The 56632-nt window shown below is 70.3% G+C and carries 50 protein-coding genes; 25 read left to right on the top strand and 25 right to left on the bottom strand.

Annotated features, from left to right (window positions below; translation table 11 throughout):
• The first annotated feature begins 141 nt into the window (after nt 1–141).
• Genes C5708_RS11725 through scpA form a run of 3 tightly spaced genes read left to right on the top strand, consistent with a single transcriptional unit; the run spans nt 142 to nt 4539 of the window.
• Complete coding sequence (locus C5708_RS11725; protein WP_242921269.1) at nt 142–1977, top strand: methylmalonyl-CoA mutase family protein; 1836 nt, start codon at nt 142–144, stop codon at nt 1975–1977.
• Complete coding sequence (locus C5708_RS11720) at nt 1974–2390, top strand: hypothetical protein (protein WP_242921267.1); 417 nt, start codon at nt 1974–1976, stop codon at nt 2388–2390. The genes C5708_RS11725 and C5708_RS11720 overlap by 4 nt, the downstream gene beginning before the upstream one ends.
• Nucleotides 2374–4539, top strand: a complete 2166-nt coding sequence (gene scpA / locus C5708_RS11715; RefSeq protein WP_242921265.1) for a methylmalonyl-CoA mutase — start codon at nt 2374–2376, stop codon at nt 4537–4539. Before C5708_RS11720 ends, scpA begins: the two co-directional genes overlap by 17 nt.
• A 7-nt stretch (nt 4540–4546) precedes the next feature.
• Here the strand turns inward: scpA and C5708_RS11710 are convergent, their stop codons facing one another.
• On the bottom strand, nt 4547–4954 hold the full coding sequence (locus tag C5708_RS11710) for a GntR family transcriptional regulator (RefSeq protein WP_242921258.1): 408 nt from the start codon (nt 4952–4954) through the stop codon (nt 4547–4549).
• Between the two features lie 195 nt (nt 4955–5149).
• On the opposite strand from C5708_RS11710, the gene C5708_RS11705 reads away from it, so the two are divergent.
• Nucleotides 5150–7081 carry a peptidase M61 gene (locus tag C5708_RS11705; protein ID WP_242921256.1) on the top strand — a complete coding sequence of 644 codons (1932 nt, stop codon included), beginning with the start codon at nt 5150–5152 and terminating at the stop codon, nt 7079–7081.
• 38 nt (nt 7082–7119) lie between these two features.
• Here C5708_RS11705 and C5708_RS11700 read toward each other — a convergent pair whose 3' ends face one another.
• Nucleotides 7120–7476 carry a hypothetical protein gene (locus tag C5708_RS11700; protein WP_242921254.1) on the bottom strand — a complete coding sequence of 119 codons (357 nt, stop codon included), beginning with the start codon at nt 7474–7476 and terminating at the stop codon, nt 7120–7122.
• On the opposite strand from C5708_RS11700, the gene C5708_RS11695 reads away from it, so the two are divergent.
• Nucleotides 7475–8017, top strand: a complete 543-nt coding sequence (locus tag C5708_RS11695) for a hypothetical protein (protein WP_242921252.1) — start codon at nt 7475–7477, stop codon at nt 8015–8017. The genes C5708_RS11700 and C5708_RS11695 overlap by 2 nt on opposite strands.
• 21 nt (nt 8018–8038) lie before the next feature.
• Here C5708_RS11695 and C5708_RS11690 read toward each other — a convergent pair whose 3' ends face one another.
• Complete coding sequence (locus C5708_RS11690; protein ID WP_242921250.1) at nt 8039–8608, bottom strand: OmpA family protein; 570 nt, start codon at nt 8606–8608, stop codon at nt 8039–8041.
• 252 nt (nt 8609–8860) lie between these two features.
• Nucleotides 8861–9289: a DUF4112 domain-containing protein gene (locus C5708_RS11685; RefSeq protein ID WP_242921249.1), complete on the bottom strand. Its 429-nt coding sequence runs from the start codon at nt 9287–9289 to the stop codon at nt 8861–8863.
• Between the two features lie 97 nt (nt 9290–9386).
• On the opposite strand from C5708_RS11685, the gene meaB reads away from it, so the two are divergent.
• Nucleotides 9387–10367, top strand: coding sequence for a methylmalonyl Co-A mutase-associated GTPase MeaB (meaB, locus tag C5708_RS11680; protein WP_242921247.1), 981 nt, complete (start codon nt 9387–9389; stop codon nt 10365–10367).
• A 7-nt stretch (nt 10368–10374) separates the two neighbouring features.
• On the opposite strand, the gene C5708_RS11675 is transcribed toward meaB, so the two are convergent.
• The 6 genes from C5708_RS11675 to C5708_RS11650 all read right to left on the bottom strand — a co-directional run bounded on the left by C5708_RS11675 (nt 10375) and on the right by C5708_RS11650 (nt 16100).
• Nucleotides 10375–10908, bottom strand: coding sequence for a helix-hairpin-helix domain-containing protein (locus tag C5708_RS11675; protein WP_242921245.1), 534 nt, complete (start codon nt 10906–10908; stop codon nt 10375–10377).
• Nucleotides 10909–10999: 91 nt separating this feature from the next.
• Entirely contained in the window at nt 11000–11821 is an 822-nt protein-coding gene (gene rlmJ / locus C5708_RS11670; RefSeq protein WP_242921243.1) for a 23S rRNA (adenine(2030)-N(6))-methyltransferase RlmJ, read from the bottom strand.
• 18 nt (nt 11822–11839) lie between these two features.
• The gene (locus tag C5708_RS11665) at nt 11840–13252 is read right to left on the bottom strand and encodes an amino acid permease (RefSeq protein ID WP_242921235.1); all 1413 of its coding nucleotides are present in this window, start codon (nt 13250–13252) and stop codon (nt 11840–11842) included.
• A gap of 135 nt (nt 13253–13387) precedes the next feature.
• The gene (locus tag C5708_RS11660) at nt 13388–14056 is read right to left on the bottom strand and encodes a trimeric intracellular cation channel family protein (protein WP_242921233.1); all 669 of its coding nucleotides are present in this window, start codon (nt 14054–14056) and stop codon (nt 13388–13390) included.
• A 71-nt stretch (nt 14057–14127) separates the two neighbouring features.
• A complete protein-coding gene (locus C5708_RS11655; protein ID WP_242921231.1) occupies nt 14128–14826 on the bottom strand; it encodes an endonuclease III in 699 nt (232 codons plus the stop codon).
• Between the two features lie 98 nt (nt 14827–14924).
• Nucleotides 14925–16100 carry an acyl-CoA dehydrogenase family protein gene (locus C5708_RS11650; protein WP_242921230.1) on the bottom strand — a complete coding sequence of 392 codons (1176 nt, stop codon included), beginning with the start codon at nt 16098–16100 and terminating at the stop codon, nt 14925–14927.
• Nucleotides 16101–16255: 155 nt separating this feature from the next.
• Here C5708_RS11650 and C5708_RS11645 point away from each other — a divergent pair, with 155 nt between their 5' ends.
• Nucleotides 16256–17908, top strand: a complete 1653-nt coding sequence (locus tag C5708_RS11645) for a GMC family oxidoreductase N-terminal domain-containing protein (RefSeq protein WP_242921228.1) — start codon at nt 16256–16258, stop codon at nt 17906–17908.
• A 599-nt stretch (nt 17909–18507) separates the two neighbouring features.
• Nucleotides 18508–20136, top strand: a complete 1629-nt coding sequence (locus C5708_RS11640; RefSeq protein ID WP_242921226.1) for an ABC-F family ATP-binding cassette domain-containing protein — start codon at nt 18508–18510, stop codon at nt 20134–20136.
• Between the two features lie 22 nt (nt 20137–20158).
• Here C5708_RS11640 and C5708_RS11635 read toward each other — a convergent pair whose 3' ends face one another.
• Complete coding sequence (locus C5708_RS11635) at nt 20159–21004, bottom strand: MaoC family dehydratase N-terminal domain-containing protein (protein WP_242921224.1); 846 nt, start codon at nt 21002–21004, stop codon at nt 20159–20161.
• Between the two features lie 134 nt (nt 21005–21138).
• On the opposite strand from C5708_RS11635, the gene C5708_RS11630 reads away from it, so the two are divergent.
• Nucleotides 21139–22359 (top strand): acetyl-CoA C-acetyltransferase, encoded by a 1221-nt coding sequence (locus tag C5708_RS11630; RefSeq protein ID WP_242921222.1) that lies wholly within the window; start codon nt 21139–21141, stop codon nt 22357–22359.
• 128 nt (nt 22360–22487) lie between these two features.
• Here C5708_RS11630 and C5708_RS11625 read toward each other — a convergent pair whose 3' ends face one another.
• The gene (locus C5708_RS11625; protein ID WP_242921220.1) at nt 22488–22949 is read right to left on the bottom strand and encodes a hypothetical protein; all 462 of its coding nucleotides are present in this window, start codon (nt 22947–22949) and stop codon (nt 22488–22490) included.
• 123 nt (nt 22950–23072) lie between these two features.
• Between C5708_RS11625 and C5708_RS11620 the strand changes: the two genes are divergently transcribed.
• Complete coding sequence (locus tag C5708_RS11620) at nt 23073–24374, top strand: HAD-IIIC family phosphatase (protein ID WP_242921219.1); 1302 nt, start codon at nt 23073–23075, stop codon at nt 24372–24374.
• A gap of 208 nt (nt 24375–24582) precedes the next feature.
• Here the strand turns inward: C5708_RS11620 and C5708_RS11615 are convergent, their stop codons facing one another.
• Nucleotides 24583–26022 (bottom strand): hypothetical protein, encoded by a 1440-nt coding sequence (locus C5708_RS11615; RefSeq protein WP_242921217.1) that lies wholly within the window; start codon nt 26020–26022, stop codon nt 24583–24585.
• Nucleotides 26023–26370: 348 nt separating this feature from the next.
• On the opposite strand from C5708_RS11615, the gene C5708_RS11610 reads away from it, so the two are divergent.
• From C5708_RS11610 to C5708_RS11600, 3 genes are all read left to right on the top strand, one after another.
• On the top strand, nt 26371–27612 hold the full coding sequence (locus tag C5708_RS11610) for an acetyl-CoA hydrolase/transferase C-terminal domain-containing protein (RefSeq protein WP_242921215.1): 1242 nt from the start codon (nt 26371–26373) through the stop codon (nt 27610–27612).
• A 65-nt stretch (nt 27613–27677) separates the two neighbouring features.
• On the top strand, nt 27678–28649 hold the full coding sequence (locus C5708_RS11605; RefSeq protein ID WP_242921213.1) for a phosphoribosylaminoimidazolesuccinocarboxamide synthase: 972 nt from the start codon (nt 27678–27680) through the stop codon (nt 28647–28649).
• 168 nt (nt 28650–28817) lie between these two features.
• Nucleotides 28818–29513: a M23 family metallopeptidase gene (locus tag C5708_RS11600; RefSeq protein ID WP_242921211.1), complete on the top strand. Its 696-nt coding sequence runs from the start codon at nt 28818–28820 to the stop codon at nt 29511–29513.
• Here the strand turns inward: C5708_RS11600 and C5708_RS11595 are convergent.
• Entirely contained in the window at nt 29510–29989 is a 480-nt protein-coding gene (locus C5708_RS11595; protein ID WP_242921209.1) for an ion channel, read from the bottom strand. The two genes, C5708_RS11600 and C5708_RS11595, sit on opposite strands and share 4 nt — an antisense overlap.
• Before the next feature lie 196 nt (nt 29990–30185).
• Here C5708_RS11595 and C5708_RS11590 point away from each other — a divergent pair, with 196 nt between their 5' ends.
• The 6 genes from C5708_RS11590 to C5708_RS11565 are packed head-to-tail and all read left to right on the top strand — an operon-like array spanning nt 30186 to nt 36254.
• Nucleotides 30186–30830 carry a hypothetical protein gene (locus C5708_RS11590; protein ID WP_242921207.1) on the top strand — a complete coding sequence of 215 codons (645 nt, stop codon included), beginning with the start codon at nt 30186–30188 and terminating at the stop codon, nt 30828–30830.
• Nucleotides 30827–32056 (top strand): hypothetical protein, encoded by a 1230-nt coding sequence (locus tag C5708_RS11585; protein WP_242921205.1) that lies wholly within the window; start codon nt 30827–30829, stop codon nt 32054–32056. The genes C5708_RS11590 and C5708_RS11585 overlap by 4 nt, the downstream gene beginning before the upstream one ends.
• Nucleotides 32043–32999, top strand: a complete 957-nt coding sequence (locus tag C5708_RS11580) for a MoxR family ATPase (RefSeq protein WP_242921203.1) — start codon at nt 32043–32045, stop codon at nt 32997–32999. Before C5708_RS11585 ends, C5708_RS11580 begins: the two co-directional genes overlap by 14 nt.
• 28 nt (nt 33000–33027) lie before the next feature.
• A complete protein-coding gene (locus C5708_RS11575; protein WP_242921201.1) occupies nt 33028–34341 on the top strand; it encodes a DUF58 domain-containing protein in 1314 nt (437 codons plus the stop codon).
• Nucleotides 34342–34348: 7 nt separating this feature from the next.
• Nucleotides 34349–35350, top strand: a complete 1002-nt coding sequence (locus C5708_RS11570) for a stage II sporulation protein M (RefSeq protein WP_242921199.1) — start codon at nt 34349–34351, stop codon at nt 35348–35350.
• Nucleotides 35343–36254, top strand: a complete 912-nt coding sequence (locus tag C5708_RS11565; RefSeq protein WP_242921197.1) for an RDD family protein — start codon at nt 35343–35345, stop codon at nt 36252–36254. The genes C5708_RS11570 and C5708_RS11565 overlap by 8 nt, the downstream gene beginning before the upstream one ends.
• An 8-nt stretch (nt 36255–36262) precedes the next feature.
• Here C5708_RS11565 and C5708_RS11560 read toward each other — a convergent pair whose 3' ends face one another.
• The 4 genes from C5708_RS11560 to C5708_RS11545 all read right to left on the bottom strand — a co-directional run bounded on the left by C5708_RS11560 (nt 36263) and on the right by C5708_RS11545 (nt 39448).
• Nucleotides 36263–37042: a glycerophosphoryl diester phosphodiesterase membrane domain-containing protein gene (locus C5708_RS11560; protein WP_242921195.1), complete on the bottom strand. Its 780-nt coding sequence runs from the start codon at nt 37040–37042 to the stop codon at nt 36263–36265.
• Nucleotides 37043–37191: 149 nt separating this feature from the next.
• Nucleotides 37192–37689: an Lrp/AsnC family transcriptional regulator gene (locus tag C5708_RS11555; protein ID WP_242921194.1), complete on the bottom strand. Its 498-nt coding sequence runs from the start codon at nt 37687–37689 to the stop codon at nt 37192–37194.
• Nucleotides 37690–37885: 196 nt separating this feature from the next.
• Nucleotides 37886–38869, bottom strand: a complete 984-nt coding sequence (locus C5708_RS11550) for a FecR domain-containing protein (protein ID WP_242921192.1) — start codon at nt 38867–38869, stop codon at nt 37886–37888.
• A 24-nt stretch (nt 38870–38893) separates the two neighbouring features.
• On the bottom strand, nt 38894–39448 hold the full coding sequence (locus C5708_RS11545) for an RNA polymerase sigma factor (RefSeq protein WP_242921190.1): 555 nt from the start codon (nt 39446–39448) through the stop codon (nt 38894–38896).
• 257 nt (nt 39449–39705) lie between these two features.
• Here C5708_RS11545 and C5708_RS11540 point away from each other — a divergent pair, with 257 nt between their 5' ends.
• Nucleotides 39706–40182: an Lrp/AsnC family transcriptional regulator gene (locus tag C5708_RS11540; RefSeq protein ID WP_242921188.1), complete on the top strand. Its 477-nt coding sequence runs from the start codon at nt 39706–39708 to the stop codon at nt 40180–40182.
• A gap of 12 nt (nt 40183–40194) precedes the next feature.
• Here the strand turns inward: C5708_RS11540 and C5708_RS11535 are convergent, their stop codons facing one another.
• Together C5708_RS11535 and C5708_RS11530 are read right to left on the bottom strand one after the other, a co-directional pair.
• Nucleotides 40195–41106 carry a phytanoyl-CoA dioxygenase family protein gene (locus C5708_RS11535; protein ID WP_242921186.1) on the bottom strand — a complete coding sequence of 304 codons (912 nt, stop codon included), beginning with the start codon at nt 41104–41106 and terminating at the stop codon, nt 40195–40197.
• A 26-nt stretch (nt 41107–41132) separates the two neighbouring features.
• Entirely contained in the window at nt 41133–42533 is a 1401-nt protein-coding gene (locus C5708_RS11530) for an MFS transporter (RefSeq protein ID WP_242921184.1), read from the bottom strand.
• A gap of 222 nt (nt 42534–42755) precedes the next feature.
• On the opposite strand from C5708_RS11530, the gene C5708_RS11525 reads away from it, so the two are divergent.
• On the top strand, nt 42756–44285 hold the full coding sequence (locus C5708_RS11525) for a carboxylesterase family protein (protein WP_242921183.1): 1530 nt from the start codon (nt 42756–42758) through the stop codon (nt 44283–44285).
• A 24-nt stretch (nt 44286–44309) separates the two neighbouring features.
• Nucleotides 44310–45779, top strand: a complete 1470-nt coding sequence (locus C5708_RS11520) for a M81 family metallopeptidase (protein WP_242921181.1) — start codon at nt 44310–44312, stop codon at nt 45777–45779.
• 34 nt (nt 45780–45813) lie between these two features.
• Here the strand turns inward: C5708_RS11520 and C5708_RS11515 are convergent, their stop codons facing one another.
• On the bottom strand, nt 45814–46749 hold the full coding sequence (locus C5708_RS11515) for a 3-keto-5-aminohexanoate cleavage protein (protein WP_242921179.1): 936 nt from the start codon (nt 46747–46749) through the stop codon (nt 45814–45816).
• Between the two features lie 189 nt (nt 46750–46938).
• On the opposite strand from C5708_RS11515, the gene C5708_RS11510 reads away from it, so the two are divergent.
• A complete protein-coding gene (locus C5708_RS11510; protein ID WP_242921177.1) occupies nt 46939–47673 on the top strand; it encodes a GntR family transcriptional regulator in 735 nt (244 codons plus the stop codon).
• Here the strand turns inward: C5708_RS11510 and C5708_RS11505 are convergent.
• Nucleotides 47670–48221 (bottom strand): isochorismatase family protein, encoded by a 552-nt coding sequence (locus tag C5708_RS11505; protein ID WP_242921175.1) that lies wholly within the window; start codon nt 48219–48221, stop codon nt 47670–47672. The genes C5708_RS11510 and C5708_RS11505 overlap by 4 nt on opposite strands.
• Nucleotides 48222–48276: 55 nt before the next feature.
• Between C5708_RS11505 and C5708_RS11500 the strand changes: the two genes are divergently transcribed.
• Nucleotides 48277–49401 carry a Gfo/Idh/MocA family oxidoreductase gene (locus tag C5708_RS11500; protein WP_242921173.1) on the top strand — a complete coding sequence of 375 codons (1125 nt, stop codon included), beginning with the start codon at nt 48277–48279 and terminating at the stop codon, nt 49399–49401.
• 14 nt (nt 49402–49415) lie between these two features.
• Here the strand turns inward: C5708_RS11500 and C5708_RS11495 are convergent, their stop codons facing one another.
• From C5708_RS11495 to C5708_RS11485, 3 genes are all read right to left on the bottom strand, one after another.
• Nucleotides 49416–51011, bottom strand: coding sequence for an AMP-binding protein (locus tag C5708_RS11495; RefSeq protein ID WP_242921171.1), 1596 nt, complete (start codon nt 51009–51011; stop codon nt 49416–49418).
• 13 nt (nt 51012–51024) lie between these two features.
• Complete coding sequence (locus C5708_RS11490) at nt 51025–52338, bottom strand: aspartate aminotransferase family protein (protein ID WP_242921169.1); 1314 nt, start codon at nt 52336–52338, stop codon at nt 51025–51027.
• A 73-nt stretch (nt 52339–52411) separates the two neighbouring features.
• Nucleotides 52412–54601 carry a TonB-dependent receptor gene (locus C5708_RS11485; protein WP_242921167.1) on the bottom strand — a complete coding sequence of 730 codons (2190 nt, stop codon included), beginning with the start codon at nt 54599–54601 and terminating at the stop codon, nt 52412–52414.
• 228 nt (nt 54602–54829) lie between these two features.
• On the opposite strand from C5708_RS11485, the gene C5708_RS11480 reads away from it, so the two are divergent.
• Nucleotides 54830–56539, top strand: a complete 1710-nt coding sequence (locus C5708_RS11480; RefSeq protein ID WP_242921165.1) for a CocE/NonD family hydrolase — start codon at nt 54830–54832, stop codon at nt 56537–56539.
• Nucleotides 56540–56632 lie beyond the last annotated feature (93 nt).

Genomic DNA, 56632 nt, shown 5'->3' with positions numbered 1-56632 from the left:
ACACGATTCAAACACTTGTTGGATACAGCGTAAATCCAACATGGACAAGACGCCCTTGACGTCAGGGCGCGGTTGACGCGACGCGTGGCGGCGGCGCATGTCGCGGTCTATTCTATGAAGGACGGACCCGGAAGGGCGCGCATGGCCGACACCCTTATTCCCCTAGCCCAGGATTTCGACGCGCCTTCGCGCGCCGACTGGCTGGCCATCGTCGAAAAAACTCTGAAAGGCGCGTCTTTCGACAAAAAACTTGTCTCGCGCACCTATGACGGCGTCGAGATTCAGCCGCTCTACACCGCCGGCGACGCCGCGGCTTCGCCCGCCCGCGCCGCGCCCGGCGACCCCGAACGGCCCTGGGATCTGCGCACCGCGATCGCCCATCCCGATCCTGCCCGCGCCAATGTCGACGTCATGAAGGACCTCGAAGGCGGCGCCGCCTCGGTGGTGGTCCGCATCGACCCGACCGGCCGCGCCGGCGTGGCCGTCGGCGGCCAGGACGACCTGGCCCGGGTTCTGGACGGCGTGCTGCTCGACCTGGCCCCCGTGGCCCTCGACGCCGGCTTTCTCGGCCCTAGGGCCGCCGACTGGCTGGCCGCCCTGGCCAAGGCCGCGCCCCAGGCGCCGCTGGCCTTCCACATGGACCCGCTGAGCGCCTTCGCCGAGGCCGGCGCCAGCCCCGGCCCGGTCGAAAGCCATGTCGTCTCCGCCGCCACGACGGGCGCGCGCCTGGCGACGACCTATCCCAAGGCGACGCTGTTCCTGGCCTCCGGGCGCGTCACCCACGAAGCCGGCGGCGGCGAAGCGCTGGAGCTGGGCTTCATGGCCGCCGCCGCCCTGGCCTACGCCAAGGCCCTGGACCGGGCCGGCCTGCCCCTGGACGAGGCCTTCGGGCGCATCGTCCTCGGCGTGGCGGTCGACGGCGAATACTTCACCGACGTCGCCAAGCTGCGGGCCGCCCGGCTGATCTGGGCCAAGATCGTCGCCGCCTGCGGAGCGCCGCCGACCGCCGCCCGCATCGAGGCGCGCTCGTCGCGGCGGATGCTGACCCGGCGCGACGCCTGGGTGAACCTGCTGCGTCTGACCTCGGCCGGCTTCGGCGCGGCCGCCGGCGGCGCCGACGCCGTGGTCCTCGCCCCCTTCACCGACGCCATCGGCCTGCCCAGCGCCCTCGCCCGCCGCCAGGCGCGCAACACCCAGCTGGTGCTGATGGAGGAAAGCCAGCTCGGCCGCGTCGCCGATCCGGCCGGCGGCTCCTGGTATCTCGAACACCTGACCGACGCCCTGGCCCGCGCCGGCTGGGCGGCGTTCCGGGCGATCGAACAGGCCGGCGGCGCCGTCGCCGCCCTGGCCGGCGGCCATGTCGCCGCCGAGGCCGCCAAGGCCCGCGTCGCCCGCGAGACCGCCATCGCCAAGCGCAAGGACGGGATCGTCGGCGTCTCCGAGTTCCCCAATCTCGGCGAGGCCCCGGTCGAGGTCGAGACCGTCAACCCCGCCGCCTTCGCCAAGACGGTCGACGCCCGCCTGCCCGGCCCCGACGCCCGTTGCCCGCCGCTGACGCCCACCCGGCTGGCCGAACCCTTCGAACGCCTGCGCGACCGGGCCGAGGCCATGTCGCCCGCGCCCGCGATCTATCTGGCCACGCTCGGCGGCCCTTCCGACTACACCGGCCGCGTCGGCTTCGCCCAGAACCTGTTCGCCGCCGGCGGCGTCCGGCCCGAGGCCGGGCCCGCCGCCGACTACCGGCCCTCGCACGCGCCCCTGGCGGTGATCTGCTCGTCCGACGAACGCTACGCCGCCGAAGGCGTGGCGGCGGCGGCGGCGCTGAAGGCCTCGGGCGTGCGCCGCCTCTATCTGGCCGGCCGCCCCGGCGAGCTGGAGGCCGAACTGCGGCGCGCCGGGGTCGATGAGTTCGTCTTCGCGGGCGCCGACGTGCTCGACATCCTCGCCCGCGCCCTCGAAGGGGAGATCGCGCCATGACCGCGCGTCCGGGATTCTCGGCGGCCGACTGGCGGTCGGCCAAGACCTTCAGCGGCCATGTCGCCGCGCCCAGCGACGTCGAGCAGGCCGACGCCGTCTTCGCCCTGGGCGACACCTTCAACGGCCGCGTGCTGGAGATGGCCAAACCCCAGCCGGTGATCTGGTACGGCGAGGACGAGGAGTTCGCCGCCCTGGTGGTGCAGGCCGAGGTGCACGAGACCGAGGAGGGCGAGACCCTGGAGGTGCTGGGCCTGCTGCTGCCCAACGGCGACACCGCCGTGGCCTTCCTGGAGGACGTCGAACAGGTCGACGACGCCGACCCGGTGTGGCTGTCGCTGCTGGAAGCCGATCAGGACGACGAGGACGGAGCCGAGTGGGCCGACTGGAATGACGAAGATGACGAAGTTTCCTGATTTCGCCGCGCTCGACTTCGACGCCGCCGCCGCTTCGCCGTCCGCCGCCGCCGGGGAGCTTCCGGCCTGGGACACGCCCGAGGGCCTGGCCCTGAAGCCGATCTACGGCCCCGAGGACGTCGCGGGCCTTGACTTTCTGGACGGCTATCCGGGCCTGGCGCCGTTCGGCCGCGGCCCCTATCCGACCATGTACGTCACCAACCCGTGGACCGTGCGCCAGTACGCCGGCTTCTCCACGGCCGAGGACTCCAACGCCTTCTATCGCCGCAACCTCGCCGCCGGCCAGAAGGGCCTGTCGGTGGCCTTCGACCTGGCCACCCACCGCGGCTACGACAGCGACCACGACCGGGTGAAGGGCGACGTCGGCATGGCCGGGGTCGCCATCGACTCGATCCTCGACATGCGCACCCTGTTCAGCGGCATCCCGCTCGACCAGATGAGCGTGTCGATGACCATGAACGGGGCGGTGCTGCCGATCCTGGCCCTGTTCATCGTCGCGGCGGAAGAACAGGGCGTGCCCGCCTCCAAGCTTTCAGGAACGATCCAGAACGACATCCTGAAAGAATTCATGGTGCGGAACACCTATATCTATCCGCCCGCGCCCTCGATGCGGATCATCTCGGACATCTTCTCCTTCACCTCGAAGGAGATGCCCAAGTTCAACTCGATCTCGATTTCCGGCTACCACATGCAGGAGGCCGGGGCGACGGCCGACCTGGAACTGGCCTACACCCTCGCCGACGGCGTCGAGTACGTCCGCGCCGGCGTCGCCGCCGGCATGACGGTCGACCAGTTCGCGCCGCGCCTGTCGTTCTTCTGGGCGATCGGCATGAACTATTTCATGGAGGTGGCCAAGATGCGGGCCGCCCGCCTGCTGTGGGCCAAGCTGATGAAGCGCGAGTTCGCGCCGGGCGATCCGCGCTCGCTGTCCCTGCGCACGCATAGCCAGACCTCGGGCTGGAGCCTGGCCGCCCAGGACGTGTTCAACAACGTCGCCCGCACCTGCGTCGAGGCCATGGCCGCCGCCAACGGCCAGACCCAGAGCCTGCACACCAACAGCCTCGACGAGGCGCTGGCCCTGCCGACCGACTTCTCGGCGCGGATCGCCCGCAACACCCAGCTGTTCCTGCAGACCGAAAGCGGCCTGACCCGCGTCGCCGACCCCTGGGGCGGCAGCTGGTACGTCGAGCGCCTGACCCACGACCTCGCCGCCAAGGCCCTGGCCCATATCGACGAAGTCGAGGCGCTGGGCGGCATGGCCAAGGCCATCGACCAGGGCCTGCCCAAGCTGCGCATCGAGGAAGCCGCCGCCAAGACCCAGGCCCGCATCGACGCCGGCCGCCAGAGCGTGGTCGGGGTCAACCGCTACAAGCCCGAGGTCGCCGACGACATCCCGGTGCTCAAGGTCGACAATTCCGCCGTGCGCGGACAGCAGCTCGAAAAGCTGAAGCGTCTGAGGGCCGAGCGTGACGAGGCCCGGACCCAGGCCGCGCTCAAGGCGCTTGAGGACGGCGCGCGCGGGACCGGCAACCTCCTGGCCCTGGCCGTCGACGCCGCCCGCGCCAAGGCGACGGTGGGCGAGATCAGCTACGCCCTGGAAAAGGTCTTCGGCCGCCACAAGGCCGAGATCAAGGCGATCCAGGGGGTCTATGTGCGCGAGGCCGGCGACCATCCCGCCACCCAGAAGGCCAAGGCGATGGTCGAAGCGTTCGAACAGGCCGACGGCCGGCGGCCGCGAATCCTGGTCGCCAAGATGGGCCAGGACGGCCACGACCGCGGCCAGAAGGTGATCGCCACCGCCTTCGCCGACCTCGGCTTCGACGTCGACATCGGCCCGCTGTTCCAGACCCCGGCCGAGGCCGCCAGGCAGGCGGTGGAGAACGACGTCCACGTGGTCGGCGCCAGCTCGCTGGCCGCCGGCCACCTGACCCTGGTGCCGGAACTGAAGGCGGAGCTGGCCAAGCTCGGCCGGCCCGACATCATGATCGTGGTCGGCGGCGTCATCCCGCCGCAAGACTTCCAGGCCCTGCTCGACGCGGGCGCGGCGGCGATCTTCCCGCCAGGCACGGTGATCGCCGAGGCGGCCATCGACCTCCTGGACAAGCTCAACCGCGAGCTGGGCTACGATCAGGTGCGGGCGGCCGAATAGCGGCCGCCTAGTCCTCGGCCGCCTCGCCGGCCAGCAGCCGCCGGCCGACGATCTCGGCCTCGATCTGCGAGGCGGCGGCGATCTGCGGGGCGCCGAACGCCTTGCGCAACTGCGGAAACTGGATCTCCAGGGCGGCGCGGCGCTCGGCGTCGGGCTCGACCACGATCAGGCCGAGGCAGGTGCGGGCCAGGGCGTCCTTGTTGCGCTTCAGCCATTGGCCGCGCAGCTTGCGGTCTTCGTGCTCCTCCTCGCGCCGGCCCTCGGGGAAGATCATCACATAGGCGCGGTCGCCGCCGACCAGGGCGTCCATTTCGGCGCACCAGGCCGGCCCATAGCCCGGCTGCATCGCCTCCAGGCGGAACCGGATCAGCGGGAAATCGGAGGTGTCGTGAATGCGGAAGGAAGGGTTCGTCATGGCCTCGGCCTCGGTCAGCGCGGCGTGGGCCGCCTCGATAGATAATGATAATTAGTTGCATATAGAGTCGGCAACGCCTGCGGACGAAAAAGTGGTTTCTCGTCGCGCCGACGGACGCAGCACGTTATGCCGGACCAGGGACGCGCCGGCCCGAACCGTCCGCCGCCCCAAGAAACGTCCACGCCGGGGGAGCCGTTGAAGTCATCCATCCTTTCCGTTCTGGCCCTGGGCCTGACCAGCGGCGTCGCCTTCGCGCAGGACGCCTCCACGCCCCAGCCGCTGCCGATGCCCGCGCCGATCGCCGCGCCGAAGGACACGCCCTATCCCGGCGTGATCAGGCTGGAGGTCGACGCCGCCGACACCGACCGCCGCATCTTCCGCGTGCGCGAGACCGTGCCCGTGGCCCAGGCCGGAAAGCTCACCCTGCTCTATCCGATGTGGCTGCCCGGCAGCCACGCCTCGCGCGGGGCCCTCGACAAGCTGGCCGGGCTTGAGATCAACGCCGGCGGCAAGCGCCTGGAATGGACGCGCGACCCCATCGAGCCGGCCGCCTTCCACGTCGAGGTTCCGCAAGGCGTCGCCGCCCTGGACGTCGAGTTCCAGTTCGTCTCGCCGACCGACGGCCCCCAGGGCCGCATCGTCGTCACCCCCGAGATGCTGAACCTGCAGTGGAACGCCGTGGCGCTGTACCCCGCCGGCTATTTCACCCGCCAGATCCAGGTCGAGCCCAGCGTGCGCCTGCCCCAGGGCTGGGGCTTCGGCACGGCGCTGGAGGCCGCCGGCCCGGCCAAGGACGGCGTGGTGAGGTTCAAGGCCACGCCGTTCGACACCCTGGTCGATTCGCCGATGTTCGCCGGCCGCTATTACAAGCAGATCGACCTCGATCCGGGCGGCCGTTCGCCGGTGCGGCTGAACATCGTCGCCGACAGCCCCGAACTGCTGGAGGCCAGGCCCGACCAGATCGAGGCCCACCGCCGACTGATCCAGCAGGCCGACAAGCTGTACGGCGCGCGGCACTACGACCACTACGACTTCCTGCTGGCCCTGACCGACCGCATGGGCGGCATCGGCCTGGAGCATCACCGCTCCAGCGAGAACGGCACGGCCCCGACCTACTTCACCGAATGGAGCAAGCTGGCGGCCGCGCGCGACCTGCTGCCGCACGAATACACCCACTCCTGGAACGGCAAGTTCCGCCGCCCGGCCGACCTGTGGACCGCCAACTTCAACACGCCGATGCGGGGCAGTCTGCTGTGGGTCTATGAGGGCCAGACCCAGTATTGGGGTTATGTGCTGGCGGCTCGTTCCGGCCTGCTGAGCAAGCAGGAGGCGCTCGACGCCATCGCCTCCACCGCCGCGACCTACGACAACCGCGTCGGCCGCGAATGGCGCGCGATGCAGGACACCGTCAACGACCCGATCATCGCCGCCCGCCGGCCCATTCCCTGGACCAGCTGGCAGCGCAGCGAGGACTACTACTCCGAAGGCCAGTTGATCTGGCTGGACGTCGACACCCTGCTGCGCGAACGCTCGAAGGGCAGGAAATCGCTGGACGACTTCGCCCGCGCCTTCTTCGGCGTCGACGACGGCCGCTACGAGCCGCTGACCTACGCCTTCGAGGACGTGGTCAGGACCCTGAACCAGATCGAGCCCTACGACTGGGCGACGTTCCTGCGCCAGCGCCTCGACGGCCACGGCCCGGGCGCACCGCTGGACGGGCTGGACCGCGGCGGCTACCGGCTGGTCTATTCCGACGCGCCGACCGAATACTTCCGCAGCGCCGAGGCCCGACGCCGGGCGACCGACCTGACCTATTCCCTGGGCCTCGTCCTCGACAAGACCGGCGCGCTCAGCGCCGTGCAGTGGGATGGCCCGGCCTTCAAGGCCGGCCTGACCATCGGCGCCCAGATCGTGGCGGTCAACGGCCTGGCCTACGCGGGCGACCGGCTGAAGGAGGCGGTGCGCGCCGCCAAGGGATCGACGACGCCGATCGAGCTGATCGTCAAGAAGGGCGACGCCTATCGCGTGGTGAAGATCGACTACCACGGCGGACTTCGCTATCCGCGCCTGGAGCGGGTCGCCGGCAAGGCGGCGCTGCTCGACGACATCCTGACGCCCAGGAAGTGACCGCGAGCGGCGGGCGGCCAGACCGCCCGCCGCTCGCCTCAGCGCCGCGTCGGCGCATCGCGGTCGGCGGCGTCGACGCCGGCCGACGGACGAGCAAACAGCAGGTCCGACCAGCGCCAGACGCCGCCGCCGACGACGATGCGCGGCGCGCCGGGGTGGTCGTTCATCGACAGCAGGACCAGCCCGTGGACGGGCTGGGCGCGGCAGGCCTTCGGCGCAAACGCCACTTCCCACATGATCGCCTCGCGGACGGCGGCTAGCCCGCTGCCCTCCTGTTCGGCGTGCTTCACCCAGTCGCCGTTCCAGACCCTGATGGCCTTGCCGCCCTGGACATTGGCCACGGCGGCCTGGGCCATGGCGCTCTTGCGCAGGGCGCTCTGCAGGCGCGCGGGCATGTTGCAGTCCCCGCCGCCGCCTCCGCCGCCGCCGGAACCAGAGCCCGAACCGGAGCCCGTCGCCGCGCCGGCCAGCTCCGCCTCGCTGACCTCGTCCCCGGCTCCGATCGTCGGCCTGTCGCTGGCCGCCAGCGGCGTGATCCGCGGACTGCCCTGGACGGGGCGGAACGTCGTGCGCGGCGGCGGCTTCGCCGGCGCGGCCTTCGGCGGCGTCGAGGTTTTGACCGGGACCTTGGCCGGGGCCTTCGCCGCGGTCTTGGCCGGCGCCTTGACGGGGGCCGGCGGCGCGGGGATCGGCGCCGGCGGAGCGGGCGGCCTCGGCGGCGCGACCAACTGCACCACGATCGGCTCGGGGACGAAGGCGGTGGGCCGCTCCGTCCAGGGCGAGAGCAGCGCCAGCAACACCAACGCGTGGCCGACCCCGCTCAGGGCGACCGTGACCGCCCTGCGCCGGCCGCCCGAACGGCGGCGAGCCGAAGCCGCCGGCCCCGCAGGGCCGGGCGACGCCGGGACAGAAGGCGCGCCGCGACTGTGGACCTGATCGCCCACGCGCGGCCGCCGGTTAAGCCATGACGATCAGCACCACCCGGCGGTTGGCCTGACGGCCCGCCCGGTTCTTGTTGGGCGCCACCGGCGCGTCGGCGCCGTAGGAGATCGTGGCGATACGGTTCAGGGCCACCCCATGCTGGTTGAGGTAGCGACGCACCGCTTCGGCGCGTTCCTCGCCCAGACGGTAGTTGCCTTCCTTCGAGCCCGTGGCGTCGGTATGCCCCTGCACCTCGACATAGACGTTGCGGTTGTCGCCCTTCAGCTTTTCGATGAAGGCGTCGAGCCTGGCCTGCGCCTCGGGCGACAGCGAGGCCTGGGCCACGGGGAACTTCATGCTGTCGTCGGACAGCACCATCGAATAGACGAACTTGCCTTCCGCCAGCTTGCCGGCGGCCTCGGCGCGCTGCAGCGCGTCGCGGGTCGTCTGGTCCAGTTCCGCCAACTTGGCGTCATGACCGGTCACGCGGGTGGACACCGCCCCGACCTGGTCGTTCACATAGTCTTTCGTGGCGCAGCCGCCCAGGCCCGCCAGTCCCAACGCAACCGCCCCCGCGATCATCACCTTCGACGCATGCCGGATCATGCAAGTCTCTCCGTCCTGTTGCTCCCCCCCGGGTTGGTCTTTCGACGCTGAAATCCATCGGGTCCGAAAGAGGCGGTTTGTGGGCGCCCCAAGGGCCCCCGCGAGGCGCGCGCCCTTGTCTGCAAAACGCTCACGCCTTGCCAAGGTTGCGATTGAGGCCGCCCGCACGCCGGCCTCAGCCCAGGGTGGAGCATATGGACGCACCTGCCCATCGCGGGTGATCCGGCCGCGCCGGCCCGGTCGGAGCGAGGCTCAGGCGTGCGCCCACCGCGCCCGGGCCCGCCGGACCCATCCGAAGCCGGACCGCCGGCGGGGCTCGTCGGGCAAGGGGCCGTAGCGGCGCTCGATGTCGTTGCGCAGGGCGCCGGCGGCCAGCAGGTGCCCGGGGAACAGGATGTCGACCGCGTCGCCGACCACCGGGACCTCCGACGTCGCGGCGTCGACGGCGACGAAGGCGGCCATCTTGACCAGGGTGAAGGGGGCGGCCCCGGCGCGGATCGCCAGCCAGACCAGATAGGCCCCCGCGCCGACCGTATAGACCAGGCCCGCGACCGGGATCAGCGTCAGGGCGGCGTCGAGGCCGAAATTGAACGGGCCGAAGCCGAACACGCGGTCGCTCAGCCGGGCGATGCGGTCGGCGTCGCGCCAGATGGCGCGGATGTCGTCGGGGACGGAGCGCACGGTTCCGGCCTCCATGCTGTTCAAGTCCCTGTCGACATGGTGGGCCGCCCCGGTCCAGAAAAGACCCCCCGCCAACGCATGGGCGACGACGCTTTCCGTGACGCTTGATCTCGAAACCCTGACGGCGCGGCTGATCGCCGGCGACCGCGCCGCCCTGGCCCGGGCCATCACCCTGGTCGAAAGCCGCCGGGCCGACCACCAGGCGGCGGCTCGGACCCTGCTGGAGCGCCTGATCCCGCGCACCGGGGCGGCCCAGCGGATCGGGATCACCGGCGTGCCCGGCGCGGGCAAGTCGACCACCATCGAAGCCCTCGGCTGCAACCTCACCGCCGCCGGCCGCAAGGTGGCGGTGCTGGCGGTCGACCCGTCGTCGGGGCGCACCGGCGGCTCGATCCTGGGCGACAAGACCCGCATGGAGCGGCTGGCCGTCGACCCCGACGCCTATATCCGCCCCTCGCCCTCCGGCGGCACGCTGGGCGGGGTGGCGCGCAAGACGCGCGAGGCCATGCTGCTGTGCGAGGCGGCCGGCTTCGACGTGATCATCGTCGAGACGGTGGGGGTCGGCCAGTCCGAGACCGTGGTGGCGGACATGGTCGATTTCTTCCTGGCCCTGCTCATCCCCGGCGGCGGCGACGAACTGCAGGGCGTCAAGAAGGGCCTGATCGAACTGGCCGACATGATCGTCATCAATAAGGCCGACCAGGACGCGGCCCTGGCCGAGCGTTCGGCGCGCGACTATCGCGCCGCCCTGCACATCCTGACGCCGGCCTCGCCCGACTGGACCCCGCCGGTGATCACCGCCTCGGGCCTGAGGAACGACGGGCTGGACCGGCTGTGGAGCCAGGTCGAGCGCCACCGCGAGGTGATGACCGCCAACGGCGGCCGCGCCGCGCGGCGCTCCGACCAGAACGCCCGCTGGATGTGGTCGATGGTGCGCGACCGCCTGGACCAGGCGTTCCGCGCCGAACCCGGCGTCGCCGTCCTGGCCCCGAACCTGGAGGGCGCGGTGCGCCAGGGCAGGCTGCCGGCCTCGGTCGCCGCCGACCGCATGCTGGCGGCGTTCTTCGGCCAGGCCTGAGGCGGCCTCAGGCCGAAGGGGCGTCCCCGGCCAGCTGCTTGGCCTGGGCGACCCAGGCGTCGCGCGCGGCCCGGCCCTTGAGGTCGAGGGCCAGGTCGATCTCGGCCAGCTCCTCATCGGTCCAGGCGGCGATCTGGGCGAAGCTGTTCACGCCGTGCTCGACCAGGGCCTGGGCCAGCTTCGGGCCGACGCCGACCAGCCGGGTGAGGTCGTCGCCGTCCGCGGCCGGGGCGGCCGGGTGAGCGGCGGCCGGTTTGTCTTCGGCGGCGGAAACGACGGGTTTGGCGGGGACGGTTTCGACCGCGACGGGCTCTTCCGCCGGCGCCGCCAGGACGGGCGCGGGCTCGGCCGCCGCCTCCGGGGCCGGGACCGCCAGGGCTTCGAGATGGGTGAACCGCGCCCAGCGGCTCAGCCACCAGTAGGCCACGCCCGCGCCGGCGACGGCGCCATAGGCCAGCCACAGCGGCGAGGCCGCGCCGAGGGGCGCGCTGAAGACCTTTCCGATGTGTGCGGCTTCGGGCAACTCCTGAGTCGAACTCATGACATCGCTCCTTGCAATCAGGGCTGCATCGCCCGGAATTGTGCAGCGCAACATAACACCGTTTCGCGAGCGCGAACGTGAAACTTGCGCGTCAGAGCGTCCAAATTCGGGCCTCGCCGCCCTTCTCACCGAGATGTGAAACCACCCAGCCGCAGACGGCCCGCATCTCGTCGGCCAGGTCGGGCGCGCCGACCACCACCATCGCGCAGCCGTTCATCCGCATCGGATCGGTCAGGGGCTGGAGCCGCGCCTCGGCGACCAGGGTCGGCGGCGGATCGACGCCTTCCAGGTCGCGCAGGAAGGCGTCGAACGTCTCCAGGTCCTTGATCGGCGTCCAGATGGCGACCACCGCCGCCGGATTGCGCTTCAGCACCGCCGCCGTCGCCGCGACGCTGCGGGCGTAGTCGTCGGCGCGCTCGAACGGCGGATCGATCAACACCAGGGTCGGCCCCTTGGGCGTCCGCGTCGCCGCCGCCTCGAAGCCGTCGCCCATCACCGCCTCGCCCTGGCCGCCGGTCGGGGCCAGGAGCTGAGCCAGCAGGGCATGGTCGTCAGGCCGCAGCTCGCAGGCGATGTAGCGGTCGTCCTCGCGCAGGGCGGCGACCACCAGGGCGGGCGAGCCCGGATAGAGCGTCGCCTCGCCGTCCGGATTGGCCCGCGCCACGGCGGCCTTCAACACGTCGAACGCCTCGGGCGCGGCCTCGTCGCGCATCAGCCGCGCGACGCCGCGCTCGGCCTCGCCCGACTTGCGCGACATCTCGCCGGAGAGGTCGTAGGCCCCCGCCCCGGCGTGGGTGTCGATGACCGTCAGCGGTCCCGGCCCGGCGGTCAGCCGCTCCATCAGGGCGGTGAGACAGGCGTGCTTGGCCAGGTCGGCGAAGTTGCCGGCGTGGAAGGCGTGGCGATAGTTCACGGCCCGGCCTCTCCGACCTCAGGCCGCCCCGGCCTTGCCCAGCAGGCTGCCCCGGCGCGCCCAGGCCAGATAGATCAGCAGGCCCACGCCGTTCCAGACGAAGAACAGCACCTTGGTCATCACCGGCAGGCTCCAGAACAGGTAGAGGCAGCCGAGGATCGCCACCGGGCCGATCAGCCACCACAGCGGCGCCTTGAACACCCGGGGGCGATCGGGCTCGCGACGGCGCATGACCATCATGCAAGCGGCGGTGGCGATGAAGGCGCACAGGGTCCCGGCGTTGGCCAGGGCGGCGATCTGGCCGAGCGGCAGAAAGCCGGCCAGGGCGGCGGCGATCAGCGCGGTGACGACGGTCATCAGCGTGGGCACGCCCGAGCGCGGATTGACCTTGGCCAGGCCCTGCGGCAGCAGGCCGTCGCGGGCCATGACGAAGAAGATGCGGCTCTGGCCGTACATGAAGGCCAGGATCACGGTGGGCAGGGCGACCACCGCCGCGCCGGCCACCACCTTGGCGGTCACGGGCTGCTTGAGGATTTCGAGAATGTACACCAGCGGCGCGTCGTGGCTGGCGAAGACCTCCGTGCGCACGGCGCCGATCGCCGCCGCGGCCACGCCCATATAGATGGCCACGCAGATCAGCATCGAGCCGACGATGCCGATGGTCAGGTCGCGGCCGGGATTCTTGGTCTCCTCGGCGGCGGTCGAGATGGTGTCGAAGCCGTAGAAGGCGAAGAAGATGATCGCCGCCGCGCCCATGACCCCCAGGCCGGTTCCGTCGGCGGCGTGGCCCTCGAAGCCCTTGGGCATGAATGGCGTGAAGTGCGAGGCGTCAAAGTGCGGCGCGGCGATGGCCACGAAGGCGGCCAGGGCCAGGACCTTGATGACCACCAGCACGAGGTTGACGTTGGCGCTCTCGCGGGTGCCGACCAACAACAGTCCGGCGACGACGAAGCAGATGATCACGGCCGGCAGGTTGATCAGCCCGCCCTGCTCCGGCCCTTTCAGCAGGACCTCCGGAATGCCGGCGGCCTGGATGAAGGGCACGACGTGCCCGGCCCAGCCCACGGCCACGGCGCTGCACACCACCGTGTATTCCAGCATCAGGCTCCAGCCGACCACCCAGGCCAGCATCTCGCCGAGCACGGCGTAGGAGTAGGTGTAGGCGCTGCCCGCCGCCGGGATCATGGTCGACATCTCGGCGTAGGCGAGGCCCGCGCAGATGCAGATGACGCCGGCGATGACGAAGGACAGGATCACGGCGGGACCGGCGAGCCCCGCGCCGACGCCGATCAGCGTGTAGATGCCGGTGCCGACGATGGCCCCGACGCCCAGGGCGACCAGATGCGGCCAGGAGAGCGTAGCCTTCAGCCGGTGGCTGGGATCGATCTCCGCCACCATGTCCACCGGCTTGCGCCGATCCCAAAACGCCATACGCCGCCCTCCCGACTGCGGTCCGTCGAACAATTCGTGCGCAACCTCGCAGGTGCTGCGAAAATCGCAACCGCTCCTTATGCGAACGGCCGCCTGAACGGCGGTCAGTCTTCCTGACGCCCTTCGGGGACGGCCTCAGCCGTCGCGGTCCCCAGGCCGCTCGGGGTCTCGGCCGCCGGGGAAGGCCGGCATGGCCCAGCCGAATCGCAGCGCCCCGCCCCGGACGCCGAACCCCGTCGCCACCCCGGCCGCCGCCGGCCAGAAGCCGGATACGCCGAGCTGGTCCAGCAGGACGAAGACGGCCGCCCCGGCCAGGGCGGCGGTGATGTAGATCTCGCGTCGCAGCAGCACCGACGGCTCTTCGGCCAGCACGTCGCGGATGATGCCGCCGAACGAGGCGGTCAGCACGCCCATCAGCACGGCGATGGGCGCGGGAACCGCAAGGCTGAGAGCCTTGGCCGCGCCGATCACCGCGTAGGCCGACATGCCGGCGGCGTCGAGCCACAGCAGGGCGGCCGGCCGCCAGGCCCGCCGCGCGGCGACCAGCCAGACCACCACGGCCGAGATCAGGCAGACGGCCAGATAGCCCCAGCTCTTGATCCAGAACACCGGCGCCCCGATCAGGAGGTCGCGCAGGGTGCCGCCGCCGACGCCGGTGATGGCGGCGAAGAAGGCGAAGGTGACGATGTCGTGCTTGCGGCGCGCGGCCGCCAGCGCGCCGGTGGCGGCGAACACCGCCATGCCGGCGTAGTCCAGCGCCTTAAGCGACCAGTCCAGTTCGATCAGGTTGGCTTCGAAGCTCATTGATTCGAAGCCTCGCAGGCCGGCGGAAAATCGCAACCGTCCCTATAGCGCCCCCTTCCCGACAGCGGCCCCTATAGCGGACGCTGGGCGCAGAAGCCGGCCAACGGACAATGGCCGCAGTCCATATGGTCGTGCATGCACAGTTGCTGGCCCAGCCCCTTGAGCAGGCAGTGCAGCTCGAAGAAGTCGTCGGCCGTCCACGACGGCGGCGCCTGCTCCATGATCGCCAGGCGCACGGCGCGCGGATCGGCGTTGGCCGGCGCCAGGCCGATCCGGCGGGCGGCGCGCCAGACGTGGGTGTCGACCACCATGACCCGCCGGCGCAGGGTGCTGAAATTCAGCACCGCCGCAGCCACCTTGTCCCCGACATTGGGCAGGGCCTGCAGCCGGTTCATCGCCCACTCCACCGGCATGTCCTTGAGAAAATCGAGATCGAGGCCGCCCTGCTCGGCGCGCAGCCTGCGCAGCGCCGTCACCAGATGGCGGGCCTTGTCGTCGGCGAAGGTCACGCGGGCGATGGTCGCCTCGACCTCGGCGGCGCGGGCGTCGGCCAGATGGTCCCAGCTCGGGAACCGCGCCCGCAGACGCTCGAACGCCAATTGCGAGACCTCGTCGCGCGTGCGGCTGCTGATCGACGACTTCACCAGCTGGCTGATCGGGTCCAGGCCGCCGCCGCGCCGGAACCGGCCGCGCTGAAGGCGGGCCAGTTGGTCGCGCACCGCCGGCAAGATCGGCGCTGGATCGGTGTCGAAGTGAAACGACAGCTGCATGGCCGCCTCCTGTTCCTGTGGATAAACTAGAACAAAAAGAGAACATTGCAAGCGTCAAAGCGAACCGCCGCGCCGACGGCCCTGAACCTGCTCCCGGGCTAGAGGCCCATCTGCCGGGCGGCGAGATCGCGCATGATCTCCTCGGAGCCGCCGCCGATCGCCTGGACGCGCACCTCGCGATAGATGCGCTCGACCTTGGAGCCGCGCATGTAGCCGGCGCCGCCGAAGATCTGCACCGCCTCGCGGGCGCAGTATTCCAGGGTCAGGGTCGCCTGCACCTTGAGCATGGCCAGGTCGGCCACCGGCGTCTCGCCCTGCATCACCCGCCAGGCGCACTGCTCCAGATAGGCGTGGCTGGCGGCGATCTGCCGGGCCATCTCGACGATCTTGTGCCGGATCACCTGATAGTCGGCCAGGCGCTTGCCGAAGGTCTTGCGCTCCTTGGCGTAGGCGACCGCCTCCTCCATCGCCACGCGGGCGACGGCGATGGCGCCGGTGGCCATGCCCAGCCGCTCGCCGTTGAAGTTGCGCATGATCGCCGAAAAACCCTGGTTCTCCTCGCCGATCAGGTTGGCGACCGGCACGCGGCAATCGTCGAAATAGAGCGCGGCGGTGTCCGAGCACCACCAGCCCATCTTGTCGAGCTTGGTGCGGGAAAAGCCGGGCGTGTCGCGCTCGATCAGCAGCAGGCTGATCCCGCCCAGGCCCGGCCCGCCGGTGCGCACCGCCACCGTGTAGTAGTCGGCCCGCATCCCTGAGGTGATGAACATCTTCTGGCCGTTGACGACATAGCAGTCGCCGTCGCGGCGGGCGCTGGTCTGCAGGTTGGCGACGTCGGAGCCGCCGGACGGCTCGGTGATGGCCAGGGCGGAAATCTTCTCGCCGGCCAGGATGCCCGGCAGCACCCGGCGCTTCATCTCCTCCGAGCCGACGGCGGCGATGGGCGGGGCGCCGATGCCGTGGCTCATCAGGCTGGCGATCAGGCCGCCGCAGGCGACGCGGGCCAGCTCCTCGGACGTGACGACGCCATAGAACGGGTCCGGCCGGGGAACGCCGCCATATTCCTCAGGGAAGCCGAGGCGCAGCAGGCCGATGTCGGAGGCCTTCTTGTAAAGCTCGCGCGGGAAGGTCTCGGCCTCGTCCCATTCGTCGACGAACGGAGCCAGCTCCTTGTCGACCCAGCGCCGCAGCGTCTCGCGCCAGGCGTGATGCTCGGGACCGTAGTAGGGGCTGTTGGTCGCGGCGCCGAAACCGCCGGGCCGGATCTGGTTCATGGCCGGGCCTCCCTGACCCGCGCGGCCTTCGGCCGTCGCTTTGGAAGGAAGCTTAGGCCCCGCACCGCCGGCGCCAAGCATGACCTCGCGTCAAGGAAGGAAGGTTTTTTGGGGCCAGGGCTTGGCGAACGACGTTCAGTCGCCGATGGAAAGGCATGACTGAGCAAACGAGCCCGTTCGAAGGCGTGTACGACTACGTCGTGGCGGGCGCGGGCTCGGCCGGTTGCGTGCTCGCCAACCGGCTGTCGCAGGACCCGCGCAACCGTGTGCTGCTGCTGGAGGCGGGCGGGCGCGACGACTGGATGTGGTTCCACATTCCGGTCGGCTATCTGTTCGCCATCGGGGACCCGCGCTCCGACTGGATGTTCGAGACCGAGGCCGAGCCGGGCCTGAACGGGCGCTCGCTGAAGTATCCGCGCGGCAAGGTGATCGGCGGCAGCTCCGCCATCAACGCCATGATCTCCATGCGCGGCCAGGCGGCCGATTATGACCACTGGCGCCAGCTCGGCCTGACCGGCTGGGGCTGGGACGACGTGTGGCCCGTCTTCCGCCGCCTGGACGACCACTTCCTGGGCGAGGGCGAGCATCACGGCATCGGCGGCGAGTGGCGGGTCGAGGCGCCGCGGGTGCGCTGGGACGTGCTGGACGCCATCGCGACGGCGGCGACCGAGATGGGAATTCCGGCGACGCCGGACTTCAACACCGGCGACAATACCGGGGTGGGCCTGTTTCACGTCAACCAGAAGCGGGGCCTGCGCTGGTCGGCGGCGCGCGGCTTCCTGAAGCCGGCCCTGGGACGGGCGAACCTGCGGCTGGAGACCGGCGTGCTGGTCGAGAAGGTCCTGTTCGAAGGCCGCCGGGCGGTCGGCGTCCGCTTCCGCCGCGACGGCCGCACGTTCGAGGCCCGAGCGCGGGGCGAGGTGATCCTGGCGGCCGGGGCGATCGGCTCGCCGCAGATCCTGCAGCTGTCGGGCGTCGGCCCGGCGGATTGGCTGGCCGAACTGGGCGCGCCCGTCGTCGCCGAGCGGCCGGGCGTCGGCCGCAACCTGCAAGATCACCTGCAGCAACGGGCGATCTACAAGGTCCGCGGCGTGAAGACCTTGAACGAGACCTACCACTCGTTGATCGGCCGCGCGCTGATGGGGGCGGAGTACGCCCTCTTCCGGCGCGGGCCGCTGACCATGGCGCCGTCGCAGCTGGGCATCTTCACGACCTCGTCGGCCGAGCACGAGAGGGCGAACATCCAGTTCCATTGCCAGCCGTTGTCGCTGGACCGCTTCGGCGAGCCGCTGCACCGGTTCCCGGCGGTGACGGTCTCGGCCTGCAACCTGCGATCCACCTCGCGCGGGACGGTGCGTGCTCGCTCGCTGGACCCGGCCGCCGCGCCTCGCATCGCGCCGAACTACCTCGCCACCCCCGAGGACCGGCGCGTGGCGGCCGACGCCATCCGTGTGACCCGCCGGCTTATGGCCCAGCCCGCGCTGGCTCGCTTCTCGCCGCAGGAGCATTTGCCGGGGCCGACCGTCGGCGACGACGAGGCGGCGCTGGCGCGTGCGGCCGGCGACATCGGCACGACGATCTTCCATCCGGTGGGGACCGCGAAGATGGGCCTGCGGTCCGATCCCGCCGCGGTGGTCGATGAGCGCCTGCGGGCGATCGGCCTGGAGCGCCTGCGGGTGATCGACGCCTCGGTGATGCCGACCATCACCTCGGGCAACACCAACACGCCGACCATCATGATCGCCGAGCGCGGCGCGCGAATGCTGCTGGAGGACGCCCGCGAGAGACATCCCGCTCGGGTTTCCTAGGCGCACCCTTTGAAGTTCCGCGCCAATGAGAAAGGCTGGAAATCCGAAGGTGTCCCAAGTCCGGCTCCTGGCGCTCAGCGGACCGTCTGAAGCCAGTCTTGGATCTGGTCGCGACGGCTGCGGCTCAGCCGCAGCCGCGCGCGTTCACCGCGATCCCCTGCGGGAACCTGGACGCGGCAGCGGGCGCTATGCGGGTTTCTCCTGGCGTCGGAAATGGAGCGCATGAGCAAGGGCGGCGAACAGGCACGAGACAGCCGCTAAGCCGACCGCGAGCCCGGCGGCGCTCGCCGCCTGCACCGCCGCATTGCGCCGGCGCCCGCCACGGGGAAACGTCGCGCCAGGAACAGCAGGGGCGGCGCGCTGACGGCGCCCAGCAGGCTCGCCCCCCGACGAGCGAGGCTGACGCGGTCTACGAGCAGGTGCGCGGCGGCGCTTTTGCGTCGAGGCCCCCACGGCGCTGACCACCTCCGTGTTCGCGGCGGGGCAGCCCGATCCCGGCCTCTTGACGTCGAAGGCGCCGCCTCTGCGGTCCCGCAGATCGGTAGGCGAGACGCTCAGGGGCTGGCGTTCCGCCTCCGCCCGCGTTAGCAGCCCTCCCCATGATCCGCCTCGACAACATCTCCAAGCAGAACGGCCACCAGATCCTGTTCATCGAAGCCTCGATGGGCATCCAGAAGGGCGAAAAGGTCGGGCTTGTCGGCCCGAACGGCGCCGGCAAGACGACGCTGTTCCGCATGATCACCAGCCAGGAGCAACCCGACGACGGACTGGTCGCCATCGATCCGGGAATGAGGATCGGCTATTTCAGCCAGGACGTCGGCGAAATGTCGGGCCAGAGCGCGGTCGCCGCGGTGATGGACGGCGTGGGCCCGGTCAGCGCGCTGGCCGCCGAAATGGCCAGGCTCGAGGCGGCCATGGTCGATCCGGACCAGGCCGACGAGCTGGACGCCGTCATCGAACGCTATGGCGAGGTGCAAGGGCGCTTCGAGGAGTTGGACGGCTATGCGCTGGAGGCGCGGGCGCGCGAGGTGCTGGCCGGCCTGAGCTTCAGCCAGGAACGCATGGACGGCGACGTCGGCCTGCTGTCCGGCGGCTGGAAGATGCGCGTGGCGCTGGCCCGCATCCTGCTGATGCGGCCCGACGGCATGCTGCTGGACGAACCCAGCAACCACCTCGATCTGGAAAGCCTGATCTGGCTCGAGGCCTTCCTCAAGACCTATGACGGCGCGCTGTTGATGACCTCGCACGACCGCGCCTTCATGAACCGGATCATCGGCAAGGTGGTGGAGATCGACGCCGGCTCGCTCATCACCTATTCGGGCGATCTCGATTTCTACGACCAGCAGCGCGCGCTCGGCGAACAGCAGCGCCAGGCGCAGTACGAGCGCCAGCAGGCCATGCTGGCCAAGGAAATCAAGTTCATCGAGAAGTTCAAGGCGCGCGCCTCGCACGCCGCCCAGGTTCAGAGCCGGGTGAAGAAGCTCGACAAGATCGAACGCGTCGAGCCGCCGCGCCGCCGCCAGTCGGTCCAGTTCGAGTTCAGGAGCCCGCCGCGGTCGGGCGACGACGTGATCAGCCTGCGCAATATCCACAAGGGCTATGGCGACCAGCCGATCTATCAGGGCTTCGATTTCCTGGTGCGCCGCAAGGAACGCTGGTGCGTCCTCGGCGCCAACGGCGCCGGCAAGTCGACGCTGTTGAAGCTCGTGGCCGGCGCCGCCGCGCCCGACCAGGGCGTGGTCAGCATCGGCGCCAGCGTCAAGATGGGCTATTTCGCCCAGCACTCCATGGACCTGCTGGACGGCGAAGAGACGATCTTCGAATCCCTGGACGGCGCGTTCCCCCAGGCGGGCCAGGGCGCGCTGCGCACCCTGGCGGGGTGCTTCGGCTTCTCCGGCGACGACGTCGAAAAGCCCTGCCGCGTATTGTCCGGCGGCGAGAAGGCGCGGCTGGTCATGGCCAAGATGCTGTTCGATCCGCCGAACCTCTTGGTGCTCGACGAGCCGACCAACCACCTCGACATGGCGACCAAGGAGATGCTGGTCGCGGCCCTGGCGGACTTCGAGGGCACCATGCTCTTCGTCTCGCACGACCGTCACTTCCTGGCGGCCCTGTCGAACCGCGTGCTGGAGCTGACCCCCGAGGGCGTCCATCAGTACGGCGGCGGCTATACGGAATACGTCGCCCGCACGGGCCAGGAAGCGCCAGGGCTGCACCCGGGCGGGTAGCGGCTTCGGACTAGCTGCGGCGCTACCCCAGAGCCTCCACCCGCGCGGTCATCGCCGCCGCGCCGTCCGGGCCGCGGGTCCAGAGGTCAGCCCCGCCCGCTCCTCGCAGCAGACACAGGTCGAACGGCGCGACGTCGAACAGCGGCCGGCGGGCGCGGAACTCGAAGCGGCGCACCTGGGCGCGGGGCGTCCCGCGCAGGAAATGGTCCATCAGCAGCATGGCCTGGTAGGGCCCGTGCGCCACCAACCCCGGATAGCCCTCGACGTCGCGGGCGTAGTCGCGGTCGTAGTGGATGCGATGGGCGTTGAAGGTCAGGGCCGAGAACCGGAACAGGGCCGCGGGGTCGGCCTCGATCCGCCGCTCGCGCTCGGGCCGGCGCGGGTCGGGCTCGGCGGGCGGCGGCGCCTGCGGGCCCGAGGCGGCTTCGCGGTAGACGATGTCCTGCTCCTCGTCGACGGCCAGGACGCCGTCGGCGAACACCTCCTGGCGCAGGGTCAGGAACACCATGCGGCCCGAACCGCCGGTCTTTTCCGTCACCGACAGGATGGTGGTGCGGCGCTCCATCGGCGCGCCGACGCGGATCGGCGCGACCAGGTCGACCCGCCCGCCCGCCCACATGCGGCGGGGCAGCGGGATCGGCGGCGTGAAGCCGCCTCGTTTCGGGTGGCCGTCGACGTCGATCTGCGACTGCGGGGCGCGCGGCAGGAAATAGAGCCAGTGGCCCAGCGGCGGGACCAGCCCCTCGGCCCAGGGCGGGGTTTCGTGGTCGAGCAGCGCCGCCAGCCCCTCCAGCGGCGCGGCGCAGGCGATCTCGGCCCGCGTCTCGCTGCGCCCGATCCAGTCGCCATAGCCCCCGTCCTGCGCCATCGCATCCTCCGCCGATCCGTGGCGAGGCTATACCCCGCCCAGGCCGGCGATCCAGGCTGACGCGGGGTCAGCCGTTGCCAGGGCGCGCGACGGCCGGTACCGATGCCTAACACTTGTTTGACCGGAGACGCCCGATGAGCGCCCAGATGCGACGCGCCGCCATTGTCGCCCCCGCCCGCACCCCCGTGGCCAAGTTCCTGGGCGCTCTGCAGGGCGTTCCCGTCGAGCGCCTGGCCGCCACGGCGATCCGCGCCGTGGTCGAGCGCAGCGGCGTCGATCCCGCCCGCATCGACGACGTGGTGTTCGCCCAGAGCTACATGAACGGCGAGACGCCCTGCACCGGCCGCTGGGCGGCGCTGGAGGCGGGCCTGCCGATCGAGGCGCCGGGCATGCAGCTCGACCGGCGTTGCGGCGGCGGCCTGCAGGCGATCGCCACGGCCGCCATGATGGTCCAGACCGGCGCCGCCGACGTGGTGATCGCCGGCGGCGTCGAGAGCATGAGCCGGGTCGAATACTACACCACCGACATGCGCGCCGGGGCGCGGGCCGGATCGGTGCAGATGTACGACCGCCTGGAGCGCGGCCGCGAACGCTCGCAGCCGGTCGAACGCTTCGGCCACATCTCCGGCATGATCGAGACCGCCGAGAACCTGGCCCGCGAGCACCAGATCACCCGCGAGGCGTCAGACGCCTACGCCGTCGAGAGCCACCGCCGCGCGGCGGCCGCCTGGGCGGAGGGCAAGTTCGACGGCGAGATCGTTCCGGTCTCGGTTCCGCAGCGCAAGGGCGATCCGCTGCTGTTCGCCAAGGACGACGGCGTGCGCCCCGACGCCAGCCTGGAAAGCCTCGCGGCCCTGCGCCCGATCATCAAGGGCGGCGTGGTCACCGCCGGCAACTCCAGCCAGCAGAACGACGCCGCCGCCGCCTGCCTGGTGGTGGCCGAGGACAGGCTGGCCGAGCTCGGCCTGGAGCCGATGGGCTATATGGTCGGTTGGGCCGCCGTCGGCTGCCATCCGGCGACCATGGGCTTCGGTCCCGTGCCGGCCGTCGAGAAGCTGTTCGCGCGCACCGGCTTTTCCTGGGACAGGGTCGACCTGGTCGAGTTGAACGAAGCCTTCGCCGCCCAGGTGCTGGCCGTGCTCAAGGGCTGGGGCAAGGACGGGGACAAGGCCTTCCACGCCAAGCTGAACGTCAACGGCTCGGGCATCTCGCTGGGCCACCCGATCGGCGCCACCGGCGTGCGCATGCTGGCGACCCTGCTGAACGAGATGAAACGCCGCAAGGCGCGCTTCGGCCTCGAGACCATGTGCGTCGGCGGCGGCCAGGGCGTGGCGGCGCTGTTCGAAGCGGCCTGACCCCGGTGGCGGCCGCCAGACGACTGTGACTAACCACAGGTCGTCACGTGACGCCGATGAGGCATAGCTGGCGCGACCCTGGCGGATCGCCCATGCTTGCATTTCAAGTCTCAATACCCGGCGCGACACTAGGACAGATTTTGCTTCTTCTCTAAGGGCGGGTGATGGACGCCACGGCTTTCTCCGCTCCGCTCGCCCCCCAACACGGGGCCGCTATCCCCGATCACCTCTTCAGGGTCCCAGACGATCTCTCGCCTGACTCTATCGTACTGAAGAATATCCTTCTGATCGGCTCTTGCATCACGGACACCTGGATCGACGTACTGACTGGCTCGTCGCGCTCTCGCAAAGTTGAGCGAGTTCTGTTCAATAACGCTGGGGATATAGACCCGATCTCGGAAAGCAAAGCTCGAAGCTTTGACGCCCAGATCATCTCTCTTCCGCTCCGAAGCGTCTGGCCCGAAGCGTTGACCTTCGCATTGGAGATGGATGACGTAGCCGGGTGGCGAGCCGCGCAATCCTGGGCCTTCGACGCGCTGCAGGCCAACTTCACGGCGGCGTTGAGACACCACCGCGAACATCGCCTTCAAACATATGTCCTTGGGTTCCTAGCACCCCAACAGAATACTCTCGGCCGCAATCTTCGTCCACGCGCGCTTTCTAATCCAGCGGTGTTCGTAAGACAACTGAACTGGCGACTTCAGGACCTAATCTTGGCCATCGACGGATGTGAATACATCGACATTGACGAGATCGCCTCCTGCCTGGGCAAGAGATACATCTTGGACGATTCCACGCTGCATTCCAATCACCACGGTTTGCTGGCCGATATATTTGGCGATGCCGATCGCGAACACATTGAACCTCTTGGCGACGTAGAAATACTTTATACGCCCAAGAGAGCCGAATTTATTCGAGCCGTCATGCAAGAAGTGGAAGGTGTTCATCGCACCATCCGACGCATAAATCCCATAAAAATTGTCATCTTCGATCTGGATGACACCTTGTGGCGCGGCGTCGCGGGCGAGATGGACAGTTTTGGGCCCGAAATGATCGAAGGATGGCCCCTTGGCGTTGTGGAGGCTCTAACCTGCCTACACAAAAGAGGCGTCATGCTGGCGTTGTGCAGCAAGAACGACGAAGCCGTAGTGCGAGCGGCCTGGGACACGCTCTATAGCCGACTGCTGCCCTTTGAACGGTTTGTCATGACGCGCATAGGATGGTCTCCAAAGGCGCACGCGGTCGGCGAAATTTTGAGAGGGGTCAACGTACTTCCCGAGAACGCGCTGTTCATTGACGACAATCCTGTAGAGAGAGCGGCCGTCGAGCACGCATTTCCCCAAATTCGGACGCTTGACCCGCCGCTCGCCACATGGCGACGGCGCTTGCTTTGGGCCCCTGAACTGCAGACGACAAAGCTCACCGCAGAAGCTCGCAACCGGACTGAGATGGTGCGTGCGCAGGTGCACAGGGATGAAGTTCGCGCCGGCATGAACGAGGCGGATTTCCTGCAGACCCTTGAGCTGAGCATCACGCTCTCGAGCATTTCTGGGTCCGCCGACGCGCAATTTGAGCGGGCGCTTGAGCTGATTAACAAGACCAATCAATTCAACAGCACAGGACGGCGCTGGGAGCGCGGCGAGTTGGCCGACTTCCTGAACGCAGGCGGCAGGCTGCTGGCCGCCACGGCGCGTGACCGATTTACGGCTTACGGACTCGTTGGCGTGGTGGCGCTCCATGGGCGTATGATCGAGCAACTGGTGCTCAGTTGCCGCGTCTTTGGGATGGGGATCGAGCGCACCCTGCTCGCCCATGCCCTGCAGACGATCAGTGAAGCCGGCCACTCCGTCGCTGAAGCGCGTTTGCAAGCCACGGCTCGCAATGCCCCCTGCCTGCCTCTCTTGCCTGCCAGCGGATTTGCGCAGACGGAAGAGGGCCTCTGGCGCCGCGCGGTCGAACCAGCGCTCGCTAACGGGCGTCATGCGGCCTTGACCGTTCAAGGCCTCACGGGTTGATCATCCCACCGCATAATAGATGGCTTAGACCAAAGAATTAGCCACCTGCACTGGCTTGGTCAGCGCATGAGGCAAGATCATGTTGCGCCCCCATCACAGCGCTGAGCCCTCTTGCACCGGCGGTCCGGAGGATAACGCGCGATCACCGGACACATCCTCGATAAACCCAACACCGAAGCTTTCATTCACGCAACACTTATTAACCCCACTAATAACCCCACACGTCATACTTCACGGCCTGCGTGTTGGACACTTGGCCAGAGGAGACCAGGTTAATGTAGAGGCCCGTTCTATCATACGGAGACGCCGTGACTGTCATCTGTGCGGCCCCATTAGCAAAACCAGTTGGCGTCGCGATTATTGTCGACTGTATCGTCGCATTCGGGAAGGCCACGGGAAGACTGATTGGATATCCCTCGTTTGGATTCAAGATCGAGTTTGCCGCGCCAGAAAAGGTAACAATTCCCCACTGATGGATGTTGCCATTAGCAAATTTCTGGTACCCGGAACTATTCGCTAGGGAGCTTATATGAGTAAGCGGCGAATAGGCGCCCTGACCGTTCGCTCGTGGCATTGCCCCTGGGGTGATCAAATCCGTTGCAGATGTCGCATTAACGCCATAGCCGCCATTGTCGTGAATCAAAGTCGCTGTGCTAATCTGCACAAAGGCTGACGCATCATCGATCTTTACTCCATCCGATTTGAAATTCCATATAGCCGGGCCAGATATTGAAATCTTAGCACCCCTGGCTCGCTGTATATAAACACCAACATCATTGCCCGTAGCAATCCAACCGGCAAGAGACACCGTCATCGCACCAGCGATCCCGTCGTTTATAACAATGCCAGGCCCATTTGTGGCGCTATCTATATTTGAATTCGCGCCGAAGAAGACCTCTCGGTTCCCCTCGTTGGCAAGCGAATTATCTATACTGACGTTAATGCCGTTATTAATAACATCAGTAGCATCTACCGCTAAACCGCCAAACGCACCCCCCTGACGAATACCCACCCCACTACCGGCGATTTTTCCGTGCGACAAGAATAGGCCAGCCTTCGGCCCTGATCCAACGGCCCCATTGACCCGCAAGGCGTCATTCTGCCCGCGCGCCTCAAACCCATCCACGAAATCCTCGTCTATCTGGTCAAACCAGACACCATTCCAAAGATTACCCGTTCCGTCTTGACCATCCCAAATAACGTCAAGAAATTCAGATCTGTTCAATCGTTTTATGTGCAGCCCGGCCCCACCAGTCATCTTCGTAGCGCTTGAAATCTGGAAGCCCTGCAGCAACCAACCATTGTTCGATGCCGAACCATTACCGATTGTAATCAGGTCTATGCTGGTAGATGGGCCGGCGTATCGGAAGGTTGTTGTATGTGGGCCCGCCCCTACAATGCTGACGAAATTTACGCCAACTGCCGGCGTCGTCAACGCAGCGGTAAAAATGCATGCGCCCGCTGGCGCTCTAAGAAGGGTGTGATCAGAAGCGCTGTTTAACCAATTCTGGATAGCGGAAGTATCATCTGTGACGCCGTCGCACTTGGCTCCAAATGTAGAAAGATCGAAAGTAGCGTTCGCGGCGCGACAATTTGATGAGATGCTGACTGCGGCTGCTAGAATGATCGTTGCCAGAAAGAATTTCACCTTCAGCTCCCTAACAGAAAGCAAGGCATGTCACCGCACCGCGCTCGCCCACGAAGCCTCCGCTCGGTACAGACAACATGCGACGAGGCGAGGGAGCGGCGGATCACGAGCCCCTTCATGGCGGTAAGACAATCTAGCGGCGCCCTCGCGACATCGGGTAGCGGGAGGTCGGGAATGTCCCGCGCTATGACACGGGGGCTATGACGCCCTTCACCCTGCATTCCGGCCGACAGTCGAGGAACCGACCATGCCGATAGGTTATCTGATCGGCTGGGCGGCGGTCGCCCGCTGGTCGATGGCCATGAGCGGCCGGAGCGTAGCGGCTGTTCGAAGCGGCCTGATACGCCCGTGACCACCCTGCGCCAGGCGCTGGACCGCATCAGGCCGGGGATGACGGTCTATGTCCCTGGCGCCACCGGGGAGGCCCTGGCCCTGCGCGCGGCGCTGGCGGCCGAGCCCGACCGGCTGGACGGCGTGCGGCTGGTCGGCTGCCCGTTGCCGGGCATGAACGAGTTCGACTACGCCGCCCTGCACCCGAACGCGCGGGCCACTGTCTTCATGCTGCCGGAGGGCCTGCGGCCGAGCTTCGAGGCCGGCCGGGTCGAGGTGGCCCCGTTGGCCTATTCGCGGATCGCCGCCTGGCTGGCCGCCGCCCCGATCGACATCGCCTTCGTCCAGGTCGCGCCGGCCGACCAAGACGGCCGCTGGTCTTTGGGCCTCGCCGCCGACTTCGCCCCCATCGTCCTGGCCGCCGCCAGGACGCGCGTCGCCCTGGTCAATCCCACCCTGCCCCGCCCCGCCGGAGGGGCGCGCGCGCCAGCCTCGGCGCTCGACCTGGTCGTCGAGGCCGCTGGCCCCGTCGTCATGGCGCCGCCGGCCAGGCCCGCTCCCCAACAGGACCTGCTGGCCCGCCGGGTGGCCGAGCTGGTGCCCGACCGCGCCAGCCTGCAGACCGGCATCGGCGGCGCGCCGGCCGCCCTCTATCGGCATCTCGGCGGCCATCGCGGCCTGATCCTGCGCTCGGGCATGGCCACCGAGGGGCTCCGCGCCGCCTTCGAGGCCGGCGCGATGGATCGCGGCGCGGTCCACCGCACGGGCGTCGCCTACGGCCCGGCCGACTTCTACGACTGGCTGGCGGCCGAGGACGTGCTCGCCTTCGCCGACGTCCGCGTCACCCACGACGCCGCGACCTTGGCCCAGGCGTCCCGGTTCACGGCGGTCAACGCCGCCCTGGAGGTCGACCTGTTCGGCCAGGTCAATCTGGAATGGCGCGACGGGCGGCTGTCGAGCGGCGTCGGCGGCGCCCCCGACTTCATGCGCGCCGCGGCCCGCGCGCCGGACGGGCTGGCGATCACCGCCCTGCTCTCGACGGCCAGGGGCGGGACCGTCTCGCGCATCGTCCCGCGCCTGACGGGGCCGACCGTCTCCATCGCCCGCCACGACGTCGACGTGGTGGCGACCGAGCACGGCGCCGCCCGCCTCGGCGGCCTGTCGATGGACCGGCGGGCCGAGGCCCTGATCGCCGTCGCCGACCCGGCGCACCGCGACGGCCTCGCCCAGGCGTGGGAGGCGATGCGCCGCGGGCTGTAGGCGGTGTTCAAACCCGTTCGCGCCCGCTATGGGAGCGGCTTCTCAACGGCGTTCGGGACCTTGCGATGGATCTAGCGGCTCTGCGGCCTTTCGCGCACCACGTGCTGGGCGACGTCGTCCTGCCCGAACTGCCCGCCCACTATCGCGGCAAGGTGCGCGACAACTACGACCTGCCGGACGGCCGGCGGATCATCGTGGCCAGCGACCGCATCAGCGCCTTCGACCGCATCCTGGCGGCGATCCCGTTCAAGGGCCAGGTGCTGACCCAGACCGCCAAGTTCTGGTTCGACGCCACCGCCGATCTCTGCCCCAACCACGTCATCGCCTATCCCGACCCCAACGTGGTGGTCGGCCGGCGGCTGGACATCCTGCCGGTCGAGATCGTCGTGCGCGACTATCTGGCCGGGACCACGGGCACCTCGATCCTGACCCTTTACAAGAAGGGCGAGCGCGAAATGTACGGCGTGCGCCTGCCCGACGGCATGCGCGACAACCAGAAGCTGCCGCACCCGATCATCACCCCGACCTCGAAGGCGTTCGACGGCGGCCACGACGAGCCGCTGACGCCGGACGAGATCCTGGCCAAGGGCCTGTTGACCGCCGAGCAGTGGGAGACGGTGTCGGGCTACGCCCTGGCCCTGTTCGCGCGCGGCCAGGACATCGCCCGCGAGCGCGGCCTGATCCTGGTCGACACCAAGTACGAGTTCGGCCTCGACGGCGAGGGCCGGGTGATCCTGGCCGACGAGATCCACACCCCGGACAGCAGCCGCTACTGGTTCGCCGAGACCTACCCCCGCAGCTTCGAAGCGGGCCGCCGCCCCGACAGCTTCGACAAGGATTTCGTGCGCAGCTGGGTGGCCGAGCGGTGCGACCCCTACAAGGACCCGATCCCGGAAATCCCCGAGGACGTCGTCCTGGAGACCGCCCTCGTCTATATCCGCGCCTTCGAGACCATCACCGGCCAGGCCTTCCCCCTGCCCGAGGACGACCATCCCGTGCTCGACCGCATCCGGCGCAACCTGACGGCCTATTTCTGAGCGCCGCCGCCGAACCCCGCGTCAAAAAATTCAGAATTGTAAATTTTCTTCCGCCCAAGGGCGAATTGTCGCCCCTTTCTCCACGCATGGGACGGTGAGAACCGAACCGTGCGACGCCGCGCCCCGGATGCGCCGCTCGCCCTGACCTCCCGACAGGCGGAGCAAGAGTTGAGAGCAACGCTGGGCGCGTGGGCGCGCGCTTACCAAGGACTGCCGGCCGTCAGCCGGCGCTTCTTCACCCTGGCCTTCGTCGCCGGCATGGGCTGGGCCTCGTGCCAGGCGGCGGCGCAGACCCGACTGATCACCTCCAGCCTGCTGGCGCCCCGCGCGGCGTCGGCCGCGCAGGCGGCCGCCCAGGCGCCGAAGCCACCGGTCGTCGTCTGGGTCGGCCTGGACGTCGACGGCGACGGACAGCCCGACTTCGGCAACCCCACCGGCCAGGGCGTGCGCATCGCCGACGCCTTCGGCTCGGGTGCCTTCGGCGCATCGCGCGACGGCGGCGCCCGCCGTCACGAGGGCGTCGACTACGACGACCAGCCGGGTCAGCCGATCAAGGCGCCGATGTCCGGCTTCGTGACCAAGATCGGCTACGCCTATCCGGACGACGAGAGCCTGCGCTACGTGCAGATCTCCAATCCGGCCCTGGGGTATGTCGCGCGCGTCTTCTACGTCGATCCGCAGGTGGCCGAGGGACAGCCGGTGCGGCTGGGCCAGCCGATCGGCCGCGCCCAGAGCCTGCAGGCCCGCTACGCCGGCATCACCAACCACGTCCACCTGGAGATCGCCCGCGCCGACGGCGACCGGATCGACGCGACCCGGCTGATCACGGCCAGGCTCCAGGCCCCGCCGCCCGCGCGCGGCTAACGCCCGCCCGCCGCCCGGCCTCCGCGCGCGGCGACGGCGCGCCGGGCCCGCAGCCGCCAGTCGCGGCCCATCGCCAGGAAGGTGAAAGACGTCGACCAGCCGAGCAGCATCAGGCCGACCAGAGGCTCGAGGCTGGCCACCAGCCGCAGCGGCCCGACAGCGTAGACGTCGCCCACCCCCTGGGTGGTGAAGGTCTCCAGCGAAAAATAGAAGAAGTGCATCACCCCCATCGGCCGCGAGCCGGCGAAGCCGCCCAGGTGGAAGGCCTGTTCGCCGGCCCAGTATCCCAGGGCGAAGATCACCGCCTCGACCACGTGCGCGGCGGTCAGGCCGAAGATGATGGCCAGGATACGCCCATGCCCCGGCGCTCCGGGACGGTTCTGCACGGCCGACAGCATCTGCAGCGCCTGGAAATGCACGATCACCGCCAGGGCGATCAGCACGCAGGCCAGGATCAGGGCGTAGAACTGGGGCATCGGTTTGGTCCCTCGGCGGCGGCTCGCACGCGCCAGTCTATCCCCGTCAATGCGGCGGCCCGGCGGCCGGTTCTTCGCCACCCGGAGACGCGGCTGACGCAATTGAGGCCGCCCGTCGCGAACAGCGGTTGATTTCCAGGGCCGCGACTGCTGGAAATGCGATCAAGTCTGAGTTGTACGGGGGGCGTGTAGGCTTTTGGCGACCGGAGGGGCGACCGAAGGATCGGTTTCGGCCGCGCAGGACTCAGTCGCGCGCGCGCACGAAATCCTGCTGCGCCATCGCGACCTGCAGTTCGAGTTCGCCAGCTTCACGCCGCCGCAGCCGCCGCCCTGGCTGAAGACCCTGGCGCGGCTGCTGGAGGCGATCGCTCCCTATGTCGGCTATGTCTTCTGGGGCGGCCTGGCCCTGGGCGCGGCCCTGATCCTCTATTCGCTGGGCCGCTCGCTGATCGCCGCCCGCTGGCCGAACCGCCGGAGCGCCGCCGGACCACGCTTCACCGACGAGGCGGCGTGGCGGCCGTCGGCGACCAAGGCCCGCACCCTGCTGGAGGACGCCGACCGGCTGGCCGCCGAGGGCCGCTTCGCCGAGGCCGTGCACCTGATCCTGTTCCGCAGCATCGAGGACATCGAGGGCCGCCGTCCCGACCTCATCCGCCCGGCCCTGACCAGCCGCGACATCGCCGCCCTGGACGGCGTGCCCGACCGGGTGCGCCGGACCTTCGCCGAGATCGCGGGCGAGGTGGAAGCCAGCTTCTTCGGCGGCCGCGCCGTCGACGCCCAGGCCTTCTCGCGCTGTCGCGGCGCCTACGAGGCCTTCGCCTTCGCGGAGACCTGGGCATGAGCGCCGGCGAGACCCCCGCGCGGGCGCTGTTCACCCCCCGCGCGGTGCTGTGGATGGTGCTGGCGGGGGTGTTCGCCTTCTGCGCCTTCCTCAGCCTGTCGGCCTACGCCCCCGACTTCCGCGGCCACGGCGACCCCGGCGCGCATGCGCTGTCGCGCTCGGCGGTGGGCTACGCCGGCATGGTCGAGCTGCTGCGCGCCCAGGGCCAGCCGGTGGTGATCAGCCGCACCGACCGGCCGGCCGCCGGCCTGCTGATCCTGACGCCGCCGCCGACCGTCAAGGCGGACGCCTTCGAGCGCATCGTGCAATCGGGAAGCCTGACGGTCCTGCCCAAGTGGCGGGCCGCGCCGCATCCCCTCAACGCCGAATGGGTGCGCAAGATCGGTCCCTTCGAACAGGCGGAGCTGGACAAGGCCCTCAAGGCGGTCGGGGCGGCCGGCGCGGCGCTGTCCCGCCGCGACGGCGCGGCGCCCGTCGTCCTGCACGGCGCGCCCGGCTCGCCGTTCCAAGGCAAGACCCTGGCGACGGGGCCCATCGACCGGTTGCAGACGATCCAGGGCGACGGCCTGATCCCGATCCTCGTCGACGACCAGGGCCGCACCGTGCTGGCCCAGGTCGGCGAAGAAGAGGACGCCCGCTACCTGCTGGCCGAGCCGGACCTGCTCAACACCCAGGGCCTGCGCGCCCTGGCCTCGGCCCGCGCCGCCGTCGGCCTGCTCGACGGCCTGCGCCGCCCGGGGGAAGGCGTCGCCTTCGACGTGACCCTGAACGGCTTCGCCCGCTCGCGCAGCCTGCTCAAGCTGGCGCTGCAGCCGCCGTTCCTCAGCGCCACCCTCTGCCTGACCTTCGCCGCGCTGCTCATGGGCCTGCACGCCGCCGCCCGCTTCGGCCGCATCGCGACGCCGCCGCGGGCCCTGGCCCTGGGCAAGACCGCCCTGGCCGACAACTCGGCCGGCCTGATCCGGCTGGCGCGGCGCGAGCCGCAGATGGCGGCGCGCTATGTCGAGCTCACCCGCGCGGCGACCGCCCGCGCAGTCGGGAGCGCCGACCTGCCGGGCGACGCCCTGGACGCCGCCCTCGACCGCCAGGCCGCCGCCGCGGGCGTCGCCGGGCGCATCACGGATTTCGCCCGCCGGGCGCGCGCCGTCGGCACCGTCGCGGAGCTGCTGGCGCTGGCCGGCGAACTGCATCATTGGAGATCGGAGATGACGCGTGAACGTCGTTGAGGTGAAGGCGCTCGCCGAGCGTATCCGGGCCGAAACCGCCAAGGCCGTGATCGGCCAGGCCGACACGGTCGACCTGCTGCTGACCGCGCTGTTCAGCGGCGGCCACGTCCTGCTGGAAGGCCCGCCCGGCGCGGCCAAGACCTTCCTGGCCCAGTGCTTCGCCCGCACGGTCGCCCTGGATTTCGGCCGCATCCAGTTCACCCCCGACCTGATGCCGGGCGACGTGGTCGGCGCCAACCTGTTCAACTTCCAGACCAACGCCTTCACCCTGGTCAAGGGCCCGATCTTCTGCGAGCTGCTGCTGACCGACGAGATCAACCGCGCCCCGCCCAAGACCCAGGCCGCCCTGCTCGAGGCCATGCAGGAGCGCACCGTGACCCTCGACGGCGAGAGCCACGCGCTGAGCCCGCGCTTCATGGTGGTGGCCACCCAAAACCCGATCGAGCAGCAGGGCACCTACCCCCTGCCCGAGGCCCAGCTCGACCGCTTCCTGTTCAAGCACGTGCTGGCCTATCCCAGCTTCGCCGAGGAGGTCGCCATCGTCGCCACCCACGGCGCGCGCAACGGCCAACCCGCCGCCGCGGATTTCGGCGTCGAGCCGGTCGCCGACGCCGCGACGATCTCGGCCGCCGTCGCGGCCACGGCGGCCGTGCGCCTGACGCCCGAGATCGTCGAATACGTGGTCAACCTGGTGCGGGCGACACGCGAGAGCGCCGACCTGGCCGTCGGGGCCTCGCCCCGCAGCGCCGCCGCCCTGGCCCTGGCCGCCCGAGCCCGCGCCACGCTGGACGGCCGCGACTACGCCATCCCCGACGACGTCAAGGCGCTGGCGCTGCCGGCCCTGCGCCACCGGGTCATCCTGTCCCCGGCCGCCGAGATCGAGGGCCGCAGGGTGGACGAGGTGATCGCCGGCCTCGTCAACCTGGTCGAGGCTCCGCGTTGACCATGCCCCGCCGGCGGAGCGTCCAGGCGTGATCTATCCCACCGCCCGCGCGGTCGGCCTGGCGGCGCTGGGCGCGCCCGTCGCGCTGCTGCTCGGCGTGGCCGCGCCCAAGCTGTGGCTGATCGGCGCGGCGTGGATCGCCGTCTGCGCGGCGGCGCTGCTGCTCGACGCGGTGCTGGCGGCCGATCCGCGCAAGGCCGAACTCGACCTGTCCTCTCCGGTCTCGGTCCCGGTCGGCGCGCCGGCCGGCCTGCGCGCGCGGGCCGCCTTCGCCGGCGCCAACCGGCCGCCCGTCGTCGAGCTGGCCCTGGAGACCTGCGAGCGCCTGACCGTCCAGCCTCGCCGCGCCACGGCCCGCGCGGTCGACGGCGTCGCGGCGGCCGGCTTCGCCGCGGTCGCGCCCAGGCGCGGCCGGGCGGTCCTGCGCCGGCTGCAGGCGCGGTGGCGAGGCCCCTTCGGCCTGGTCTGGCGGCAGGCCGCCCGGACGCTGGACCGCGACCTGCTGGTCACCCTCGACGTCGGCGCGGTCAAGGACGAGGCGCTGGCGCTATTCTCCCGCGACGTCTCGTCCGGCCTGCGGCTGCAGCTCGACCTGGGCGGCGGCGCGGAGTTCCACGCCCTGACCGAGTTCCGCTCGGGCATGGACCGCCGGACCATCGACTGGAAACAGTCGGCGCGCCACCAGACCCTGCTGGCCAAGGAGTTCCGCGCCGAGCGCAACCACCACGTCATCGCCGCCATCGACACCGGCCGGCTGATGGGCCAGCCGCTGGGCGGCCTGCCGCGCCTGGACCACGCCCTGCGCGCCTCGCTGCTGCTGGCCTACGCCGGACTGCGCATGGGCGACCGGATGGGGGTTTTCGGCTTCGGCGCGCGCCCGAACGTCAGCGCCCCGGCCGTGGCCGGCGCCAGCGCCTTCGCCGGCCTGCAAGCCCTGATCACGCGGATCGACTATTCCACCGACGAGACCAACTACACCCTCGGCCTGACCCAGCTGGCCAGCCAGCTGCGCCGCCGGTCGCTGATCGTCATCTTCACCGACTTCGCCGACACCACCAGCGCCGAGCTGATGCTGGAGAACGTCGGCCGCCTGCTTCGCCAGCATCTGGTGCTGTTCGTGCTGATGCGCGACGAGGAGCTGGAGGACTTGGAACGGAAGGCGCCGCAGACGCCCGAGGACGTCTCGCGCGCGGTGGTGGCCGGGGCGATGCTGCGCGAGCGCGAGCTGGTCGTCGGCCGCCTGCGCCGGATGGGCGCCCAGATCGTCGAGGGCCCGGCCGGCCGGATCGGTCCGGCCCTGGTCGCCCGCTATCTCGACCTCAAGCAACGCGACCTGTTGTGAGCGCCCCATGGCCGAGCTGAAACTGAAAAGCTATCGCTTCCGGGCCGAGCGCGAGGACGACTGGCTGCGCCTGGAACGCCTGCTGGCCAAGGTCGAGAAGCGGTCGGTCAAGGCGCTGACCGACGACGAGCTGCTGGCCGCCCCGGTCCTTTATCGCCAGGCGCTGTCGTCGCTGTCGGTGGCCCGCGCCACCTCGCTCGACCTCAGCCTGGTCGAGTATCTGGAGAGCCTGAGCAGCCGCGCCTACTTCTTCATCTACGGCGTCCGCTCCAGCCTGTGGACCCGGATCGGCCGGTTCTTCGCCTTCGACTGGCCGGCGGCCGCCCGGGCGCTGGGACGCGAGACCCTGGTCGGCGCCGCGCTCCTGCTGCTGGGCCTGGCGGTCGGGTTCTGGATGACCTCGACCGACCCCGACTGGTTCAACGCCTTCGTGCCCAGCGGCCTGGCCGGAGACCGCGGCCCGAGCGCCTCGACCGAGGCGCTGCGCGCCACCCTGCACGGCGGCGGCGACAAGGCCCTGTCGGCCTTCGCGACCTTCCTGTTCACCCATAACGCCGGCATCGCCATCCTGGCCTTCGCCCTCGGCTTCGCCTTCTGCCTGCCGACCGCGCTGCTGCTGCTCTACAACGGCTGCACCGTGGGCGCCTTCCTGGCCCTGTTCGTTTCGCGCGGCCTGGGGGTCGAGGCGTTCGCCTGGCTGATGATCCACGGCGTCACCGAACTCGGCGCCACCGTGCTGGCCGGCGCCGCCGGCATGAGGATCGGCTGGACGCTCGCCTTTCCCGGCGACAAGACCCGCGTCGAGGCCGTGGCCGAGGCCGGCCGCACCGCGGCCGTGCTGATGGGCGGCGTGCTGGTCATGCTGTTCTGCGCCGGGCTGCTGGAGGGGATCGGCCGGCAGCTGATCGAATCCACGCCGATCCGCTACGCCGTCGCCGCCGGGACGGCGATCCTCTGGCCGGCCTATCTCTATCTGCCCCGCGCCGGGCGGAGCGACGCCCGTGGCTAGGCGTCGTCGCGATCCGGCGCCGACGTCAGCCGCCGTCGTCCAGCCCAAGGGGCAGGTCCGCGAGATGGTCACGCCGGAAGGCGTCGACCTCCAGGTCGAGCTCGCCGACGTCGGGGCCCGCGCCGGAGCCCTGCTGCTGGACGGCCTGATCATCGCCGGCTCGATGATCGCCGCCACCCTGGTCTGCGTCGGCCTCCTGTTCGCCGCGGCCGCGGGCGGCGCGGTCGAGAAGGCGTTCTCGTTCGTGGGCGCGGCCTGGCTGACCGTGGCCTTCGTGCTGCGCAACCTCTACTTCACCCTGTTCGAGATGACGCCCAAGGGCGCGACGCCCGGCAAGCGCATCGTCGGCCTGCGAGTGGCGGCCCGGAACGGCGGGCGGCTGACCGCCGACGCCATCTTCGCCCGCAACGCCATGCGCGAGCTCGAGCTCTACCTTCCGCTCAGTTTCCTGCTGGTCGAGGGCCGCAACCTCGACGCCTGGAGCAACCTGGCCGGCCTGATCTGGTGCGGCGTCTTCGTGGTGTTCCCGCTGTTCAACCGCGACCGCCTGCGGGTCGGCGACCTGGCGGCGGGCACCTGGGTGGTGCGCGCCCCCCGGCGCAAGCTCGCGCCCGACCTGTCCTACGACGCCGGGGCCGGCCACGCCCGCTTCGCCTTCACCACCGCGCAGCTGGACGCCTACGGGGTCAAGGAGCTGCAGGTCCTGGAAGGGGTCCTGCGCCGCTACGAGCGCAAGACCCTGACGGCGGTGGCCGGGCGCATCCGCGACAAGGTCGGCTGGCCGGCCGGTCCGGACGAGTCGGACGGCGAGTTCCTGGGCGCCTACTACGCGGCGCTGCGCGGGCGATTGGAATCACGCCTGCTGCTTGGCCGGCGCCGGCTGGACAAGCACGACAAGGATTGACGGCGGGCCTAGTCGAACACCGAGGCGACGACGTCGACCCCGGCGCCCTCCTTGCTCACCCGCAGCTCGTGGTACAGCGAGGCCACGCCGGTATGCCCGATCAGCGCGGCAAGGGTCGATATCACCGGATTGACCACCGCCTCGGTGACCATCTGGGCCGTCGGTTCCCCTACGCCCCCGGGTAGCGTCGCGCTGACGGCGACGACGATCAACTGAATGATCAGGGCCGCCAGCAGGAAGATGGCGAAGACGCCGAACACCGACCAGCGCCGGCCGCGGGTCAGGTCCGCGCTGCGGTTGAGCGCGCGGCCCGCCCCGGTGTGTTCGACGACCTGGACGGGAAGCGCCACCGCCCAGACGACGGCCAGCATCACGCCCGGCACGATCAGCAGCACCGAGGCCAATACGACCCCAAGGCCGCTCAACAGGGCGATGAGGAACAGCGGGACCCAGTTCCTGAGCGCCACCCTCAGGCTCTCGCCAAGCGAGGACCGGCGGCCATTGAAGTCGGAGATGGCGGCGTGGATGATCGCGCCCTGGCTCAGGCCCGAGCCGACCAGGGCGACCGCCATGCCGGCGAGAACCATCCAGAACGCCCCGCCTTCGAACGATCCGGGACCGTGGGATTGTTTGAGCTGGGTCGAGCCGTAGCCGAACAGCGCTCCCGGCAGCCCGACGAAGGCCGCCGCCACCAGGGCGAACATCGCGAAATTGCGGCCCAGCGTCGTGAAGGTCCGCTGGATGACCCGCCCGATATTGAACTGCTCGCCTACCACCGCCGTCGCCATGCCCGCCTCCCTGAAACGCCAGACGTCCTGTTCAACCATCGCGGGCGGCGGCTTGTCCACCGTGCGCCTGTCATTCTCCGCCGCGCTGGAGGCTATCGCGCGGCCCGAACCGCCGCGGCGAATGAGCCGGCGCCTGCTGCTGGCGGCGGCTAGTCGCGCCAGAGGACGCCGGGAAGCGAGTGGCCGTGCTTGGTGGTCACCAGGCGCTGGTCGACGTCGTCGACGCAGGGTTCCGCGGCCAGGGACCAGGCCCATTCGCGGGCGGCCGGGTGGTCGGCGTGGAAGGTGGTGAGCACATAGTTGAACGGCCCGCTGATCATCGCCGCCGCCTCGATGTCGGGGTCGCGCCCGCAGCGGGCCTCGAACGCGGCGAGCGCCGGCTGGCGCAGGCTGGTCAGGCGCACATAGGTGCGGGTCTCGATCGGCCGGCCCGCCTTGGGCGGGGCGTGGAGGTCGGTCCACCGCGCCACGCCGGCGCAGCGCAACGCCGACAGCCGCTGGCGGACCAGGCGCTCGGGCAGGCCGACCTGGGCGGCGAGGTCGGCGATGCGGCCGCCCCGGCTGACGGCCGAGGCCTGGAATATGGCGTGGTCGGCCCGCCGCATGGTGAACGGCGTACGCGGCCGGCCGGACTTGTCGGCGCTCATCGTGGTCGCTCCCCTGTTCGGCGTCTCGCGAAAAGGAGGCCCCGCCGTCCGACGGGGCCCCATCTCCAGGAGCGATGCTCGACGGCGCTCCTTGAAGCCGCCCGCGTCGGGGGCGCGGCGACCTCGAAGACAAAGACGCCCGAACCGGGCCCGCCCGTAGTGCCAGCCCGCCGATTTCACGCCGTCGACGGCCGGCCTATTCCGTCGGGGTCGGTCCGTCGCCGGCCGTCAGCCGGTCGGCCTGGTCGCCCCGCGCGACGCGCAAGCCCAGGAGGGCGCTGAGGGTGCGCAGGGTGTTCTCGCGCTCGTCGACCTGCAGGCGCAGGGTCACGCGCCGCGCCGCCAGGGCCGGATCGTCCACCCGCACCGGCCGGGCGAAGAAGCGGTTGAGGTCCTCGACCACCTCGGCCAGCGAGGCGTCCTCGTAGGACACGGTGCGCAGGCGCCATTCGGCCACGCTCTGCACCGGAACGCTCTCCAGGCGCGGCGCGGCGGTCGCCGAGGCGAGGACGACGGGCAACGCCACCCTCTGGCCGGCGGCCAGGCGCATCACCTCCTGCCCCGCCCTCGGTCCCTTGAGCGCGGTGACGCTGACCACGCCGTCCTGCACCGCCACCTGGGTCTGGCCGTCCCGCAGCCGGACGTCGAAGGCCGTGCCCACGGCGCGGACCTGATAGTCGCCAGCCTGGACCAGGAACGGCCGCGTCTTGTCCTTGCGCACGATGAACAGCGCCTGGCCCTCGCGCATCCGCACCCGCCGCTGATCCGGCTCCATGCGGTAGTCGAGGCGGGTGGCGACGTTGAGGTTGACCACGCTGCCGTCGGGCAGGGTCTCGGTGCGCTGCTCGCCGACGCGGGTCTTCTCGGTGCGGCCGAAGGCGAACGGCTGAAGAAAGGCCAGCGAAACCGCGCCGGCGCCGACGGTCGCCACCGCCACGGCGGCGGCCGCGGCGACGAACCCGATCCGGCGCCGGCGGACCGAGGCGCGCAGCTGCGGGCCGGCGGCCTTGATCGCCGCCATCTCGCCCCACAGCTCGTGCATGGCGTTGAGCGCGGCGAGATTCTGGGGATCGGCGCGCCAGTCGTCGAACGCGGCGCGCTCCTCCACCGACATGACGGCGCGCCGCTGGGCCGCGAACCACGCCGCCGCCGCTTCTCGCCTGTCCGTCGACAATCTCATGGCGCTCCCTGCTCAACCCTCGCTTTAATAGACGCCCGAGGCTCCGCCGCCCCCCCGGTTATTCGGGTCGGAATCCATTTCGTTCAAGAGCTGTGTCATCGCCGCCGAGATGTGTTTCTCCACCGCGTGCACGCTGACGCCCATGCGGCGCGCCGCCTCGGCGTAGGTCAACTCGTCGATGCGGCACAGGATGAAGGCCTCGCGCCGGCGCGGCGGCATGCGCCCGACGATGGCCAGGGCCCTGGCCAGGCGTTGCGAGGCGATCAGGGCCCGCTCGCCCCCCGCCGACGGATCGGCGACCGCCGCGTCGTCCTCCAGACCGTACTCCAGAACCCGGCCGCGCCGGACCCGCGACCGGAGACGGTCCACCACGGTGTTGCGCGTGACCCGGAACAGAAAACGCACCGGCTCCAGGATCTCGGTGCGCCGGCCGGCCTCGAGGGTCTTGACCACCGCGTCGTGGACGATGTCGTCGGCCTCGTCGCGTCCCGCCCGCGCCGCCAGGCTGCGCAGGCGGCCGGCCTCGTCGCGATAGGCCTTGTCCAGCCCCTCCGGCGGCAGAGGACGGCTTTTTGCCATAAAAAGACCCAATCCCGGCGCGCGGCCGCTTCCCCTCAGGTCCGGGCTTGGCGAGCCGCCCGGTTGGCCGACAGCATGACGCGCGCCGCCAGGGATGTCGATATCGACGCGCGATCCCGGGCGCGGACGGCCGCCGATCCGGGCCCGGCCGGCGCCTCGCGCCGGGAAATCGGCGTCGCGAGGTAGGGTCGCGCCGAATTGGCGCGTCGGACTTAAGAGGAACGCCGCTTCCGCCCAACCCCGCACCGGGACGCCCCATGCCCGCCCACGCCCTCGACGACTTCGACCGCGCCATCCTGGCCGCGCTGCAGGAGAACAACCTGACGCCGGCCGAGCGCTTGGCCGAAAGGGTCGGCCTGTCGGCCTCGGCCGTCCACCGCCGCATCAAGCGGCTGCGGTCCAGCGGCGTGATCATCGCCGACGTCTCGGTGATCAATCCGCGGGCGCTGGGACCCAGCGCCCTGTTCATCGTCGAGGTGACGATGGAGCGCGAGAGCCTGCCGCTGTTCGACGCCTTCCGCCGCCGGATGCTGAACGCCCCGGAGGTGCAGCAGTGCTACTACGTCACCGGCGACGCCGACTTCATCGTGGTGATCGCCGCCGCCGACATGCAGGACTACGAGGACATCATCGGCCGGCTGCTGTTCGACGACGCCAACCTGAAGCGGTTCCGCACCAGCGTGGTGCTGAACCGGGTCAAGGCCTCGCTGGCCATGCCGCTCGGGGGCGGCTGAACCGCCCCCTCGCTACGGCGCCATCGGGCCGACGGCCTTGTCCGTCCAGTTGGTGTTGGTGCGCCCCAGGGCCGGGGCGATCCGGCCCAGGCTGCGGCCATGGGCTTCGAAGCCGACCACCGCCCGCTCGGCCTCCGACAGCTCCGCATAGACCTCGTCGAGCAGGGAGAGGGGAATGTTCTCCTGTTGGCGCAGATAGGGCGCGCAGTAATAGGAGAACACCGCCGGCCGCGGGACGTCGGTCTGGTTAGCGCCGGCTCCGTGCCAGATGCGGCCGTCGAACACCAGGGCCGAGCCGGCCGGCGCCTCGGCGATCACCGTCTCGACGTCGGGCTGGACGAGACGCCGCGCCCCGGCCGCGTCCACTTCGACGCGGATCGTCGGCGGGTCCCACAGGTGCGAACCCGGGACCAGCCGCGTCGCCCCGTTGTCCCGGGTGAAGTCGACCAGCATCCAGACGATGTTGCACACCAGGGCCGACGGCGTCGGAAACGGCACGTACTGCTGGTCCGAATGCAACACCTGGGCGACGCCGCCCTTGCTCATGATCATGGCGCTGAGGCTGGACAGCAGGTGGGCCGGGCCGAGCATCTGGGGGACCGCCTCGCGCGCCAGCGGGTGCGTCAGCAGCTCGCGGAACACGCCGCCCTTGTTGAGCAGGTTGCTGAGCCGCTGGTTCGGGGCCGCTTCGCGCCCGCCCTTGACCGAGGGCATGCCGGTCTGGTCGTCGCCGAAATGGAACGAGACGCCCTGGGCCTGCTCGCCCGCCGCCTGATCCAGCACCCGCGCCTTGACCCGCGCCAGCAGGTCCGGGTCGAGCGCGTCCAGCATGACGCCGTAACCGCATTCGCGCAGATCGCGCTTGAGCTGCTCGATGTCGCGCGTCGGCGACGGCGTGCGGCTGGTCTGACCGATGGACTGCATAGGTATGGCTCCCTGACCTGTTCGCCTCAGCGGGCGTCCGCCTGGCCGCGCATCTCGGCCAGCGCCGAGCCGATGCGGACCGCCTCGGCCTTGTTGATCGGGAAGGCGGCGTACAGCAGCGCCCCGATGATCTGCACCGGCGCCGCCCCGTAGACGCCCAGCATCTTGAGCGCGGCCAGGCCCTGGGGATCGATCGCGCCGCCGGCCTTGGCGACGGCGGGATTGAACCCGGCCCAGGCCAGCAGCGGGAAGACGATCAGGAACGGAAAGGCCGAAGCCACCCCGGACGCCAGCTGGGTGAGCGAGACATAGGTCCCCGCCCGGTCCACCCCGCTGTTCAGCGTGCCGTAGTCGATGGCCATGGCCTGGATGGCCGGCGACAGCAGCAGCGGCGCGACCAGGACGATCGATTGCGGAATCTCGACCGCCAGCAGGACGAGCGGGTGCTCGATCGGCAGCAGCGAGAAGCCGAGGACGTGGATCGCCGCGCCGGCGATGGTGGCGACGGCGATAAGGCGGTGAACCTCGAACCGCTTGGACAGGTAGATCCACAGCGGCGCCGAGGCCACGGCGCAGACCCCGGCCGCCAGCGCGACCACGCCGAACATCTTCTCCTGGTGCAGGACGTGCGAGAGGTAGAAGTATGAGATCGACTGCCAGAGCAGCAGCCCGATATTGATGATGAACGCCCCGGCCAGTTCGATCCGGAACGGCCGGTTGGACTTCAGCGCCGTCCAGAAATCGAGCAGCGCCCGGCCGACGGACCGGCCGCCGGCGTCCTCGCGCGTCGCCGGGGCCTCGCGGACGCCGAACATCAGCAGGGCCGCCATCAGCGGCGTCACGACCAGCACCGAGACGCCAAGCATCGACAGGGCCTCGCGGCCGTTGGACTTGAAGCCCAGGGTGCTGGCGGCGAGCGGCGCCATGGCCGACAGCATCAGCCCGATCACGCCCAGGACCTCGCGCAGGCCCAGCATCCGCGCCTTGCCGAACGGCGTGCCCGGCAGCTCGGCTCCCCAGGCGTAGTAGGGAATCTGGATCAGGCTGCAACCGCTGTAGACCAGCAGCAGCGCCACGGCGAAATAGGCGGGCGAGGCCGTGCGCACCGGCGGCATGAAGGTCAGCCACACGCCGATCATCAGCACGGCCAGCCCCGCCGCGATCCATGGCCGCCTGCGGCCCCAGCGGGTGCGGGTGCGGTCCGACAGCGCGCCGCACAGCGGGTCGGACACCACGTGATAGAAGCGCATCAGGCCGCTGATGGTCCCGACCACCGCCAGCGGCATGCCCATCGTCTCGGCGAAGAAGCCGGGAATCATCGAGGTCAGAGGCGGAATCAACAGCCCCAATGGAAACTGCAGCAGGCCATAGGACGTCGCGACGGCGATCCCCGGCTGCTCGCGCTGCGCGCTCTTTCCCTCGCTCAAGGGCCGCCTTCCGTTCATTGACACCTCCCCAGGGGACGCTTACTGCGACACTGTGTAAAAGCCATATTGTGATATCACATATCACATTTCAATCGGCCAATTTGTCGCCTTCGCCGCGCAAGGCCGCCGCCCCGTCGCCAGACAGGGATCGAACCTTGCACAAGGGCCGGGCTGCGGGCATCCTGCACGCTGAGATCACATATACCAAATAGGGAGTGAACCATGAGCGGCGAAGACGAAACCTCGAAAGCGGCCAGGCCGGACCCGATGGTCGACATCGCCCAGGGCCGCCTGCGGGGCGAGACCGGCGCCGACGGCGTCCTCGCCTTCCGGGGCGTGCCCTACGCCGAGGCCGAACGCTTCCGCCCGCCGACCCGCGCCAAGGGCTGGGCCGGCGTCCGCGACGCGACCAGGCCCGGCCCCGCCGCGCCGCAGGACACCCCGCCGGGCGTCTCGGCCATGCCGCCGCTCAGCGAGGACTGCCTCAACCTCAACGTCTTCACCCCCGCCGCCGACGGCGCCCGCCGCCCGGTGCTGTTCTACATCCACGGCGGCGCCTTCGTGACCGGGACCGGCGCCTTCCACTCCGGCGCGCGCCTGGCCGCCGACGAGGACGTGGTCGTGGTGACGATCAACTACCGCCTCGGCGTCCTCGGCTTCCCGCCCTTCCGCGTGTTCGGCGACGACACGCCGATGAACCTCGGCCTGCTCGACCAGGTCGCCGCCCTGGAGTGGGTGCGCGACAATATCGCGGCCTTCGGCGGCGATCCGGGTAACGTCACGGTGTTCGGCTATTCGGCCGGCGGCTGGTCGACCGGGGCGCTGATGGTCATGCCTCAGGCGCGTGGGCTGTTCCATCGCGCCGCTCCGCAGAGCGGGGCCTTCATGTACGCGATGCGCAAGGAGGCCCAGGCCGAGCACGCCGCCGTGCTGCTGGGCGCGCTGGGACTGGAGCATGTCGATCGCGACGCGCTGCTGCTGGCCGCGCCAGAGGCGCTGCTCAAGGCCCAGGCCGCCACCGTCGCCCGCTGGCGCGAACGCGTGGCCGCCGACCAGATCGTCGAGCTGGACTTTCCCTTCACGCCCTTGAACGACGGCGTGACCCTGGCCGAGCACCCCATCGTCTCGATCCTGCGCGGCGCCTGCGCCGACCTGCCGGTGCTGATCGGCACGACCGGCGAGGAGCTGGGGGTCAGCCCCATGCGCATGACCGACGAATGGGTGCGCAAGAGCTACATGCAGGGCAGCATCGTCGCCGCGCTCGCCAAGCTGTCCTCGCCCGCCCGCGCGGCCGAGGTCTGGGGCGGCTACGAGGCGCTGCACCCGGACGCGGACGAGGCCAAGCGCATCGGCCACATCCGCGGCGACTGGATGTACCGCGTCCCGGCGATCCGCGTGGCCGAGGCCCGCGCCGGAACGCCGCAGAGGGCCTGGATGTACCGCTTCGACATTCCCGCCCCGTCGGCCTTCATGGGCGGGATCGCCACCCACGCCAGCGACGTGCTGTTCTGGTTCGGCCAAATCGGCCCGTCCCCGTTCATGGAGCTGCTCTACGGCCGGCCGGTCACGCCGGAGGAGGAAGCCGCGTCGAGGACCATGCGCCGCGACCTCGCCGGCTTCGCCCGGGACGGACGCGCGTCGTGGCCCGCATATGACCTTGGCCGACGCGCGACGAAGATCTACGACCTGACCCCGCACGTCGCCGACGATCCGGGCGGCGAGGCGCGCGCGCTCTGGGAAGGGCTCGTCTAGGCTTCGGACGCGAAAGGACGAACCGTGCGGCTGTTCATGGCCATGCTCTACACCGAGACCAACACCTTCGCCGACATCCCGGCGGGGTGGGCGGCCTTTCGCGAGGGCGGTTATTCAAGGGGCGAAGCGTCGGCCGCGCCGGACACCCCGCTCGGCGTGCTGCTGGCCGAGTGGCGGCGGCTGGCCGAGGCGGACGGCTGCACGGTGATCGAGGGCGCGGCGGCCATGGCCCAGCCCGCCGGCCGCACCGTCCGCCCGGTCTACGAGGCCCTGCGCGACCAGATTCTCGAAGACCTGAGGGCGGCCGGACCGGTCGACATGGTGCTGTTCAACCTGCACGGCTCGATGGCGGCCGAAGGCTATGACGACTGCGAGGGCGACCTGCTGGCCGCCGCGCGCGCGGTCGTCGGGCCCAAGGCGATCATCGGCGCCGAGCTCGACCTGCACTGCAACGTCTCCGAAGCGATGCTGGCCTCGGCCGACGCCCTGGTAGCCTACAAGGAATATCCGCACGTCGACGAACTGGAGCGCGGCCGCGAGCTCTACGCCCTGTGCCGCGACGCGGCGCTCGGGCGCGTGCGCCCGCGCACCGGCGTCTTCGACTGCCGCATGATCAGCCTGTGGCGCACCACCGAAGAGCCGATGCGCGGCTTCGTGCGGCGGATGCAGGCGCTGGAAGGCCGCGACGGCGTCCTGTCGGTGTCGTTCGGCCACGGCTTTCCCTGGAGCGACGTGGCCGACGTGACCTCTCGGATCTGGGTGATCACCGACGACGACCAGGACAAGGCCGACCGCCTGGCGCGCGAGCTGGCCGAGGAAATCTACGCCGTGCGCGAACAGACGCGCCCCTGGTCGCTCGACGTCGAGGCCGCGCTCGACCGGGCGCTCGCCTGCGACGGTCTCGCCGTGCTGGCCGACGTCGCCGACAATCCCGGCGGCGGGGCGGCGAGCGACAGCACCTTCATCCTGAAGGCCTGCCTGGACCGCGGCCTGCGCGACGTCGCCATCGGGTGCCTGTGGGACCCCCAGGCCGTCGCCCTGTGCCAGGAGGCCGGCGTCGGCGCCCGCTTCAACCTGCGCGTCGGCGGCAAGATGGGTCCCGCCTCCGGCTCGCCGGTGGACCTGACCGTCACCGTCCGCGCCATCCAGGCCGACCACGCCCAGACGGGTCTCGGCGACACGCACACGCCGATGGGCCCCTCGGCCTGGATCGAGGCGGATGGCATCGACATCGTGCTGAACTCGCGCCGCGAGCAGGTGTTCTCGCCGGACGCCTTCACCTCGATCGGCGTCGACCTGGCGTCGCGCCGCATCGTGGCGGTCAAGTCGACCCAGCATTTCCACGCCGCGTTCGCCGACATCGCCGAGGCGGTGATCTATGTGGCCACGCCCGGCGCCATCGCGCCCGACTTCGCCGCCATTCCCTACACCAAGCGCGACGGGGTCTTCTGGCCGCGCCAGCCGGACCCGCTGCGGCTCGGCCCCGCGGCCTGACGGCGCTGGGGACCGGCCGCCCGGGCAGGCGGGGTCAGAAGGCGACCGCCTGCCCGCCCTTGAGCTGGAGCATCTCCCGAGCCTCGTCCGGCGTGGCCACCTCCAGCGACAGCTCCTCGGCGATGCGCCGCAGCTTGGCGACCTGATCGGCGTTGGACCGGGCGAGCTCGCCCTTGCCGATATAGAGGCTGTCCTCCAGGCCGACGCGGGCGTTGCCGCCCAGGGCCAGGCTGACGGCGGCGATGCTCATCTGGTGCTTCCCGGCCCCGATGACCGACAGATAGTAGTCGTCGCCGAACAGCTGGTCGGCGATCTGGGCCATGTGGGTCAGGTTGGCCGGATGCGCGCCGACCCCGCCCAGGATGCCGAAGATGCCCTGGATGAAGAACGGCGGCTTGATCAGCCCGCGATCGGCCAGGTGGGCCAGCATGTAGAGGTGGCCGACGTCGTAGCATTCGAACTCGAACCGGGTTCCGTGCCCGTCGCCGAGGTCCTTGACCACCTTCTCGATGAAGGCCGGCGTGTTGACGGCGATGCGTTCCCCGGACGAGGCGACGTAGCTCTCCTCCCAGTCGTGCTTCCAGGTCCCGACCCGCGCACCGGCGGCGGTGTAGTCGAAGTTCATGGTGCCCATGTTCAGCGAGGCGACCTCGGGCGAGAACCGCTTGGCCGCCGCCAGCCGGTCCTCGGCCGACATGCCGTTGCTGCCGCCCGTGGTGATGTTGATGACCGCGTCGGTCTGCTGCTTGATGCGCGGCAGGAAGGCCGCGAACAGCTCGGGATCGGCGGACGGCCGGCCGTCTTTGGGATCGCGGGCGTGCAGGTGAATGATCGACGCGCCCGCCTGGGCGGCGGCGACCGACTGCTCGACGATCTCGTCGGCGGTCACTGGCAGGTGCGGCGACATCGACGGGGTGTGGACCGACCCCGTGACCGCACAGGTGATGATGACCTTCTGGCTCCGCTTCATGGCGCCCGCCTCGCTTGTTGGTGAATTTGTTATTCGATATCACACTTTGGCGCGCAGCGATGTCAAGCGGCGGGGCGCGCAAGTGTGATTTCAGATGACATTTTTGTCGAAACACCTGCTACTGAAGGCGGCGCAAGCGTTTCTGGTCCCGGCGCGCCGACGCGGAACCCATCTTCGGTGGAGACAAGCATGGCCCGGCGGTCCGTCGCCAACTTCCAGCTCGCGACGATCGAACGCGAGACTCTGCACGAGCGGATCTACCGGGAGCTGCGCCGGTCGCTGATGGCCGGGGTCGTCCGCCCGGGCCAGCCCCTCTCCTACCGCAGCCTGGCCGACGCCCTCGGCGTGAGCCCGATGCCGGTCCGCGATGCGGTGCGGCGGCTGATCGCCGAACGCGCCCTGGAGGCGCTGCCCAACCGCACCATCGCCGTCCCCAACCTGGACGCCGAGCGCATCGGCGAGATCTACAAGATGCGCATCTCGCTGGAAGGCCTGGCGGCCGAGGAAGCCGCCGCCAAGATCAACGCCAAGACCCTCGGCGAACTGCGGCTGCTGCAGGACCAGATGGAGCAGACGCTGAAGGCCGGCGACATCGGCCGCTATCTGGACCTGAACTGGCGCTTCCACTTCAAGATCTACGGCGCCGCGGGGATGCCCCAGCTGACCGAGGTGATCGAGGGGTTCTGGCTGCAGATCGGCCCGCTGATCAGCCAGCAGAAGCCGCAGCACCACGAGGACGACATCTTCACGCACCACAAGGCCGCGATCGACGCCCTGGAGCGCGGCGACGGCCCAGCCGCCCGCGCCGCCATCGCCGCCGACCTCCAGGACGCGGGGCGAGCCCTGCTGGAAACCCTGAGCGAGATCCAGCCGCCGCCCGCCCCGGCCAGGCCGCGCGGCCGCAAGCCCAAGGTCGCCGCCTAGCGGACCAGCCTGGACATCTCGCGGAAGGCCGGGTGGGCGGCGTCGCGCAGCCACTCGAAGATCACCATCTCCGTGGTCGCCATGCAGACGCCCTCGCGCTCCAGCCGGCGGAACGCGACCTCGCGGCTGAGCGCGGTCCGCGAGGTGACCGCGTCCACCACGACCACGGCCTGCACGCCGCCGCGCGCCAGGTCCAGGGCGGTCTGCAGGATGCAGACATGCGCCTCGGCGCCGCAGACGACGATCTGATCGCGACCGCCGGCGCCGACCGGCGACAGCCTCACCGCCAGGGCCGGGTCACCAAGGCACGAGAAGCTCGTCTTGCTCAGCACCTCCCCCGGTTCGATCAGGGATTGAAGCGCCGGCTCGGTCGGCCCGAGCCCCGACGGATATTGCTCGGAGACCAGGATCGGCGTCTCCAGGCGACGGGCCGCGACCAGCAGGCGGCGAAGGTTCTCCTCCGTCGCCTCCCGGTCGGACAGGTGCGGCGTCAACCGCGTCTGCCAGTCCACAAGCAGCAGTTGGCTGCGTAGCGCATCGATGCGCATGGGCGCTCCCGATCAATAATATTGAAATATGATATCACACTTGTATGCTCACGGCATGCAAGCCTTTTCCGAGCCCCGCCCCGCGCCCGCCTCCCCGATCGCCGAGCCGATGACGGTCGCCCTCGTCGGCTTCGGCGAGGTCGGCGTCGTGCACCACCACGCCTACCGGAACAGCCCGGCGGTGCGCCTGGTCGGCGTGGCCGATCCCAATCCGGCCCGCCTGGCGCTGATCGACCCGGCGGACGGGGTTCCGACCTACGCCCGCCTGGAAGACATGCTGGCCGAGCAGAAACCGCAGATCGCCTGCGTGCTGACGCCGGCAGCGACCCACGAGGACGTGGTTCGCGCCTGCGCCCAGGCCGGGGCGCACGTGCTGTGCGAAAAACCGCTGGCCCTGTCCGAGGCCTCGGCCGAGGCGATGATCGCCGCCTGCCGCGAGGCCGGGGTCAAGTTGTCCTACGGCTCGTCCTATCGCCACCTGCCGGCGGTGCGCGAGGCGCGCCGCCTGATCGCCGAGGACGCCATCGGCCGGGTGCGCCTGCTGCAGGAACAGGCGGTCGGCGGCACCGGGCCGAAGGCGCAAAGGCCCATGGGCCCCGTGCACTATCCCGTCGGCGGCCCCGGCGGGACGGGCATGGGCCTCGTCGATCACGGGGTCCACCTGATCGACATCTTCGGCTGGCTGATCGGCGACCATGTGCGCGGCGTGTTCGGGCGCGGCAACCGCACGGGCGAGCCGCTGGGCGTGGAGTTCCTGACCTTGACCTTCGACGGCGGCGCGGTCGGCCAGCTGGTCTATGACGACGGCGTCTTCCCCACCACCCTGCCCGGCGAGGGGCTGTTCAGCTGGGGCGGCTTCTGGGACGCGGCGGGCTATCACGCCGGCGGCCAGTGGGCGGCGCATCCCGGCTGCATCCACGTGCACGGCGAGCGCGGCGCCCTGCGCATCTTCCACTACGCCAACGCGCTGTTCCTCAACGACGCCGACGGCCTGCGGCAGATCCCGGTCGAGGACCGGCCCGCGCCCCATCATTTCGCGGCGCAGATCGAGGCCTTCGTGGAGGACATCCGCGCCGACGCCGCGCCCGCCACCCCGGCCGAGGCGGGCGTCGAGGCGCTGCGCGTGCTGCTGGCGGCCTATGAAAGCGACGGCCGGCGGACGGTGGCCATCCCCGGCTGAACCGATCAGCCGGCTTAGGCCTCGGCCTCCAACTCGGCGCGCAGCCGGGCCTTGGCCACCTTCTCCAGGGTCGCGCGCGGCAGGCTGTCCACCAGGCGCACCTCGTGCGGGACCTTGAAGGCGGCGAGCTGGACGGCGCAGGCGCCGATCACCTGTTCGACCAGGTCCGGCGCGGCGCCGGCGATCCCTCCCCTCGGCAGCACGAAGGCCACCGGCGCCTCGTCCAGCATCGGATGACGGCGCCCGACCACCGCCACCTCCTCGACGCCCGGCGTCGAGGCGATCACCCGCTCGATCTCGCTGGCCGCGACGTTCTCGCCGCCGACCTTGAGCATGTCCTTGGAGCGGTCGGCGAAGAACAGGAAGCCCCGGTCGTCGCGCCGCACCCGATCGCCGGTCAGGAAGAAGCCGTCCGGGCCGAAGGCCTCGGCGGTGGCGGCGGGATCGTCCAGGTACTCGGTGAACAGCGACAGTCCGCGCACGCCGCGGATCTGCAGGTCGCCCGTCTGGCCGGGCTCGACCCCGCGCCCCTCCTCGTCGACGACCCGGATCTCATATTCCGGCGCGGCGCGGCCCATCGACATCGGCGCGTCGGGCAGGTGCGGCGAGCCGACGATTCCGTGGGCGATGGTCTCGGTCATGCCCCACCAGCCGACCGTCTTGACGCCGAAATGGGCGTCGGTCGGCGGGGCGCAGACGGCGTTGCCCCACAGGCGATAGCCGTGGCGCTCGGGCTTCGGCTGGCGCATCAGCGCCTTCAGGCAGAACGGCACCATCGATGTCCAGGTGCAGCCGTGCTTGAGCGACGCCGGCCAGAACCGCGAGGCCGAGAACTTGGGCTGGATGACGCAGGTCGCCCCCACCCACAGCGCCGCCAGCACCGAATAGGCCTGGGCGTTGGTGTGGAACAGCGGCAGGTGCGTCAGGTGCACGTCGTCGGGGCGCAGGTCCTCGTGGATGGCGCAGACCCGCGCCCCCCACAGGGCGTTGGCGTGGGTCCACAGCACCGCCTTGGGCCGCGACGTGGTCCCGGAGGTGTATTGGATGGCGAACGGGGCGAAGGGGTCGGCCGCGCGCGGCGGCAGGTCGGCGGGGTCGCCGTCCAGGGCCTCGAACCGAGCGCCCGGCTCGGGCGCGCCCGCCTGGGGCGCCTCGCCGTTGTCGGTGTCGGTGATCGCCAGCCAGTCCAGGTCCGGGCAGGCCCTGGCGACCAGCTCGGCGAACCGCGGCTGGGTGACGCCGCCCCTGGCCCGGCTGTGGCCGGCGAAGTAGCTCAGCTCGTCGGCGCTGGAGCGGGCGTTGGTGGTCACCGCCACCGCGCCCAGCCAGGCGCAGCCGAACCAGGCGATCACCGCCTCGGGACAGTTGTCGAGATGCACCAGCACCCGGTCGCCGGCGACGACGCCCCGGGCGTGGAGGCCGGCCGCGAACCGCGCGATCCGGTCGCGGAAGGCGCGATAGCCCCAGCGCGCGCCCTCGCCCTCGAACGGCTCCCAGATCAGGAACGGGTGGTCGGCCCGCGCCTCGGCGTGGATGTCGAACAGGGTGCGGACGTCCATGCCCGCGAACGGGCTGACGCGCGGGTCGGCTGGGAGCGGCTTGAAGGTCACGGGCGAGGCCAGGCTAGAGGGCCTTCAACGCCGCCAGCACCTGCTCGAGGGTGAAGTCGACGTCGGCCTCGACCATCGGGGTGGACAGGTTGAAGAGCAGGGACGGCGAGGTCAACACGCCGCGGTTCATCAGCGACCGGTGCACGGCCGCCTGGGGTTCGCCGAACCGGACGGCGTAGGCGGTGTCGCGATAGGTCCCGAACGGACGGTCGCTGAGCGACAGCATGGTCAGGGACTCCGCCCCCTGGACCTGGCCGTCGCGGCCGGTGATCTTCAGGCATTCGCGCAGTCCCGACCGCAGCCGGTCGCCCAGCGCCCCCAGGCGGGCGAACGCTTCCGGCGTCAGCAGCCGCATGGCCGCGAGGCCCGCCGCCATGGTCACCGGGTTGGCGTTGTAGGTGCCGCCGTGCGGCACCCTGGGCGGGCCGTCGTCGAAGCCGAACACCGCCATGACCTCGGCCTTGCCGCCGACCGCGCCGACCGGGAAGCCGCCGCCGATGATCTTGGCCATGGCGGTCAGGTCGGGCGCGAAGCCCAGCCGTCCCTGGGCGCCGCGATAGCCCAGCCGCAGGCAATAGACCTCGTCCAGGATGAACAGCGCGCCGAGCTTGCGGGCGGTCTCCCGCAGCATGGCCAGATAGGCTTCGCTGATCGGGACGAGGCCCAGGCGCGAGGGGATGGGGTCGATCAGCACCGCGGCCAGGTCGGCGCCGTGCGCCTCCAGCAGCGCCCGGCTCGCCTCGACGTCGTTCCAGGGCAGCACGACCACGTCGTCCAGGACGCCCTTGGGCTGGCCCTTGTAGTTCGCCACGCTGGCCGGCCGGTCGGCTGGGCCCCAGGCGGCGGGGGTCGCGGCCTGGCTGACCTCGGCGTGGTCGTAGCCGCCGTGATAGGCGCCCTCGATCTTGGCGATCCTGGGCCGGCCGGTATAGGCCCTGGCCGCCTTGATCGCCATCATCACCGCCTCGGTGCCGGAATTGGCGAAGCGCACCTGCTCCACCCCTTCCAGGCGGTCGACCAGCAGTTCGGCCAGGGCGATCTCGGCCTCGGTGGGCAGGGCGACCGCCGTCAGTCGGTCGAGCTGGGCGCGCGCCGCCGCCATCACCTCGGGGTGGCGGTGGCCGTGGATGAGCGCCGTGTAGTTGTTGAGGAAGTCGATCCGCTCGACGCCGTCCTCGTCGACCACCCGGCAGCCCTCGCCGCTGCGGGCGTAGACGGGATAGGGCTTGAAGAAGATCGTCTGCCGCGAATTGCCCGAGGGCATCACCCGGCGCGCGCGCTGGTGAAGCTGGGCCGACCGCGAGGCGGAATCCGGATAGGCCGTCATGACGCCTGACCTCCAGTCGTTGCGACAGGCCGCCCCGACATGGGACGGCCTGCGCCAGATCGTTCGCGGCGGCCTAAAAGCTCGCCGACATGGCCACGCCGACGGTCATCGGCTGGATCGGGACCAGGCTGGCCTTGCCGCCGGCGATGCCGCCGGAGACATAGGCCCGCTCGTCGAACAGGTTCCGGATATAGCCGTTCAGCGTATAGCGGTCCCATTGGAAGCCCAACTGCAGGTCGATGGTCGAGAAGCCGTCGAGCGCGACGAACGAGGGATCGCTCTTGCTCAGCGCCGTGTTGCGGTCGGATTCGTAGTGCCATAGCGCCCCGACATTGGCGGTCACCGCCTCGTTCAGGGGACGTTCGTAGTTGACGCTGCCGGTCAGGCTCCATTTGGCGACGAACGGCAGCCGATCCCCCGAATGGCCGTAGACCAGCGGAGCGGCCTGCGTCAGCTGGGCGTCGGTATAGGCGCCGGCCAGGCCGAACTTCAGCCCCTTGGCCGGGCGCAGCTGGGTGTTGAACTCGACCCCCTGGCTGCGCGCCGAGCCGCCGTTGGACAGCACACGGAAGCCGTTGACCAGGAACGGCAGCTGGATGTCGCTCCAGTCGATGTAGAACACCGACGCATCGGCGGTGAGCCTGTTCTCAAACCAGGCGCCCCGCCCGCCGATCTCGTAGTTCCAGACCTGATCCGGATTGAACTGCGTGGGCAGGGTCATGCCGGGGGGCAGGATAGCGGGCGGCTCGACCGGCCCGCCCGGACGGTATCCGCTGGCCGCCCGGACGTAGAGCGAGCCGTTCTTGGCGAAGCGCCAGTTCAGCGAGGCCAGGTAGGTGGTCGCATCGCCGGTCGAGCGGCCGTTCTGCACCGAGGGCTGGTCCAGCGGCCGCCCAACGAGCAGGCCGGAGGTGTAGATCTGGTCCTTGACCCGGATGTCGGCGTAGCGGACGCCGACCGTGGCGGCTAGGTCCGGGGTGATGTTGTAGGTCGCGTTGGCGAAGGCGGCGACCTCGTCATAGTTGGCCGGGGTGCGCGACTTGGAGATCACCGGGACCAGGGGGCCCGGCGCGCCGGCGGCGGTGTAGCCGGCCACTTGCGATTGGGCCAGCACCTCTTCGCGGGTGTAGTAGACGCCGGCCAGCCACTCGATCCGGTCGCCCGATGGCGAGGCCAGGCGCACCTCCTGGGTCCATTTCTTGTAGCTGAGGTCCTGGGGCGAGACGTAGTAGGCGCCGCCCAGGAAGTTGGGCGGCAAGAGCGCGCTGACGTCGAACAGCAGGTTCAGGTCGACCTGGCCGTAGCTGCTGGACGACACCAGCGAGTAGCCGCGCCCGAACTTCCACTTCAGCTCGGCGTCCGCCAGGCGATATTCGGTGTTGAAGTACTGGTTGACCGCGAAATCCTGGGTCAGGTCGCCCTTGGTCGGCGCGAGCGTGACGGGGTCGACCACCACGCTTCCCGCCGCCCCGACCCGGTTCTGCTGGACGAGGCCGGTGACCACCAGCGACAGGTTGTCGGTCGGATAGAAGCCCAGCGCCGCCCGCGCGCCGCTGACGCGGGTCGCGTTGACGTCCTTGCCGCCGGTGCGGGGATTGTCGATGAAGCCCGGGTCCTCGCGGCTGACCAGGCTGAGGCGGGCGGCGGCCTTGCCGTCGGCGAACGGCACGTTGATCTGCCCACGGGCCACATAGCCGGCGCCGCCGTGGTCGACGGTGTCGCCCTCGACCCGCACGGTCCCGCTCAGCGCGGTCGGATCGGGCCGGCGCGTGACGTACTTGATCAGCCCGCCCAGGGTGCTGGCGCCGTAGAGGGTGCCCTGCGGGCCGCGCAGCACCTCGATATGGTCGATGTCGGCCGGGTCGATGTCCGGCTGCAGGATGCTGCTGCCGCCGCCCACCGGGATCGAGAAGCCGAACGGGGTGTCGTTGACATAGAAGCCGACCGTCGGGCTGGTCTGCTGCGAGCCGGACGTCAGGCCGCGCATCGCCACCTGGTTCGCGCCGGTGGCCCCGCGGGAAAAGAACGACAGGCCCGGCACCTGTTCGGACAGCCCCATCAGCGTGTTGAGCCCCTGGTTCTCGAGGCCCCGCGCCTGGATCGAGGCGACGGACCCGGCGACCTGATACACGGACTGTTCGCGCTTGTTGGCGGTGACGACGATCTCGTCCAGTTGCACCGTGTCCGCCGCCCACGCCGCGCACGGACCGGTCGCCAGCAGCGTCGCCAGCCCCGCCGAGGCCATTAGAGAGACTCTGATCATCACCCTCCCCTTTCGGCGGCCCGACAATTCGGCCGCCGTCATATTTTGTAATTTGTGATATCAAATATCGTTCACGGTTGACTGTCAAGCGGGCTGCGCGGGCGCGGCCACCCGTTTTGTCGCAGGTCGCTCCAACGGCGTTGCCCTGCCCGCCGTTACTGGTATGTGATATCACAATTATACAATCAGCCGTCGCGGATCGGTCGGCGCCAAGGGAAGGGACCAGGAATGACGACGCAGGCGGAGTTCGATTCCCATTCCCGCTACGTCGCCATGCGCGACGGCGTGCGCCTGGCCGTCCAGGTGTTCGGCCCGCCCGGTTTCCAGGCGGCCGGCGGCCCGACCGTGGTCAACTTCACCCGCTACGGCCGCGCCACCCCGGCCGCCGTGCGCGCGGCCCCGGCCAGCGAGACCCTGGAATTCACCCGCCACGGCTTCGCCGTCGTCTCCGTCGATGTCCGCGGAACCGGCGCGTCGTTCGGATGCCGCCCCAGGGGCAAGGGCCGCGAGGAGGTGCGCGACTACGCCGAGATCTTCGACTGGATCGTTGCCCAGCCCTGGTCGGACGGGCGGCTGTTCTGCACGGGCGTCTCCTACGGCGGCAACGCCAGCGAGCTCGCCCAGATCAACCGCCATCCGGCGCTGGTCGCGGTGGCGCCCCGCTTCACGGACTTCGACCTCTATGAACACCTGCTGTTCCCCGGCGGCGTCCCCAACCACGTCTTCGCCAAGGTCTGGGGCGAGCTGACCGCGGCCCTGGACCGCGGCGACAACGACGATCCCGACCTTCCGGCCGCCGTGCGCCAGGCGCCGCAAAGCCAGTCGAACGCTTTCGTCGACGGGGACGACGGCGCGCTCTATCGCGCCGCCCTGGCCGACCACGACGGCAACGCCGGTTTTCTCGAACTGATGGACGGCGTCATCTGCCGCGACGACCTGACCCCGCCCGGCGGGGCCAGCACCAATCTCTGCGACCTCGTCGCCGAGCTGGAGGCCGGCGCGGTTCCCGCCTTCCATTGGGCGAGCTGGATGGACGCCGGCACCGCCGCCGGCGCCATCGCCAGGTTCCTGACCGTCGACGCCCCCATGCGGATCAAGATCGGCGCCTGGAACCACGGCGCCCGGCAGGACGGCGATCCCTACACGCCCCGGGACGCGCCGCTGCGTCCCGACCTGCCGGCCCAGGTCGCCGAGATCGCCGCCTTCTTCAAGGCGGCCGACCGGAGCGCCGAACCACGCAAGTCGATCGCCTATGTGACGTTGGGCTCGGACACGTGGCGCACGACCGACGTCTGGCCGCCGCGCCATGTCGCCGATCGCGCCTGGCGGCTCGCGCCCGGCGTCCTGGCCCCGGAGCCCGCGCCGGAGACGGCCGCGACCAACCGCCTGCGGGCGGATCTCCAGTCCGGTTCAGGGGCGACCACGCGCTGGTCGACGCAGGTCGGCCGCGAGGTCGACTATGCGGACCGGGCCGAGGCCGACCGACGCCTGCTGACCTACACTTCGGCGCCGCTGGAGCGCGACCTTGAGGTGACCGGCACGCCCATCCTGACGCTGCACGCGGCGTTCTCGGCCGAGGACGCCATGGTCGTCGCCTATCTCGAGGATGTCGCGCCCGACGGTCGCGTGACCTACCTGACCGAAGGCGAGCTTCGCCTGATGCACCGGCGCGTCGCCGACACGCCGGCCGGCTATGTCCGGCCGGGACCCAACCGGTCGTTCCTGCGCAAGGACGCCGCGCCCTATACGCCGGGCGTGGTCGAGCCCCTGACCTTTCCGCTGCTGCCGACCTCGGTGGTTTTCCGCGCCGGCCACCGCATCCGGCTGGCGCTGGGCTGCGCCGACGCGGACAGCTTCCCCCGCCTGCCGGCGACCGGCGACCTGGAGGTGACGGTGGACTGTGGGCTTTCGCGACTGGTGCTGCCGTCCGCTGGGTGAGGGAGCGGGCGGCGCGTGCCGGGGGTCTCGCGCCGGCGAGCGGCTGACCGTTGTTGGCGCGATGTGTGCGTGTTTGCATGTGTGTGCTTTGGA

The sequence above is a fragment of the Caulobacter sp. CCUG 60055 genome (assembly GCF_022750545.1).
Lineage (GTDB): Bacteria > Pseudomonadota > Alphaproteobacteria > Caulobacterales > Caulobacteraceae > PUIC01.
The sequence above is the reverse complement of the archived record's forward strand: the minus strand, read 5'-3'. Positions and strand labels throughout refer to the sequence as shown.

What these genes read in the sequence shown, in the direction of transcription:
- C5708_RS11550 (WP_242921192.1), bottom strand. Translation starts at nt 38,869, where the DNA reads ATGAGATTGTCGACGGACAGGCGAGAAGCGGCGGCGGCGTGGTTCGCG.
- C5708_RS11655 (WP_242921231.1), bottom strand. Translation starts at nt 14,826, where the DNA reads ATGCAGCTGTCGTTTCACTTCGACACCGATCCAGCGCCGATCTTGCCG.
- C5708_RS11700 (WP_242921254.1), bottom strand. Translation starts at nt 7,476, where the DNA reads ATGCCCGCGCGCCTGCAGAGCGCCCTGCGCAAGAGCGCCATGGCCCAG.
- C5708_RS11505 (WP_242921175.1), bottom strand. Translation starts at nt 48,221, where the DNA reads ATGCGCATCGATGCGCTACGCAGCCAACTGCTGCTTGTGGACTGGCAG.
- C5708_RS11510 (WP_242921177.1), top strand. Translation starts at nt 46,939, where the DNA reads ATGGCCCGGCGGTCCGTCGCCAACTTCCAGCTCGCGACGATCGAACGC.
- C5708_RS11525 (WP_242921183.1), top strand. Translation starts at nt 42,756, where the DNA reads ATGAGCGGCGAAGACGAAACCTCGAAAGCGGCCAGGCCGGACCCGATG.
- C5708_RS11535 (WP_242921186.1), bottom strand. Translation starts at nt 41,106, where the DNA reads ATGCAGTCCATCGGTCAGACCAGCCGCACGCCGTCGCCGACGCGCGAC.
- C5708_RS11660 (WP_242921233.1), bottom strand. Translation starts at nt 14,056, where the DNA reads ATGAGCTTCGAAGCCAACCTGATCGAACTGGACTGGTCGCTTAAGGCG.
- C5708_RS11675 (WP_242921245.1), bottom strand. Translation starts at nt 10,908, where the DNA reads ATGAGTTCGACTCAGGAGTTGCCCGAAGCCGCACACATCGGAAAGGTC.
- C5708_RS11560 (WP_242921195.1), bottom strand. Translation starts at nt 37,042, where the DNA reads ATGGCGACGGCGGTGGTAGGCGAGCAGTTCAATATCGGGCGGGTCATC.
- C5708_RS11710 (WP_242921258.1), bottom strand. Translation starts at nt 4,954, where the DNA reads ATGACGAACCCTTCCTTCCGCATTCACGACACCTCCGATTTCCCGCTG.
- C5708_RS11690 (WP_242921250.1), bottom strand. Translation starts at nt 8,608, where the DNA reads ATGATCCGGCATGCGTCGAAGGTGATGATCGCGGGGGCGGTTGCGTTG.
- C5708_RS11540 (WP_242921188.1), top strand. Translation starts at nt 39,706, where the DNA reads ATGCCCGCCCACGCCCTCGACGACTTCGACCGCGCCATCCTGGCCGCG.
- C5708_RS11630 (WP_242921222.1), top strand. Translation starts at nt 21,139, where the DNA reads ATGAGCGCCCAGATGCGACGCGCCGCCATTGTCGCCCCCGCCCGCACC.
- C5708_RS11640 (WP_242921226.1), top strand. Translation starts at nt 18,508, where the DNA reads ATGATCCGCCTCGACAACATCTCCAAGCAGAACGGCCACCAGATCCTG.
- C5708_RS11490 (WP_242921169.1), bottom strand. Translation starts at nt 52,338, where the DNA reads ATGACGGCCTATCCGGATTCCGCCTCGCGGTCGGCCCAGCTTCACCAG.
- C5708_RS11570 (WP_242921199.1), top strand. Translation starts at nt 34,349, where the DNA reads ATGGCCGAGCTGAAACTGAAAAGCTATCGCTTCCGGGCCGAGCGCGAG.
- C5708_RS11480 (WP_242921165.1), top strand. Translation starts at nt 54,830, where the DNA reads ATGACGACGCAGGCGGAGTTCGATTCCCATTCCCGCTACGTCGCCATG.
- C5708_RS11645 (WP_242921228.1), top strand. Translation starts at nt 16,256, where the DNA reads ATGACTGAGCAAACGAGCCCGTTCGAAGGCGTGTACGACTACGTCGTG.
- C5708_RS11720 (WP_242921267.1), top strand. Translation starts at nt 1,974, where the DNA reads ATGACCGCGCGTCCGGGATTCTCGGCGGCCGACTGGCGGTCGGCCAAG.
- C5708_RS11650 (WP_242921230.1), bottom strand. Translation starts at nt 16,100, where the DNA reads ATGAACCAGATCCGGCCCGGCGGTTTCGGCGCCGCGACCAACAGCCCC.
- C5708_RS11695 (WP_242921252.1), top strand. Translation starts at nt 7,475, where the DNA reads ATGTTGCAGTCCCCGCCGCCGCCTCCGCCGCCGCCGGAACCAGAGCCC.
- C5708_RS11545 (WP_242921190.1), bottom strand. Translation starts at nt 39,448, where the DNA reads ATGGCAAAAAGCCGTCCTCTGCCGCCGGAGGGGCTGGACAAGGCCTAT.
- C5708_RS11515 (WP_242921179.1), bottom strand. Translation starts at nt 46,749, where the DNA reads ATGAAGCGGAGCCAGAAGGTCATCATCACCTGTGCGGTCACGGGGTCG.
- C5708_RS11485 (WP_242921167.1), bottom strand. Translation starts at nt 54,601, where the DNA reads ATGATCAGAGTCTCTCTAATGGCCTCGGCGGGGCTGGCGACGCTGCTG.
- C5708_RS11555 (WP_242921194.1), bottom strand. Translation starts at nt 37,689, where the DNA reads ATGAGCGCCGACAAGTCCGGCCGGCCGCGTACGCCGTTCACCATGCGG.
- scpA (WP_242921265.1), top strand. Translation starts at nt 2,374, where the DNA reads ATGACGAAGTTTCCTGATTTCGCCGCGCTCGACTTCGACGCCGCCGCC.
- C5708_RS11635 (WP_242921224.1), bottom strand. Translation starts at nt 21,004, where the DNA reads ATGGCGCAGGACGGGGGCTATGGCGACTGGATCGGGCGCAGCGAGACG.
- C5708_RS11725 (WP_242921269.1), top strand. Translation starts at nt 142, where the DNA reads ATGGCCGACACCCTTATTCCCCTAGCCCAGGATTTCGACGCGCCTTCG.
- C5708_RS11595 (WP_242921209.1), bottom strand. Translation starts at nt 29,989, where the DNA reads ATGCCCCAGTTCTACGCCCTGATCCTGGCCTGCGTGCTGATCGCCCTG.
- C5708_RS11585 (WP_242921205.1), top strand. Translation starts at nt 30,827, where the DNA reads ATGAGCGCCGGCGAGACCCCCGCGCGGGCGCTGTTCACCCCCCGCGCG.
- C5708_RS11500 (WP_242921173.1), top strand. Translation starts at nt 48,277, where the DNA reads ATGCAAGCCTTTTCCGAGCCCCGCCCCGCGCCCGCCTCCCCGATCGCC.
- C5708_RS11665 (WP_242921235.1), bottom strand. Translation starts at nt 13,252, where the DNA reads ATGGCGTTTTGGGATCGGCGCAAGCCGGTGGACATGGTGGCGGAGATC.
- C5708_RS11605 (WP_242921213.1), top strand. Translation starts at nt 27,678, where the DNA reads ATGGATCTAGCGGCTCTGCGGCCTTTCGCGCACCACGTGCTGGGCGAC.